Source organism: Okeania sp. (genome assembly GCF_035285525.1).
Lineage (GTDB): Bacteria > Cyanobacteriota > Cyanobacteriia > Cyanobacteriales > Microcoleaceae > Trichodesmium.
In genome coordinates this window covers 1-49,396 of record NZ_JAYKGW010000257.1, presented here as the reverse complement: position 1 = coordinate 49,396, position 49,396 = coordinate 1, and the positions used below count along the sequence as shown (strand labels likewise).

28 protein-coding genes and 6 pseudogenes are annotated in these 49,396 nt (G+C 36.8%); 15 read left to right on the top strand and 19 right to left on the bottom strand.

The features are described 5' to 3' along the window. Nucleotides 1-707: 707 nt before the first annotated feature. From VKJ25_RS24195 to lepA, 8 genes and pseudogenes are all read right to left on the bottom strand, one after another. Nucleotides 708-992: a hypothetical protein gene (locus tag VKJ25_RS24195; protein ID WP_324239205.1), complete on the bottom strand. Its 285-nt coding sequence runs from the start codon at nucleotides 990-992 to the stop codon at nucleotides 708-710. Nucleotides 993-1,073: 81 nt separating this feature from the next. Next, nucleotides 1,074-2,441, bottom strand: coding sequence for a UDP-glucose dehydrogenase family protein (locus VKJ25_RS24190; protein WP_324239204.1), 1,368 nt, complete (start codon nucleotides 2,439-2,441; stop codon nucleotides 1,074-1,076). Nucleotides 2,442-2,603: 162 nt separating this feature from the next. Further along, a pseudogene (locus tag VKJ25_RS24810) lies at nucleotides 2,604-3,026 on the bottom strand (GDP-mannose 4,6-dehydratase); the annotation flags it as partial. 3 nt (nucleotides 3,027-3,029) lie between these two features. Further along, a pseudogene (locus VKJ25_RS24915) lies at nucleotides 3,030-4,283 on the bottom strand (GDP-mannose 4,6-dehydratase); the annotation flags it as partial. Continuing rightward, nucleotides 4,284-4,484 (bottom strand): annotated as a pseudogene (locus VKJ25_RS24910) (hypothetical protein); the annotation flags it as partial. It abuts the pseudogene before it with no gap. 21 nt (nucleotides 4,485-4,505) lie between these two features. Then, nucleotides 4,506-4,997 (bottom strand): annotated as a pseudogene (locus tag VKJ25_RS24905) (LAGLIDADG family homing endonuclease); the annotation flags it as partial. Nucleotides 4,998-5,366: 369 nt separating this feature from the next. Next, nucleotides 5,367-5,798, bottom strand: a pseudogene (locus tag VKJ25_RS24170) (GDP-mannose 4,6-dehydratase); the annotation flags it as partial. A 615-nt stretch (nucleotides 5,799-6,413) separates the two neighbouring features. Next, complete coding sequence (gene lepA / locus VKJ25_RS24165) at nucleotides 6,414-8,219, bottom strand: translation elongation factor 4 (protein WP_324239203.1); 1,806 nt, start codon at nucleotides 8,217-8,219, stop codon at nucleotides 6,414-6,416. A gap of 676 nt (nucleotides 8,220-8,895) precedes the next feature. Here lepA and VKJ25_RS24160 point away from each other — a divergent pair. The 3 genes from VKJ25_RS24160 to VKJ25_RS24150 all read left to right on the top strand — a co-directional run bounded on the left by VKJ25_RS24160 (nucleotide 8,896) and on the right by VKJ25_RS24150 (nucleotide 11,025). After that, nucleotides 8,896-9,129, top strand: coding sequence for a hypothetical protein (locus tag VKJ25_RS24160; RefSeq protein WP_375340372.1), 234 nt, complete (start codon nucleotides 8,896-8,898; stop codon nucleotides 9,127-9,129). A 300-nt stretch (nucleotides 9,130-9,429) separates the two neighbouring features. Next, complete coding sequence (locus VKJ25_RS24155) at nucleotides 9,430-9,879, top strand: J domain-containing protein (protein WP_324239202.1); 450 nt, start codon at nucleotides 9,430-9,432, stop codon at nucleotides 9,877-9,879. Nucleotides 9,880-10,752: 873 nt separating this feature from the next. After that, nucleotides 10,753-11,025 (top strand): DUF3143 domain-containing protein, encoded by a 273-nt coding sequence (locus tag VKJ25_RS24150; protein ID WP_324239201.1) that lies wholly within the window; start codon nucleotides 10,753-10,755, stop codon nucleotides 11,023-11,025. A gap of 204 nt (nucleotides 11,026-11,229) precedes the next feature. Here VKJ25_RS24150 and uppS read toward each other — a convergent pair whose 3' ends face one another. The 3 genes from uppS to lysA all read right to left on the bottom strand — a co-directional run bounded on the left by uppS (nucleotide 11,230) and on the right by lysA (nucleotide 14,545). Beyond that, a complete protein-coding gene (gene uppS, locus VKJ25_RS24145; RefSeq protein WP_324239200.1) occupies nucleotides 11,230-11,976 on the bottom strand; it encodes a polyprenyl diphosphate synthase in 747 nt (248 codons plus the stop codon). Further along, nucleotides 11,973-12,890, bottom strand: coding sequence for a diadenylate cyclase CdaA (gene cdaA / locus VKJ25_RS24140; RefSeq protein ID WP_324239199.1), 918 nt, complete (start codon nucleotides 12,888-12,890; stop codon nucleotides 11,973-11,975). Before cdaA ends, uppS begins: the two co-directional genes overlap by 4 nt. Before the next feature lie 224 nt (nucleotides 12,891-13,114). Beyond that, complete coding sequence (lysA, locus tag VKJ25_RS24135) at nucleotides 13,115-14,545, bottom strand: diaminopimelate decarboxylase (protein WP_324239198.1); 1,431 nt, start codon at nucleotides 14,543-14,545, stop codon at nucleotides 13,115-13,117. A gap of 423 nt (nucleotides 14,546-14,968) precedes the next feature. On the opposite strand from lysA, the gene rimI reads away from it, so the two are divergent. The 7 genes from rimI (at nucleotide 14,969) to VKJ25_RS24100 (ending at nucleotide 32,997) form a co-directional block, all read left to right on the top strand. Continuing rightward, a complete protein-coding gene (gene rimI, locus VKJ25_RS24130; protein WP_324239197.1) occupies nucleotides 14,969-15,562 on the top strand; it encodes a ribosomal protein S18-alanine N-acetyltransferase in 594 nt (197 codons plus the stop codon). A gap of 221 nt (nucleotides 15,563-15,783) precedes the next feature. Then, nucleotides 15,784-15,915: a hypothetical protein gene (locus tag VKJ25_RS24125; RefSeq protein WP_324239196.1), complete on the top strand. Its 132-nt coding sequence runs from the start codon at nucleotides 15,784-15,786 to the stop codon at nucleotides 15,913-15,915. A 1,247-nt stretch (nucleotides 15,916-17,162) separates the two neighbouring features. Next, on the top strand, nucleotides 17,163-19,646 hold the full coding sequence (locus VKJ25_RS24120) for an ATP-dependent Clp protease ATP-binding subunit (RefSeq protein WP_324239195.1): 2,484 nt from the start codon (nucleotides 17,163-17,165) through the stop codon (nucleotides 19,644-19,646). Nucleotides 19,647-20,259: 613 nt separating this feature from the next. Continuing rightward, nucleotides 20,260-21,381, top strand: a complete 1,122-nt coding sequence (locus VKJ25_RS24115; RefSeq protein WP_324239194.1) for a hypothetical protein — start codon at nucleotides 20,260-20,262, stop codon at nucleotides 21,379-21,381. A 643-nt stretch (nucleotides 21,382-22,024) separates the two neighbouring features. Next, complete coding sequence (locus VKJ25_RS24110; RefSeq protein ID WP_324239193.1) at nucleotides 22,025-22,411, top strand: DUF4926 domain-containing protein; 387 nt, start codon at nucleotides 22,025-22,027, stop codon at nucleotides 22,409-22,411. Between the two features lie 664 nt (nucleotides 22,412-23,075). Further along, nucleotides 23,076-31,793 (top strand): CHAT domain-containing protein, encoded by an 8,718-nt coding sequence (locus VKJ25_RS24105; RefSeq protein ID WP_324239192.1) that lies wholly within the window; start codon nucleotides 23,076-23,078, stop codon nucleotides 31,791-31,793. A gap of 787 nt (nucleotides 31,794-32,580) precedes the next feature. Further along, on the top strand, nucleotides 32,581-32,997 hold the full coding sequence (locus VKJ25_RS24100; protein ID WP_324239191.1) for an AbrB family transcriptional regulator: 417 nt from the start codon (nucleotides 32,581-32,583) through the stop codon (nucleotides 32,995-32,997). Nucleotides 32,998-33,751: 754 nt separating this feature from the next. On the opposite strand, the gene VKJ25_RS24095 is transcribed toward VKJ25_RS24100, so the two are convergent. After that, nucleotides 33,752-34,657 carry a hypothetical protein gene (locus VKJ25_RS24095; protein WP_324239190.1) on the bottom strand — a complete coding sequence of 302 codons (906 nt, stop codon included), beginning with the start codon at nucleotides 34,655-34,657 and terminating at the stop codon, nucleotides 33,752-33,754. A gap of 1,588 nt (nucleotides 34,658-36,245) precedes the next feature. Next, the gene (gene holA / locus VKJ25_RS24090) at nucleotides 36,246-37,220 is read right to left on the bottom strand and encodes a DNA polymerase III subunit delta (protein WP_324239189.1); all 975 of its coding nucleotides are present in this window, start codon (nucleotides 37,218-37,220) and stop codon (nucleotides 36,246-36,248) included. A 31-nt stretch (nucleotides 37,221-37,251) separates the two neighbouring features. On the opposite strand from holA, the gene VKJ25_RS24085 reads away from it, so the two are divergent. Together VKJ25_RS24085 and cbiE are read left to right on the top strand one after the other, a co-directional pair. Beyond that, complete coding sequence (locus VKJ25_RS24085; protein WP_324239188.1) at nucleotides 37,252-38,034, top strand: DUF1868 domain-containing protein; 783 nt, start codon at nucleotides 37,252-37,254, stop codon at nucleotides 38,032-38,034. A 479-nt stretch (nucleotides 38,035-38,513) separates the two neighbouring features. Further along, entirely contained in the window at nucleotides 38,514-39,773 is a 1,260-nt protein-coding gene (gene cbiE / locus VKJ25_RS24080; RefSeq protein ID WP_324239187.1) for a precorrin-6y C5,15-methyltransferase (decarboxylating) subunit CbiE, read from the top strand. A 282-nt stretch (nucleotides 39,774-40,055) separates the two neighbouring features. On the opposite strand, the gene rpmA is transcribed toward cbiE, so the two are convergent. The 3 genes and pseudogenes from rpmA to VKJ25_RS24065 form a co-directional block, all read right to left on the bottom strand. Further along, on the bottom strand, nucleotides 40,056-40,343 hold the full coding sequence (gene rpmA, locus VKJ25_RS24075; protein ID WP_324239186.1) for a 50S ribosomal protein L27: 288 nt from the start codon (nucleotides 40,341-40,343) through the stop codon (nucleotides 40,056-40,058). A gap of 416 nt (nucleotides 40,344-40,759) precedes the next feature. Beyond that, nucleotides 40,760-41,164 (bottom strand): annotated as a pseudogene (rplU, locus tag VKJ25_RS24070) (50S ribosomal protein L21); the annotation flags it as partial. A gap of 278 nt (nucleotides 41,165-41,442) precedes the next feature. Then, nucleotides 41,443-42,528 (bottom strand): alkene reductase, encoded by a 1,086-nt coding sequence (locus VKJ25_RS24065; protein ID WP_324239185.1) that lies wholly within the window; start codon nucleotides 42,526-42,528, stop codon nucleotides 41,443-41,445. Nucleotides 42,529-43,100: 572 nt separating this feature from the next. Between VKJ25_RS24065 and VKJ25_RS24060 the strand changes: the two genes are divergently transcribed. The 3 genes from VKJ25_RS24060 to VKJ25_RS24050 all read left to right on the top strand — a co-directional run bounded on the left by VKJ25_RS24060 (nucleotide 43,101) and on the right by VKJ25_RS24050 (nucleotide 46,102). Next, nucleotides 43,101-43,844, top strand: coding sequence for a sulfotransferase-like domain-containing protein (locus VKJ25_RS24060; RefSeq protein WP_324239184.1), 744 nt, complete (start codon nucleotides 43,101-43,103; stop codon nucleotides 43,842-43,844). Nucleotides 43,845-43,888: 44 nt separating this feature from the next. Continuing rightward, the gene (locus VKJ25_RS24055) at nucleotides 43,889-45,142 is read left to right on the top strand and encodes a DUF3326 domain-containing protein (RefSeq protein WP_324239183.1); all 1,254 of its coding nucleotides are present in this window, start codon (nucleotides 43,889-43,891) and stop codon (nucleotides 45,140-45,142) included. Nucleotides 45,143-45,256: 114 nt separating this feature from the next. Further along, complete coding sequence (locus tag VKJ25_RS24050; protein ID WP_324239182.1) at nucleotides 45,257-46,102, top strand: hypothetical protein; 846 nt, start codon at nucleotides 45,257-45,259, stop codon at nucleotides 46,100-46,102. A 170-nt stretch (nucleotides 46,103-46,272) separates the two neighbouring features. On the opposite strand, the gene VKJ25_RS24045 is transcribed toward VKJ25_RS24050, so the two are convergent. From VKJ25_RS24045 to glcD, 3 genes are all read right to left on the bottom strand, one after another. Then, complete coding sequence (locus tag VKJ25_RS24045) at nucleotides 46,273-46,779, bottom strand: Uma2 family endonuclease (RefSeq protein ID WP_324239206.1); 507 nt, start codon at nucleotides 46,777-46,779, stop codon at nucleotides 46,273-46,275. A 30-nt stretch (nucleotides 46,780-46,809) separates the two neighbouring features. Continuing rightward, nucleotides 46,810-46,938, bottom strand: coding sequence for a hypothetical protein (locus tag VKJ25_RS24040; RefSeq protein ID WP_324239181.1), 129 nt, complete (start codon nucleotides 46,936-46,938; stop codon nucleotides 46,810-46,812). Nucleotides 46,939-47,219: 281 nt separating this feature from the next. Continuing rightward, nucleotides 47,220-48,698, bottom strand: a complete 1,479-nt coding sequence (glcD, locus tag VKJ25_RS24035) for a glycolate oxidase subunit GlcD (RefSeq protein ID WP_324239180.1) — start codon at nucleotides 48,696-48,698, stop codon at nucleotides 47,220-47,222. Nucleotides 48,699-49,396: the final 698 nt, after the last annotated feature.

Genomic DNA, 49,396 nt, shown 5'->3' with positions numbered 1-49,396 from the left:
CATAGCGCTAATGGTGTTCCCAGTCAGCTAACTAAACCCGCCCCCCCACATTAGTAGGGGCGGGTTTCACCATAGCGCTAACGGTGTTCCCAGTCAGCTAACTAAACCCGCCCCCCACATTAGATAGCGCTAACGGTGTTCCCAGTCAGCTAACTAAACCCGCCCCCCCCACATTAGTAGGAGCGGGTTTCACCATAGCGCTAATGGTGTTCCCAGTCAGCTAACTAAACCCGCCCCCCCACATTAGTAGGGGCGGGTTTCACCATAGCGCTAATGGTGTTCCCAGTCAGCTAACTAAACCCTCTCCCACATTAGTAGGAGCGGGTTTCACCATAGCGCTAATGGTGTTCCCAGTCAGCTAACTAAACCCTCTCCCCCACATTAGATAGCGCTAATGGTATTCCCAGTCAGCTAACTAAACCCGCCCCCCACTTACAATCACATTTTGATGTTATAGAGAAGAGGGCGGGTTTAGGTAAATCTCAGATTAGACAGGGAAATCTCTGGTAAAACCCGCCCCTACAGTGTTTTTAATCATCAGAAGCGCAGTTAGATTGCTTCCTGTCCTGGATAGGGGCAACTATTTCATCTGTTATTTTTTCTGCCTCATAATTTTCTAAGTTATTATCATCCAGAAAAATTAAATCACACAATTCTGAAGCAGTGCAAAAGAAATCCTTAACTTAACTGTATTGGTTTATAGCCTACTATTTAAAATTCCAATCTTCACCACCAGTTAATTTACAAAATTTATCATTAATCACATCTCGCAAATCCTCTTTTGAATAACTGTATGTCAAATTTATCAATCTATTAGCTATATCCATAATATTCACTTGATCTACAACTTGACGTAATTGATTAGGCTTATAAATACCTCCTTTTGCTTCCACACTAGCTTCAAAAATAGCATCTTTAAAAGCATTATCTAAATCCATTTCCCACTCATCAATATTAATATAATAAGATGTTTTATTAGCCTTAATATTCAACCAAAGAAACCCGGTTTCTTAAAGAAACCGGGTTTATCCCTTCCCCCCAATGCTAGCTGAAAGCTAACTGCTAAAAGCTATTTAATGACCAATTCCCACATACTGAAAACCAGCAGCTTCTAATTCTTTACGATCGCAGAAATTACGACCATCAACAAACAAATTATGCTCCATCGTCTTCACCATCTTCGCATAATTTAAGTGCCGAAACTGTTTCCAGTCCGTTACCAAAACCAAAGCATCGCAATGATCCGCAAGTCTTTCCGCATCAGTCTCAACTACCACACCTGTTAAACCATGACGCATACCAGACTGAGAAATAATTGGATCGTAAGCTTTCACCTTCGCTCCCAACCTGTTCAACTCTTGAATCAAATCTAGAGAAGGAGCATCTCGCATATCATCAGTATCCGGTTTAAACGTCAAACCCAATAACCCAACAGTCTTACCTTTGAGAATTTTCAAATGCTGCTGCAACTTATCCACTGTTATCATCCGTTGACGCTTATTCACATCAATCGCTGCTTTCAACAACTGTGCTTCACAACCATAATCATCAGCAGTATGAACTAAAGCAGAAACATCCTTAGGGAAACAAGAACCACCCCAACCAATACCAGCTTGCAAAAACTTACTACCAATACGGGAGTCTAACCCAATACCCTTAGATACTTGAACCACATCTGCACCAACGCGATCGCAAATATTAGCAATCTCATTCACAAAACTAATCTTAGTTGCCAAGAAAGAGTTAGCAGCATATTTAATCATCTCTGCGGAACTCAAATCTGTAATTACCACTGGAACTGGTGGCAAAGACTTATCGTCAGCAAACTTCCGTTCTACTAAAGGTGCATAAAGTTCCTGCATCATATCCAAAGCCTTTTGATTATTACTTCCCAGTACGATTCTGTCTGGGTTAAAAGTATCAAAAATAGCAGAACCTTCACGCAAAAATTCTGGGTTACTCACCACATCAAATTCTGCTTCAATTTCTGCAGCAGTTCCCCCTTCTTCTTTTTTACGTTCCTCAACTCCATCTAAAACAATCCTCCGTACCCAGTCACCAGAACCAATAGGTACAGTTGATTTATTAACAATTACTTTGTAACCTGTAGTTAAGTGAGCGCCAATACCTTTTGCCACCGCTTCCACATAGCGAGTATCACTTTCTCCCGTAGGTAGTGGAGGAGTACCCACAGCAATAAATAAAATATCACCATGTTCGACTCCTGCTTTCAAGTCAGATGTAAACTCTAGCAACCCTGCTTGAGTGCTACTTTGCATTAGTTCAGATAATCCCGGTTCGTAGATTGGAGACTGTCCTGATTTTAACAATTTAACTTTTTCTTCGTTGTTGTCTATACAAATTACATGATGTCCTGTATGAGACAGACAAACTCCTGTAACTAAACCAACGTAACCAGTACCAATAACGCAAACACGCATATTTTTATGATCCTAAGATTTTTTAACAGAAACATGGATAATTAATAATTAATAATTAATAGTTAATAATTAATAATTAATCCCTAGAAGTTTAAAGCCTCTCTTTTTCAATGAATAATGGATAATTAGAGATAGTCTTTATTATTCATTATTCATTATTCATTATTCATTATCTCTGAGTCGCTCTCGAAAATCTTCTATAGTTAATTTTAACCCTTCTTCGAGAGGAACAGTAGGCTCCCAACCTAAATATTTTCTAGCACGAGTAATATCTGGTTGTCGCTGTTTCGGGTCATCTTGTGGCAGAGGTTTAAATATTATCTCTGCATCTGGATTAACCATTTCTTGAATTTTCTGAGCTAATTCTAATATAGTATATTCTCCTGGGTTTCCTATATTAACTGGTCCGATAAAGTCTTGATTCATTAATCGGATAAACCCTTCTACTAGGTCAGAAACATAACAGAAACTTCTGGTTTGGGAACCATCGCCATACACTGTTAATGGTATTCCTTGTAAAGCTTGGACGATAAAGTTACTAACAACTCGACCATCATTTTCTAACATTCTGGGTCCATAAGTATTATGAGCAAAAATGCTATAGGTTCCCCCAATAAAGTTCTCATAATTTGGTACAGAGAAATCATAGACATAATCATCTATGGCAAATTCTTCCATACTTTCTATTTTTGCCCAAACAATATCACCTGTTGTTTTAGCTAATATTTTCTGTTGAACGTTAGACAAATTCTGGATATTAGTATATTCTAATCCTTCTACCGTTATCCGATAGATTTGTGCCTCTATTTCAGAAACATTTGCTACTAACCCAAACTTAGCAAAGATTAAAACTAACTTTTCAGTAACTAACTGGCGATCGCTCTCAAACTCGAACTTTGAACTTAATTTATCTTCTACATCATTACCTTCAGCAAATCCCTGTAAAAATTTAATTAATTGTTTTGGAGGAAGTTGTAAAATCCAATTAGGAATATCTTTTTCTTTTCTGCCAAAATTAAATCCATCTGCAATTAAATCAACTATAATTTTTGACTCAATCGTTACATCTCCTGATTCATTAATTTCTGGCTGAAAATCAAATATTCTCTCTATTACTTCTGATAATTTTTCAGCTTCTCCTTTGAAAACAATTTGATTATTTATCAAACTTCCTTTAGACACATAAAACCCTAATAACCATAAAAAGTCTTCTACGTTGCTTATCGAATTTTTAACTGCTTTTGTAGATGAATAGCAAATTTTTTCTTTTTCAGGTAAAGGCAGTTCTAAATATTCCCATAGATGCCAAGGAATTTGATTTGTTGCTTCGTAATTTTTCAAGGTAGAATAAAGTTGTTCGGGATTTAGACCTTTTGCCAATAAATACTCCCGAATTTTATCTCCATATTTTTCTAGATAGGAAATAGTCTCTTGACTTTCTACAGATATTTCTGCTTTGCTTAATATCTTATCTGTAATGTGGAATGGTTGTAAAGTTTGTTCCAAAAAGCTAATATAACTAGGAACTCCAATTTCATCTCCCACCTTTAATTCACTGCCAAAAGCTGCTTGAGGTCGATCATTTTCATCCCTAGTAAATAAACTATGGTCTTCAGTAATTTTTATCTCCTTACCCCAAAGAGTTTTAATCTTGAAACCCTTCTTCTTAACATGATGTTTCCAAATAGCAGAAATTGGTTTAATTACTGTCCGGGAATTTTCATCAAAACAAGGCACTGAAACATTAGATATATCTCCATTAATCCTTTCATAACACTCAGCAAAAGTTTCATAATAGAGTTTTTCACAAATATAATAAAGTACCTTTTGGTCTCCAGTCAAACTATTAAAAATTCTGACTACTCGAATATCAACTTTATTTTGACGATGGTAATCAAATGCCAAAGTTTCTGCTACTCGCTTCCCTTCGTCGTAACATTGACCGCACCAAGCAGCACGACCATTTCTCCTGACAAAAACTACATGATTTGTGACATTAACACAATAAACTTTTCCTACATAATGGAAACGTTCTGGTTCAACTAAACTTGCATCCTTAGCAGGTCGAATATTCACTCGATAAAGGTCGCGCCCAATAGCATGAGAAACTACCGAAGCTGCATAACCACAACGAAGTGCTAATTCTTGTACATCATCTGCTAATTGTTTAGATTTACTATAGTAAGTAAAGCAATTTCCTCGTTCCGAACCATCCCCCAATATTAGAGCATTAAATAGGATTAATAACTGTCTTTTTGATAGTTCAAATAACTCACGAGGAATGTATTTATCACCAGACTTACCTAAAGGTAATAAAACCTCAGCTAACTGTTTACTGCAAATTTGAAATTGATGCTCGTCCCCATCAAAAAACTTAAATCCTAAACGACTTAAACAATTAGCAATTTTTAAACGTCCCTCAGAATTTTCTTGAGCAATTAAAACATTATAATCTGCCACATCATAATCATTTCCTCCTACCACTCGCGCTCTTTTTTTCACATCAACGCAACCTTCAGAAATGTAATAACCCAAAAATTCTAACCAGTCATCCATGGGGATTTTTTCTACTTTTACTTTAGCATTTCTAGGAGGAGTTCCTAACTCAAACCATTCTAACTCTTCTCCTCCAAAATCTCCTCCAGTTAATGCCCGCCAACTGTGCCAATGTTTATCTTCATCCGCTCTGATAAACTTTAAATGATCTGTCTCACTCCGGACATACATCCAATGATTAGGAGTTACACAAAAATCAAATTTAGCATTAGCAAAACGATACATTTCCCCAATATATGGTTGTACAATATATTCATCAGGAATATGATATTCAACCTTACCCTCTGGGTTTAATGTTGCGACTTTAACATCTGGTTGTAAATCGGGAAAAGCTATCCAACCTGCTTCCGTTAAAATTTCCGTTTCCGGATCAAAACAACTACGAATCCCAATACAATTAACATTACCTCTATAATCTTCTGTTTGAGGATGTACATCCGGATCTCCATAAACCTCAGATGTCGAAGCCAAAAAAAATCTAGCTTTAACCCTTTTAGCTAACCCCAACATATTCAAAGTTCCCATCACATTAGTTTTAATTGTCTTGACAGGATTAAATTGATAATGTACTGGACTAGCAGGACAAGCTAGATGATATATTTGATCTGCTTCTAATCTAATTGGTTCTGTAATATCGTGACGAATTAATTCAAAATAGGGATGATTCAACCATTTATAAATATTGCGTTTAGTTCCGGTATAAAAATTATCCAGACAGAGGACTTCATGGCCTTGTTCCATTAATCTATCGATGAGATGAGAACCAAGAAAACCTGCGCCACCTGTTACTAATATTCTCATTACTTCTACTTTCCGAGCAGTTTAAATTGTTGTAGTTTTCAACAAAAAATTGAAGAACCACATTCAACTCCATCATACACCACTAATAAAGTATAATCCTGACATTAAATGTCTAGAAAGTTTATCATATCTAAGTTACAGTTATTGTCAGTCGTTGTAATTCTAAAAGAGTGGAAGGAAACAATCTCTCATATTTCCTGAGATTGCTTCCTATCATCGTAATGATAACTATTGGACAGACACAACTAAAATGGTGCATTAAGGAATCAGAATATGTAGAGGCGGGTTTCACGCATTTAGTTAGCGAGTTTTTATATAGAATCCGGTTATATACTTATCGTATCTACACCAAGGAAGGCGGCAGAAAATATCCCCCCAACCCCCTTTGAAAGGGGGCAGAAGAGAAAAAATTAAGTGAAAAGGTACAAAGTTTTCCATCAACTAATTATCCGGATTTTATATTTATTACGGATTAAGTTAGCTAAACCCGCTCGATATCATATAAGCCATTATCCTTGGGAGCGGGTTTATATAAATCTGAGAGTAACCATGAAAATTTCTGCTTAAACCCGCCCCTACCCCATGCACTATTTTAGGTGTGTCAGTTTACTAGAATTAATCCAAGCGCAAAACTGCCATAAAAGCTTCCTGTGGTACATCAACTGTACCCAAAGACTTCATCCGTTTTTTACCTTTTGCCTGTTTTTGTAGTAATTTTTTCTTACGACTAATATCCCCACCATAACATTTAGCCAAAACATCTTTCCGTAAAGCAGGTATATGTTCACTAGCAATAACCTTAGCACCAATAGATGCTTGAATCGGTACCTTAAATTGATGACGGGGAATTAACTCCTTCAGCTTTTCTGCCAAAGCACGACCAACTCCATAAGCTTTATCCTTATGTACAATCACAGCCAAAGCATCCACAGGTTCCGCATTAATCATAATATCCAACTTCACCAAAGGATTTTCACGGTAGCCTATAAGTTGATATTCCATACTAGCATAACCACGAGACCGAGACTTCATTTGGTCAAAAAAATCTGTCACCACTTCTGCCAAAGGTATCTCATATACTAAAGTAGTTCTACCCTGAGCCAAATACTTCATATCCTTAAATACACCCCGTCGTGATTGCCCCAACTCCATTAATGTCCCTACATATTCTTCTGGAGTAATCATTTCCACCTTCACATAAGGTTCTTCTATTTTGGCTCGCTGATTAGGATCGGGTAATAAATTTGGATTATCAATCTTCATAACTTCTCCTTTATTAGTAGTCACCTGGTAAACTACCGATGGAGAAGTAACAATCAAATCTAAATTGTATTCTCGCTCTAATCTTTCCTGAACAATTTCCATGTGGAGAAGTCCTAAAAACCCACATCGAAATCCAAAACCCATAGCACTTGATGTTTCTGCTTCATAAGACAAAGCCGCATCATTAAGTTTAAGTTTATCTAATGCCTCTCGTAAATCTGGAAATTGGTCAGCATCAGTGGGAAATAGGCCACAAAATACCATAGGTTTAGCTTCAATATAACCAGGTAGAGGAGTTTCCGCTCGTTTTTTGGCTAAAGTAATTGTATCTCCCACCCTGGCATCTTCTACTGCTTTGATAGCTGCTGAGAAATAACCTACTTCTCCTGCATGAAGCTCTTCTACTGGTTTTTGGGTAGGGGATAAAACTCCCAACTCATCTATGTCATATTCTTTTGCTGATGCCATGAGTCGGACGCGATCGCCTTTAGCAATAGTCCCATCCATCACCCGAAAATATACAATTACTCCTCGATATGGGTCATAATAACTATCAAAAATTAAAGCCCGTAACTTTTCACTAATAGTATCCTGTGGTGCTGGAACTAATTCGACAATAGATTCGAGAATTTCCCCAATTCCGATTCCTTCTTTGGCAGATGCTAAAATTGCCTCTGAACAATCTAGGCCAATAATATCTTCTATTTCTTGTTTAACTCTATCTGGTTCTGCCCCTGGTAGATCTATTTTATTTAATACTGGAATAATTTCTAAGTCATGCTCTAAGGCCAAATATACATTAGCTAAGGTCTGAGCTTCTACTCCTTGGGAAGCGTCCACTACTAATAAAGCACCTTCACAAGCTGCCAGAGACCGGGACACTTCATAAGAAAAGTCCACATGACCAGGTGTATCGATCAAATTTAATACATATTCTTCTCCATCTTGAGCGGTATAATTCATTCGAGCTGCCTGGAGTTTAATTGTAATACCACGCTCTCTTTCTAAGTCCATTGTGTCCAGGAATTGCTCTTTCATTTCACGGTCTGCTACTGTACCAGTTTTTTGTAGGAGGCGATCGGCTAAGGTTGATTTTCCATGATCTATATGAGCAATAATGGAAAAATTACGAATGTGAGATACAGGAACTTTTGTCATATTTTTGTTGATAATTTTTTTGGTAAAATATATTTATCTTCTTAACATATTTTAATTTTTGACTTTTTGGCCTGGTCTGATTTTAGTTCTATTCTTTACTATAGGGCTGTTTCATTCTCAGAAACAGCTTTATTCTAGAAATGAGCAAAACAGGACTTACGTAACTGCAACGTATTTTCGTCCGATACGACAACAGGAAGCAATCTCAAACCCCTGTTTTTACTACCTCATGGCTTTAGTCCTACAAAAGTTAGTCTAACCTTATCTATATCTATTTTTCATTTTTCTGACTAACTTGAGAAAATGAAATAGCTTTCTACTCAGTAGAGATTGACAAAAAAATTATAATATGATATTTATTTTAGATAAAATGTTATAATTAAAGCAACAAAGTACAAAATTATATGTAAGCATTCTGGATCGTCAGCAAGCAGCGGTCAACTATTTATTTTAGTTTGAGATCAAAGCTTTATTAGTTAAAATAAATTCCGTATTACTATCAAAGCCGACTTTAAATGTTATTTTCACTTAAAGCCATTTTCAACTCTTAAATAGGGTTTGCTGAATAGGAGCGCATTCCGCCAAAATAGCTGAATGCTTACAATTATATTATTTTTTTACTAACATAGTTAAATTAGTTAGTATATTTTAATATATCAATTGAGAATTATATGATATGACAATGAATGAGTCTAAAGTTAATCAGCAAAAGTCAACCGAAAAAGTCGAACTATCAATACATATAGATTCTAGGTTATTAGACCAAGTTCAGCATTTGACAAATGACCCTAGTAAAGTAATTGAAAGCGCTCTTCGTCAGTGGTTGAGAGGAGGACTCCCAGAAGATGAGTTAGCTCTCACTCTTCAGAGAAACCCTCCTATTCCTCCAAGAGGAGAATGGAATGATTAAAGTTTAAATTTTTCCCCGTTTTCTATTCTCTAATCATTACAATAAGTATTGATTAATTCTTTCAAAAGTTGAGCTAGATAGAACTGATTGAGACAATTAAAAAATTATCTCAATCTGGAAATTAATTTATTTAAACATACAAATAATTATTGAGCAAAAATAATATTTTGTCATTTTTAATATTCAGTAATTTTAGTTGGTAGAGTATCAAAAGAAATTAGTAACTCAAAAGATCACCATAACTATTACTAAAAATTAATTTAGAGCAATTTAGTGGGAAAAGTTACAAGAATTTGAATAATGTCAAAAAATACTTCTTTGGATATGACTTATTATTCTTTACTTGGAATACATCCAAAAGCATCTAATCAAGAAATTAGAAAAGCGTATCGGGAACTGAGTAAGCAATATCATCCAGATACTACGGATATGCCACTAGCGATCGCTACTGTTAAATTCCAGAAAATTTATGAAGCTTATCATACTTTAGTGGACTCCGAGAAAAGAATAGAGTACGACAAAAAGATTAGGCACTTGTACTTAAATGATTTTGAGCAAAAGGTCAACTTTAGTAGTCATATATCTCGTTCATACTACTTAGACAGTAAAGATAGACCATTATCTGCTGGTGAATTATTTGCTCTCTTAATTATGGGCCTGGCTCTGATTAGTTGTTTGATAATAGCTATTGTTATCGGTCTTATGCGTCCAGATATACCTATTCAATCTATCGAACCACCAGTACTTTAAATCAAAAAACTAGCATCCTCATTACAACTTTTTGATTATACAACAGAGAAGTTTAATGGTATAAGTAGTAGTGCAAAATTAATTTCTTAGTTGAGAAAAGGAATAGGGAACGCCCAACTGGGAACAGGGAAAAAAATTGATAATTTCTAGATTAGAACTAAAGCCATGAACGCTATTGGTAGGGTGCGTTGCCATCAGGATCACAGGCCAAGGCGCCATATACAGTGCCTTTCGTAAGTCCTATAGATAAAATTGTAGATTGATAATAGAATGTGTAATTAATTTTGCTTATGAAATTATACAATTAATTTTTCATAAACACTTATTTAACTAGGGTGTGTAATCCATTCGATGTTAGAAACTTTATCAATAAAAGTAGTGGACTGACAAAGCTAAAACTGTTCATTACATTATTGGGGGGCGGGTTGATCTAACTCGACTTTTGAAAATCGTTCATTTAAGTGAGAAACCCGCCCCTAACGACCGCACAATTTCAGTTGTGCTACCCTTGATCTGAACCTACTCAACCGCGATCATAATTTTTATTTAACAGAGAATAGCCTTTTTGTCAACTTATTTAATTGGGGCTTGCTGATTAAAAAGGTGAAAAAAGTTAGGATTTTGGTTGACACGAGATAGAAAAATTAAGAGATAATTCTTCCTCCTGCCTTCTATAAATTTCTGTACGGACGTTTCATGGAGCGTCCGTACAACTCCTGTCTCCTGACTCCTACTTCTACCCCTACCCCTACCCCTACCCATAAGACTTTTGAGCGCCAACCCTAATTGATGACACGCCCTAGCTACAAAAGAGATATATAATTTAAGAGAAGAATCCCAAAAAATCTAGATATTCTTTATAGAAAAAAAGAAATGAATCTTCCTAATCCAAATACTCCCTTATATAATCATCCTTTGCCCAAAATTGAGCAATGGCTACAAGAAAATGGCTGCCAACAAAATTCCCAAGAATTAAATTGTTGGTGGGTTGAAAAACCAACTTGGAAAGCAGAATTATTATTAGATATCGACCAACTTACTGTACGCTATGTAGATGCAGGTATTGATGGTAATGACATTCAAAGATCTTTTAAATATTCCTTAACCAGACAAGACCTGGAAGCAGCAATATTTTCTGGACCTTAGCCTAACTGGAAAGTACAAATTTAGAATTTAGAATTTAGAATTTAGAATTTAGAATTGGAGAGTATACTAAAAGTATCATGGGAATAGGCTGGCAGCAGTTAAACTTCCAAATAGACAATTTCTAACCTTTAGATAGTTGAAAGACTTAGCTAGTAATAATTATTCCTAGAACTGTGTACTGTCTAGTAGCATAACTTGAACGAATTAAATTTTGCCAAATCTCCGTTCTCTTTGCTGATAAGCACATAAAGCACGATGAAACTCAGCACGATTAAAATCAGGCCAAAATGTCTCAGTCACATAAATTTCTGAATAAGCAATTTGCCACAATAAAAAATTACTAATTCGCATTTCACCACTGGTACGAATTAATAAATCTGGATGAGAAATACCAGTAGTATAAAGATATTTCTCAAAAATTGCTTCATTAATTTCTTCAGGTTTAAGTAAACCTTCTTGTACTTGAGTAGCGATCGCCCGACAAGCTTGTATAATTTCCTGACGTCCGCCATAATTAGTAGCTACAGTAAACTTAATCCCTTGATTTTGCCCAGTTGTTTCCACTGAGCGTTTAATCTCAGTTTGTAAAGATAGAGGCAAAGAACTCAAATTACCAACAAATCTAATTTGAACATCTTCTGCCACCATTTCTTTTAACTCTCGACACAGAACTTTTTCAAACAAAGTCATTAAAAAATTAACTTCCTCCAGAGGTCTGCCCCAATTTTCACTAGAAAAAGCATAAGCAGTTAATGCTTCTATACCCCAATCCTTACAACATCGTAGCAAATCCTTGAGGACTTCCACTCCACGCCTATGTCCCATAATCCTTGGTAAACCACGATTTTTTGCCCAACGACCATTACCATCCATAATCACAGCTACATGGCGAGGCAACTTTTCTGGTTTTAAGTCAACAGGTAAATCTTGTAAACAAGTTCCTTGATTCATCTTTTCTTTCGAGGAGCTGATGGACTCTGACGAAGTACCCATGAAATTAATTGCGATCCTTTTAATCCTACTTGACGTCCCAGACTAAATATAGGGATTGATTTTGTATTTTTTTCACTACCTGATAGAAATAGACGTTCCTCTAATAACTCCTTTAGTTTATTACCTGTTAAAGGCCGATTCAAGATTCCTTTTTCAGCCAGAGAAATAGAACCAGTTTCTTCAGACACTACTATACAGAGACATCTTTCCACTTGTTCTGTAATTCCCATAGCTGCTCTATGACGAGTCCCTAATTGCCTAGAAGCTATTTTCTCAGACAGTGGTAAAATCACACCAGCCGAGATAATCTTATGTTCTCTAATTAGAACTGCTCCATCATGTAATAAAGTTTTGGGCTGAAATATAGTTTGTAATAGTTCACGAGAAAGTTCAGCATTTAACTTTACCCCAGGTACAGAAAAATCCCTTTCATCAATCGGTCCATTTGTTTCTATAATTAACAAAGCACCTATCCGATTTTGGGACAATTGTTTGATTGCCTCGACTATTACATCAATAATATTATCTGATTCAGGTAAAGGTGGACGATGGCGTCCAAACATTTGCAGAATTTCTCCTTGTCCTAACTGTTCGAGAAACCTACGAAATTCTGATTGTAATATAACTGCCATAGAGACAGCAGAACCGATCACTAGACTGTTAAGGGCAAAACTTAATAGTCTTAATCCAGCCGAATGACTTAGAGCAGAGGCTAACATTAAGACTATAAAGCCCCTTACCATCCATAGTGTACGACGTTCCCCTATGATGACCAACACCATATATATCAGAGCGAGAACCAGTCCAATATCAATACTGTGTATTAATAAGGACTTCATCAAGCCTGGGTCATTACTAAGACCCGATTTCATTTAACTTTCAATTATTAATCTAATATCAACTTTTAATTTACTCTCTTTTACGCTGGTAACAGATTAATTGTGATTTCTTTTAGCTTTCTGTTACCAATTAAATACTATTACCGAATAATTAAATAATTCAGGTTTAAAGCCTTCCCTTTAAAAGGAAAAAAAATAGACTTCTTCCTTTGATTAAATCTTCTTCCTTTTCAGGAGAAGTAATTATCAATTATCCATTATTGAACACCCATAGTTATTCTTTCGGGTAAAATATCTTGATTCAGTAAATCTTGGTAGGTTTCCCTTTGCAAAATTACATTAACTTCATTATTGCCTACCAAAACTGCTGCTGGACGTGGTACTCGATTATAGTTAGAAGCCATACTATAGTTATAAGCACCTGTAGTCATAACTACTAAACAATCTCCTGGTTGAGTAACTGGTAAGTTAGCATTTTTAATTAGAACATCACCAGATTCACAGTGTTTACCAGCTATAGTAACTGTTTCTGTGCTTGGTTCAGATAATTTATTAGCTACAACGGCTCGATAAACTGATTGATAAGTTATTGGCCGAGGATTATCTGACATTCCTCCATCTACAGATATATAAGTTCTAATTTCCGGAATTTGTTTTTGAGACCCTACAGTATAAGCTGTAACACAGGCTGGTCCAATTATTGACCGTCCTGGCTCACATAATAGTTTAGGTAATGGTAATTGTTTACTTTGACAAGCATCTACCATTGCTGTACTAACTTTCTGAACCCAAGTTTCAATACTAGGTGGGTCATCTGCTTCAGTATAACGGATTCCTAAACCTCCACCAATATTAATTTCTTTGATTGATAAATTATGTACTGAAGCAGTTGTTATTGCATCTACCATTACATCTGCTAAATCTTGATGGGGTTGAATTTCAAAAATTTGGGAACCTATATGAGCATGAATACCAATAAATGATAGTAATTCTTGTTTACTAATGAAGGCAAAAACATCATTCAATTGATTAGGGTCAAATCCAAACTTACTATCTAGATGACCTGTACGAATGTATTCATGGGTATGACACTCAATACCAGGCGTTAACCTGATCATTATTTTAGTAGGATTTTGTAGTTGCTCTTTTTGTTCCTTTTTTAAAGCTGCTAATGTTTCTAATTCTAGCCAGTTATCTACAACAATTATACAATCTGTTTCAATGGCAAGATTTAATTCAGCTACAGATTTATTGTTGCCATGAAAATATATTTTTTCCGATTTAACACCTGCTTGAAGAGCTGTATATAATTCTCCTCCAGATACAACATCTATTCCTAAACCTTCAGAACCACATAGGGCACATATTGCTAAACTATTCCAAGCTTTGGAAGCATAAAGTACCAAAGATTCTCCAGGATAATATTGTTTTAGTGCCTCTCTATATTGACGACAAGCTGTTCTGAGAGTATATTCGTCCACAATATACAAAGGTGAGCCAAATTTCTCCACTAATCCTGGGACATCCCAACCTCCGATTTCTAAATGGTCTAAATTATTGACTTTAGCAGTAAGTGGTAAAAGTTCTTGATTAGGTGAACTTTCTTTGATAGAACCTCCTAATTTTGGTAGATACTGAAGCCCTGAATTAGTAGTTATTGTAGTTATTTTAGATGGGGTTGATACCATGAGTGTTTTTCTTACAGAGTTGTACTTTAGTGATGTAATTAAGTAGTAGTTATTTTAGTTTATCTATTTTTGATTTATTTTTCATCTCAAGTTTAAACTTATATTAGATAGATGATAAATAATGAACAGTAAATAATAAAAATTATCTCTAATTATTACAGCAGATTCCCAGTATATTAAAGTACAGATTTAATAATTAAATCTTTTCATTGGGATTTTTCCGGAACCGTGCATCTTGCTTCCGGGAGTTTAACTCACCAAAATAGAATCTACTGTAACTACTTCTGGTTAAAACTGAGAAAAATGAACCAAGGGAAGAAATATTATTTATTGCTTCTCATTGAAAGGAAATGTTTTAAATGAAATTGATTAACTATCCATTATCCATTAGTAATAGGTATGGCCATTATTACGATTCAAAAAATGAGTCCAGAACACATTTCTAGGGTGGTTGAATTGGATCAACTTTGCTTTGGTGGACTCTGGAATACTCAAGGTTATCAGCGAGAGATAGAAAGTCCTAATAGCGATTTGCTGATTTTAATGATTAGCCAAAATACTAAAACTGAGAAGGAGGAAGTTACCTTTAAATCCTCTAACTGTAAATCACAGATTACCTATAATGATAAATCTATAATCGGCATTGGTTGTTTATGGGCTATTTTGGAGGAGGCACACATTACTATTTTGGGAGTCCACCCTAAATACCAAGGTTTGGGTTTTGGTCAATTATTACTATACACTTTAATGAGGTCTGCTTGGGAAAGAGGATTGGAGCGAGCTACCTTAGAAGTTGCAGTTTCTAATACTCCTGCATTGTCTTTATATCATAAATTTGGTTTTCAAGATGTAGGTCGTCGTAAAGGATATTATCAAAAAACTGGGGAAGATGCTCTAGTTCTTTGGCGTGGTCATCTCCATGAACCAGATTTTGAGGGCACTTTGTCTGAATGGTATAGACAAGTTGTTGCTCGTATTAATGGTTATGAAGTGATTTGGGAAAAGTTAGAAGTCTAAAATTAACACTCTAGAGTTTGCCTATTAAGGTAGTTAGAAGTAAGAGGCAAAATCTATACTCAACAATAATATGTTTATTTTTACTTCCTTTAGGATCAGTGCTGGAAATTTACTCATTTCATTTATATAGGTAAAATTTTTCTTACTTATTCTCAGTTAGAAATAAAAATGGCGCTATAAAAAAGGATATAGGGTTGCATCCTCAACCAAATTATGATAAGATGAAGCTTAATAGTAGTCACTCGCCTATACACATGATTTTTTATTCAATCAAAAAGAGAATAGCTGGTTGGCGATCGCCAATGTCAAGAAAAATCAATCTCAAAGATGTCAAATTAGAATCAGTAGTTTAAATTTAGGGTGTGTCATCAATTAGATCAGGACTTACGCAGCGACCCTAGATGTAGCGCTTAAAACTGTTGTGCAATAGTTTTTCAACTCTATATATAGTAACCTTGCGTAAGTCCTGTAGATGTTAGAAGGTTTATCAACAAAAGTAGTGGACTGACAAAGCTAAAACTGTTCATTACATCATTGGGGGGGGCGGGTTTATCTAAATAACTGTGACAATCGTTCATTTGACTGAGAAACCCGCCCCTACCTACCGCACAATTTTAGGTATGCGCTCGCTATATTTGAACCTACCCAACCGTGATCGCCATTTTTAGTAGCCTTTTTGTCAACTTATTTAATTGATGACACGCCCTAGTAATTTCATTTATGTAGGTAAAATTTTTCTTACTTATTCTCAGTTAGAAATAAAAATGGCGCTATGAAAAAGGATATAGGGTTGCATCCTCAACCAAATTATGATAAGCTGAAGCTTAATGGTAGTCACTCGCCTATACACATGATTTTTTATTCAACAAAGAAAATAGGATAGCTGGTTGGCGATCACAAATGTCAAGAAAAATCAATCTCAAAGATTCCAAATAGATTCAATAAAAGCAGGTTGAGGGATTCTATTTTAACTAGAAATAATAATTTATTTAAAGATATTGAATGAGAAAACTATTTAATTTCCATAAGAAAAAGAAATAGATATAGCAATTATAAATAAGTCGTAACAATTCAAAAACTAGAAATAGACACCAAAAGCTTATACTAATTCACTATTATCTCCAAAGCTATTCTCGAAAATATTGCTAATTTTTGAAATGAATAAAATATGATTATTATAGTTTAATCATCAGTAATTTAGTAAGTAAAAATCTGAGCTATACTTGACAAACCAAAATGATTCTTAGTTGAGAAAAATCAACTTTCAGTACCATTAACAGTAAATCGAACAAGCAAATTGATAAAGACATCAGATAGGGGATTACCCTACCTGAATTTTTTTTAGATTGAGCTAAACTGTCTAAATACCAACTTATAAGTATACCAATAAGACTATTTTGTTTTAGAGTAGTTTGGTAAAAATTGTTACCCACCAAAAAATTTATGATATGACTCAAAAGATTACTATCGCAAAATAAATTTACATTTTGAGTAAGTATCCTTAGTCTCAAGATTCAAAAGTGGGAAACGGTTTTAGTAAAAATGTCAAGCTAGAATAAGCTTTAGGGCAATTAATTAAAAAGATAGGAATTAATTATTTATGTTTGAACGCTTCACCGAAAAAGCAATCAAAGTGATAATGTTGGCCCAAGAAGAAGCTCGCCGCTTGGGACATAACTTTGTAGGGACAGAACAAATTCTCCTTGGTTTAATTGGAGAAGGGACAGGGGTAGCAGCTAAAGTCCTAAAATCTATGGGTGTGAACCTAAAAGATGCTCGGATTGAAGTGGAAAAAATAATTGGCCGTGGTTCGGGATTTGTAGCAGTAGAAATCCCATTTACTCCTAGAGCTAAAAGGGTTTTAGAATTATCTCTAGAGGAAGCACGGCAATTAGGACATAACTATATTGGTACAGAGCATTTACTTTTGGGTTTAATCCGAGAAGGAGAAGGAGTAGCTGCCAGAGTTCTAGAAAATTTGGGCGTAGACCTCTCAAAAGTCCGCACTCAAGTAATTAGAATTTTGGGTGAAACAGCAGAGGTGACAGCTGGTGGTGGGGGTGGTCGGACAAAAACTCCGACCCTGGATGAGTTTGGTTCAAATCTGACTCAAATGGCATCTGAAGGTAAGTTAGACCCAGTGGTGGGAAGACAAACCGAAATTGAAAGGGTAATTCAAATTCTCGGCCGTAGAACTAAAAATAATCCAGTTTTGATCGGGGAACCTGGTGTCGGTAAAACGGCGATCGCTGAAGGTTTGGCACAACGCATTGCTAATAATGATATCCCAGATATTTTAGAAGAAAAGCGGGTGGTAACTCTGGACATTGGCCTTTTGGTGGCTGGTACTAAATACCGGGGTGAGTTTGAAGAACGTCTCAAGAAAATTATGGACGAAATTCGCTCTGCGGGTAATGTTATTCTAGTTATTGATGAGGTCCATACTTTAATTGGAGCTGGTGCTGCGGAAGGGGCCATTGATGCAGCCAATATTTTGAAACCTGCTTTAGCCCGTGGGGAGTTACAGTGCATAGGGGCGACTACCCTAGATGAGTATCGGAAACATATTGAACGAGATGCAGCTCTGGAACGTCGTTTTCAACCAGTGATGGTGGGTGAACCTTCTGTTGATGAAACTATTGAGATATTGTACGGTTTGAGGGAACGTTACGAGCAACACCATAAGTTGAAAATTTTGGATACTGCTCTGGAAGCTGCGGCTAAGTTATCAGACCGTTATATTAGCGATCGCTATTTGCCAGATAAAGCTATTGACTTAATAGATGAAGCTGGTTCCCGTGTGCGGTTGATTAATTCTCAGTTGCCACCCGCAGCTAAGGAGTTGGATAAGGAGTTACGTCAACTTTTGAAAGATAAGGATGAGGCGGTGCGTTCTCAGGATTTTGATAAAGCGGGTGAGTTGCGCGATCGCGAAATGGAAATCAAATCGGAGATCCGTTCTTTAGCTCAAAATAAGAAGCTCGACTCCACTAATGAAAATGATTCTCCAATGGTAACTGAGGAGGATATTGCTCATATTGTGGCAAGTTGGACTGGGGTTCCGGTGAATAAGTTAACTGAGTCTGAGTCTGAGAAACTGCTGCACATGGAGGATACTTTACACCAACGTTTGATTGGTCAGGAGGATGCTGTGAAGGCAGTGTCTCGTGCTATTCGTCGCGCTAGAGTGGGATTGAAAAATCCTAACCGTCCGATTGCTAGTTTTGTGTTCTCAGGACCGACTGGTGTTGGTAAGACTGAGTTGACTAAGGCTTTGGCTGCATATTTCTTTGGTTCTGAGGAAGCGATGATCCGATTGGATATGTCGGAATATATGGAACGTCATACTGTTTCTAAGTTGATTGGTTCTCCTCCTGGTTATGTTGGTTATAATGAGGGTGGTCAGTTAACGGAGGCGGTTCGTCGTCGTCCTTATACTGTGGTGTTGTTTGATGAAATTGAAAAAGCACACCCTGATGTATTCAATATGCTGTTGCAAATTTTGGAAGATGGTCGTTTGACTGATGCTAAAGGAAGAACAGTTGACTTCAAGAATACCTTGATTATTATGACTTCTAATATCGGTTCTAAGGTAATCGAAAAAGGAGGCGGTGGTCTTGGTTTCGAGTTCTCAGACAATGAAGCTGATGCTCAGTATAACCGGATTCGCAATCTGGTGAATGAGGAGTTGAAACAGTATTTCCGTCCTGAGTTCTTGAACCGTTTGGATGAGATTATTGTGTTCCGTCAGTTGAGTAAGGAAGAGGTGAAGGAAATTTCTGTTATTCTGCTGAAAGAAGTGTTTAGTCGTTTGACAGAGAAGGGTATTAAGTTAGAGATTACTGAGCGCTTCCAGGAGCGGTTGGTTGAAGAAGGTTATAATCCTAGTTATGGTGCGCGTCCTTTGCGTCGAGCGATTATGCGTTTGCTTGAGGATAGTTTAGCTGAGGAAATTTTGGCTGGCAAGATCAATGATGGCGATACTGCTGTGGTTGATGTTGGAGAAGATGGTCAGATTACCGTTTCTAAGGGTGAAGAGGAAGAAAAGGAGAAGCGAGAGTTAGTACCTCAAGTTGCTGAATAGGATTTAGTTTCTTTCGGGAACGGAAGTAAATATTTAATGGTTAAGACGGTGGAGGGTTTATGCTTTCTGCCGTTTTGTAGCAGGATTTACGCAAAGGTCTATATATGGAGTCTTGGTGCGTTACGCTACGGCTAACGCACCCTACCAATAGCGTTCATGCGTAAGTCCTATGTAGTTATAGCAGGGAACACTTAACTGGGAACAGGGAACAGTTGTTCAAGTCTTTCCGCTCTCTAAGATTCATCATTAGTCCATGTCCTAATCGCCTTGTCGGTTGCTATATATCCGTGTAAAAATGCTGACACCCCTCCTTGGAGGGGAATGGGAAATTAGGAGATTGATAAATAAAAGGTAGAGATGACTAGAGGTCATATCATGTCCGGTTGAATAGTTACATTTTGGAGGAAGGAAGGCAGCTATTCTGAAGGCAGAAGCTTTTCTGCTATTCTTAGCTTGATTTTATACACGCACGGTGCCCGAAAAATCCGATGCTAACGGACATGATATCATTGATTATATTTGTTGACAGAACAGAATAATTGTTATAATTGAACCGAAGATTTGAATTGAAGTCCAACTTCTGAATATTTAATTCATTGCAGTCAAGGTAATTATGGTTAAATTAAGTTCTAACAACTTTTTCGAGTTTACTTTTAATGAAGGAGCAGCTAGAATAGGCCAGACTTTAGAGTTTGATGCTAACGATCAAAATAAAGGTAGTGCCTTTTTTTCTGAACAAATTAGGTTTGATGAAGATACTTCTTTTGAAACCAATTTTCGATATCAAGTAGGACAAAACACTGGTTTAACATTCATACTACATGACGATCCAAGAGAAGATATTGCTGTAGCAACTCACTCTTTTGATAGTGGCGTAGGAATTTTATCAAGTGTAGCTGTAGAATTAGACAGTTTACAGGGTATTTTAATTAATACCAACGGTAGTCCTATACCTTTAGTTTCAGTTCAACCTGACGATTTAGACTTAGAGCGCGATGAAGAGATTAATGTTTGGATTGAATATAAGAGCAAGAATGATCGACTAAAAGTTTTTACATCTACCACGACTACTAAACCTAAAAATCCTTTGTTGTCTACAAAAGTCGATATTGAAGGTATTATCGGTAACAAGGCTTATGTTGGCTTCGGTGGTTATGATTATAGAAACAGTCTAGCTCTTCTGGAATGGGAGTTTTCCAGTTCTGATCCAGGCCCCAATAGAACTATGAACGGTGATAATGAAAACAACCGACTCCGAGGAACTAATCAAGCTGAGAGAATCAATGGCGGAAACGGTAACGATACTTTAATCGGTCGTGGTGGTGCTGACGAACTATTCGGTGGCGCCGGAAACGATACATTAACAGGTGGTGGCGGTGCAGATGATTTTCTGATAGGCAGCAACAGAGCTTACAGGAGAGAAGACTTGGGCGTTGATACTATCACAGATTTTCGACCCAATGTTGACAATATTGTTCTCAATACAGATACTTTTATCACTCTTGGTAGTGAAGTAGGAAAAGGATTTAGTATTGAGCGAGAATTTGCATCAGTAAAAAACAAAAAAGCCGTTGCTGGTTCTGTAGCAGATATCGTTTACGTTCGCTCCACTGGAGATTTATATTATAATGCCAACGGTGCCCTACCTGGTTTGGGCGGTGGCAACAAAATAGCTACTTTGAAAGGTGCGCCAAGTATTAGCGCAGAGGATTTCATTTTAGATGAATTTTCCTAATTGGGATTTGTGGTAATTAAGAAATCTGGTTTTGCCAAAAAATGACAAAATTATCAACCATTTGTAGGAGTTAATAGCTGTTAACTCTTACCTTACAAAACTTTTAATTTTGGCATACCACAGTAGGGAGTCCCTACTATTTTGAGTCCTGATAAAAATTGTTAAAGGAGGTCATCAATCAGCTTACTGTATAATTAATAGGACTATAGTATGATGTGATTAGAGTTTATTTAGATACCAGTTTTTATCATCGTCCTTTTGATGACCAAACACAAAATAAAATCGCCTGAGAAACTGAAGCTGTTGATTTTAGGAATGATTAAAAATCAAGAAATTGAGTTAGTTAACTCAAGTATTCTTGACTATGAAAATAGCTGTCATCCTAAATTAAATCAAAAACAGAACATGATAGTCTTTCAGCAAATGGCTAATATAAAAAAAACCAAAACAAAAGAAGTATAAAAAAGAGCTAAATATTTAGAAAGTCAAGGAATTAAAACCTTTGATGTTCTCCACGTTCCTAGTGTATAATTAGCAAATTCTGAGTATTTTATAACTGGCGATAAACAATTAATTAATCGTTTTCAAACTTGATCAACCATTAAAACTGTTAATTCTATTAATTTTATAGCTGAGGTGAAAAATGACAATTAAAATACCTGAAAATCAACAATTAATCGAAAAAGTTTTACTTATTTTACAAAAGCAATTACCCCCTATAGATTTTTGGCGCTTTGTAGCAACTGTTAATTTAGGAAAAGGTGATTATTTAGCTTTCAAAAATCAACTACAAGAAAACGAAACTGTAGAAAGTTTATCTCAAAAAATAGATGAATATGAAAATAAGCAAAACCTTAAATTTAAACTCTTAGATATAGTTGCTTTACTAGAAGACTTACCCCAATTAGGATTATATAGGGGACAGGTCGGAACAATTGTAGAAGTTCATGAGTCAACTGTTTTTGATGTTAAATTTAGCTATACTTCGGGGGCGCTTATGCTATCGAAACTTTACAAGAAGAACAATTAATGTTATTACATAATTCTCCTGTAGAACCAGAAAAATTAACGACTAATGCTTCATAATATTATAGTCACCTTAATAAGTAGTGGACTGTTTCATCTCAAATAGTAATTACTATAGCAACTGATATAATCAGGACTTACGCAAAAGCACTATATATAGAGTATTGGTGCGTTAGCGTCAGGGTAACGCACCTTACAGATAGGGTCTATGCGTAAGTCCTAATAATGAAAAACAGGACTAAAGCCATGAGGAACGCAATTTTCTTGGCTTTAGATTGCTATCCTGACGGACTGCGACCCACCCATTCATGTCGCGGAGCGAAACCCTGTGGCTTGCTATCGCAAAGCTGCGAATCCCGCAATGACAGAAACACGTTGCGCGTGCGTAAGTCCTAAAAAAGATATACAATAACAAATCATAGTTATTTTTTTCATATTCAGGAGTTACGCAAAGACACTATATACAGAGTATTAGTGCGTGACGCTGACGCTAACGGACTCTACCAATAGCCTTCGTGCGTAAGTCCTAATATTAACAGGAGTTACGCAAAGGTACTATATATAGTGTGTCGATGCCTGACGAAGTGGGCTTTTCATGTCGCGTAGCGAAACACACCCTACTAATAGCGTTCATACTGTTCCCAGTTAAGTGTTCCCTAAAAATGCAAATGAAGCTCTTAAAATTACATCTTTATCCCCTGATGGCTTTGACTTCCCTGTTAGGAACAGTCGCCATCCCCGCTCATTCCCAGTCTATTACTCCAGCAACGGACGGTACAGGAACTACTGTCAATCAAAATGGCAACCAATTTAATATCGAAGGTGGCTCTCCTAGTAACGACGGTGCTAACCTATTTCACAGTTTTGGCGAATTTAATGTTAAATCTAATCAAACTGCTAACTTTCTGACTACCCCAGACATTCAGAATATCCTGGGTAGAGTCACAGGGGGAAATGCTTCTACTATTAATGGTCTGATTCAAGTAATTGGTGGCAATTCTAATCTTTTCTTAATGAACCCTGCTGGTATAATGTTTGGCCCTAATGCTAGTCTTAATGTTCCTGCTTCTTTTAGTGTTACTACTGCCACGGGTATTGGTTTCGATAACAATAATTTTTGGTTTCAAACACTAGGTACAAACAACTACTCAAATTTAGTGGGTAATCCCAGTGGGTATCGTTTTGATGTTTCTAACCCAGGGGCTATAGTTAACCAAGGAAATTTAACTTTAAATCCAGGAAATAATCTTACTCTGACTGGCGGCACGGTTGTCAATACAGGGGAACTTTCTACAGCGGGTGGAAATATTACGATCGCTGCGGTTAATGGTGGAGATGTTTTGCGCATCTCTCAACCAGGTCATGTTTTAAGTTTGGATATATCGCCTGCTGCTGTTAATTTGTTGGGAGAGTCGATTACACTGTTATCGTTACCACAACTGTTAACAGGTTCCCCCCTTTCAAAGGGGGGTCAGGGGGGATACAGCGCCTCATCTGTAATGGTTGATGCTGAAGGTAATTTGGTTTTGACAGATACAACGGTACAACAGTGGGATCATCTTGCTCCTGTGGTAATTTCTGGAAATATAGATGTATCCCACATTCCCCCGTTCCAAAGGGGAGAGCCAGTCCCCCCCTTTCAAAGGGGAGAGCCAGTCCCCCCCTTTCAAAGGGGGGTTAGGGGGGATATAACCCAAAAAGGTGGACAAATTAACATCTTAGGTTCCCAAATAGCAATAATAGACGCCAACATTAATGCCAATGGTTTAAATGGAGGAGGAAATATATTAATTGGAGGCGACTTCCAAGGCAATGGAATAGTTCCTAATTCTCTACAAACTTTTGTTAATAATAACTCTTTTATTTCTGCCAATGCTATTAATAATGGTAATGGCGGTCGAGTGATAATTTGGTCTGATAATACTACTAATTTTTCTGGAAATATTAGTGCTAAAGGAGGAGAATTTTTTGGTAATGGAGGGTTTGTTGAAGTATCTGGCAAGGAGCGATTAATTTTTGATGGGAATGTTAATGTTAGTGCAGCATTAGGAGAAGGAGGGACTATATTATTTGACCCAAAAAATATAATTATTGGAGCGGAAACATCTCTTTCTTTGAAGGGGGAATCAGGGGAGTTTCAAACATTTTCTGCTGAAAAAATAGGAGAATTAGAGGGTAATATTAGTTTGGAAGCTGACAATGATATAACTGTTAATCAATCAATAGAAACTTCTGAGTCTTTGGAGTCTATAGAGTTAAAAGCTGGACGAAATATTAATCTAAATGCTGATATAAATACGTCTAGTGGCAATGGTGATATTACTCTTTTGGGAAATGATGATGGAGTTGATATTAATGGTCGCGAACCAGGGGCAGCTTCTATTAATCAAAAAGCAGGAACAACTTTAGATGCAGGTAGTGGAAATATCACAATTGAACTAGGAAATTTAGGAGATAATGGTGATATAAATCTGGCTGGTTTAATAACTACTGGTCAAGTTTTTCTTAATGCTAATCAAGGCAATATTAACCAAGTTTCTCTTAATTCTTTAATTACTGCCGACCAAGCAATATTTCAAACTCAAGATATTGGTGGTGTAGGTTTGGCGGAAGCACCTTTGCGAATAGATGTAAATAATTTAGAAGTATTAGCAGGAGAAAAAGGGGTATTTATTAATTCTATAAATAATTTAATTATCGGTGAAGTTAGTGATGATTTTGCTGGGATTAAAGTTAGAGGTGGAGGCAATTTAGAGTTAAATATTAATGGTAATTTTACTGCAATTGAAGAGATAACTACATCAGTTCCTAATGGTCAACCAGGGAATATTAATATTTTTAGCAGCGGGAATATTAATACTACTGAAACTACCCTGAAAGCTAATTCAATTTCAACCAGTGGTGGGAATATATTTCTCGATGCAAATGGTAATATTAGAACTGGAGATATTAATGCTTCTACTCAAGGAAATAATAAGGGTGGAGATATTACTATAAATAGTGGCGGTAAAGTTAATACAACCGCAGGTGCAATATTTTCTGCTTCCCTTCAAGGTAATGGTGGGGATGTTACTATTACGAGCGATAACAATTTAACTACAGGTTATATCGACTCCCGCTCCAATGGTGGTGGTAATGGTGGCAATATTACTCTAGAAAGTACAGGTGGAAATGTTAATACCAGTAGGGACGAAATAGTTTCTTTTTCTGTTGGAGGTAATGCTGGAAATGTTACGATCACCAGTGAGGGCGATATTACTACAGCAGATATATTTTCTTCTGCGGGCGAAGCACTAGACCAACAGGGAGATTTAGGAAATTCATCACCATTCGATGACAGTGATGTTAGTTTTGACCAACCCCAGACAGCAGATGGAAATGGAGGAAATATTACTCTGACAGCAGAGGGAAATATAGATACTAGGGCTGGAACGTTGGAATCATTTTCTCGGTTGGGTGGTGCGGGTAGAGTTAGTATTACTAGCAAGGGTGATATTACTACTGGGGGTGTTTTTTCTTCTGCGGGCAACCCTATTGTTGGTAATGTTGGCAACACAGACACAACAGAAACTGCTGAAAATACGATCACAAATAATAAGAATGGTGGTGATATTATTATTGAAAGTAAAGAAGGTAAGGTGACTCTTACGAAAGAAATAGATACTGTTGCCGTCGGTGGAAATGCAGGAAATGTCAGCATTAAAGCTGCTAGAAATATTAATACCGAAACTATTGAGTCAGCAACATCTGGTGGTAATGGTGGAGATGTCACCATTGAAAGTACCAACGGCAGTATAGATACTACTGGTGTTGCCGGAGATGCACAAATATCTTCTCTCTCTCTGGACGGAACAGCGGGTAATGTGACAGTCAAAAGTGATGGAAGTTTAATTGCTGGTAATATTAATTCTAGTTCAGAAAATGTTCAGGGTGGAAATATTACTCTCGAAAGCAAGACTGGTAATGTTGATACCAGTAATGGTGAACTTATCTCTTCTTCCCTGACAGGGAATGCAGGTAATATAAGTATTACCAGTGATGGCAATATCACTACGGGCAATATTTCTTCTTTTGCAGGTCAAGAGCTTGGTGCTGCAATAGATTCTGATTTTACGGGAACTGGAAATTTTGGTAATGGGGGAAATATTACTTTGACCGCAGGAGGAGATATTGATACTACTGCTGGAACAGAGTCAGAGTCTAGTTTGACGTCATTTTCTCGTAATGGTTCTGGAGGAAATATCAGTTTAGAAGCAACGGGTGATATTGTTACCAACGTTATTATTTCTACTGCTGGAGACCCCGAAAATAATAACCCCACATCAACAACCGAGAATCAGAGCAATAGTGCTAATGGTGGTGATATTAATATTAAGAGTACAGCAGGTGCAGTAACCACCACAGGAGAAATTAATAGTTTTGCCAGTTCTGGTAATGGTGGTAATATAACTATCGAAGCCGTTCGTGATATTAATATTGGTGACAATGAAACCAAAGCATTAGCAAATATTGACTCCCGTTCAGACAACATAGGTCAAGGAGGGAACATTATCATTGAAAGTACAGAGGGTGCAGTAACTATTAATTCAGAAATAGAAAGTTTTGGTGCTACCAGCAAGGGTGGTAATATCACTATTAAAGGTCATGGAGATATTGAAATCCTTAATAACCAAACAGAGGAGGAAACAGCGACTATTAATTCTCGTGCTAATACCAATAGTGATGGGGGTGATATTTTCATCAAGAGCAATACAGGTGCTATAACTATTGATAGTGAGTTATCTTCTTCTTCTGGAAGTGGTGATGGCGGTAATATTAATATTCAAAGTTCTGGCAATCTCACAACCAGTAATATAGATTCTCGTTCCAAAGGAGATGGTAAAGGTGGAGATATTACTTTAGAAAGTCAAAATCAAAATGTTAATACTAGCAGAGGTGAACTGTCTTCTTTTTCGGAGTTGGGAAATGCTGGAAGCGTCAAAATTACTAGCAGTGGTAACTTAACCACAGGAAGTATAGATTCTCGTGCCAATAGTAGTGGTCAAGGTGGCAACATAACCCTAGAAAGTATGAATGGAAATATTGATACCAGTAGCGGTTTTCTTAGCTCTTTTTCTGGGTTAAGAAATGCTGGACATATAAATATTACCAGCAACTTAGACATAACTACAGGTAATATAGATTCCCGTTCTGATGATAACGGTAATGGGGGAAATATTGCCCTCCAAAGTACCAAGGGAAATATTGATACCAGTAACGGCGACCTGATATCCTCATCCTTTAATGGGAATGCTGGAAGTGTCAGTATTACTGCGACTCAGGGAAATATCCAAGCTAACAATATTTCATCCTTTGCTGGAGCAGAATTTGAAGACCAAGAGGAATCATCATCTGTCATTGCGAGCGATAGCGAAGCAATCTCAAACAATGAAAGTGGTATGGGAAATGGAGGAGACATCACCCTCAGAGCTGGAGGAACCATTGAAATAGAAAGAGGGAATTTAGAATCATTCTCTCGTCAGAGTAATGGAGGTAATATTAACATTGAAGCAGAAGGCAACATTACCACCGCTAAACTTCTTTCCACCGCTGGCAACCCTGAAGAACCAATTTCCCCAACCCAAACAAATGGAGGCAGGAGTGGTGATATTACCGTTACCAGTGCAGAAGGTAGTGTCACCATACAGAAAGAAATAAATAGTCTCGCCGACCTTAACGATGGAGGCAACGTTACCATCAAAAGTCATAGTGACATTATCATAGAAGATGAAATTAATACTCGAAGCGATCGCTATGGAAAAGGTGGTGATATTGAAATAGAAAGCACTACAGGGGGAATAGAAATAGGAAAAAAAATATCTTCTAGAGCAGAAGACGGTTCAGGAGGTGCAATTACTTTAAATAGTCAAGAAAACATTCAAACCCAAGAAATTGAATCATTTTCTCGTAAAGGAGCAGCAGGTAATATTGAGATCACTGCTACAGGTGATATTAGTACCAGTGAAATACTTTCTTCAGCAGGAGACCCAGAAGATAGATCCTCCTTTAGAAACAAGGAAGCAGACTTGACTATAACTCAATCTCAAGTTGAAGATGTAGAAGAAAATCCTGGTGGTAACATTACCATTCAGAGTAGAGAAGGAACCGTCACCAGCACCGGAGAAATAGTTTCCTACAGTCAAAACGGAAATGCAGGCAACGTCACCATTATTAGTAAAGGCGACATTAATCTTGCTGACATTGACTCTCGTTCTGATTTTTCCGGAACCGTTGGCACAGGCAACGGAGGAGAAATTTTTATCAAAAGTGAAACAGGAGCTATTAATACAACCAATGGTGAGTTAGCATCTTCCTCCAGAAAAGGTAATGGCGGTAATGTAAATATTATTGGTGCTGATAACATTGAAGTAGAAAATATCTCCTCCTTTTCAGAAAGTAATGGGAATGGTGGAAACGTTAACATTGCAAGTGGTAGTGATGTGACAACTGCAACCATTAGCTCATCAGCAGAAAGTAATGGTCAGGGTGGCAACATCTTTATTTCTGCCGACGGTGCAATAGATACCAGCATTGGCGAACTAAGCTCCTTTTCCACCGCAGGACAAGGAGGAAACATCACCCTCAGTGCCACAACAAACATTAGCACAGGTTTTATCGAAAGCTTTAGTGGTGGTGGCACCAGGGGTGGTGACATTACTCTAGACACAATCAATGGCAACATTGATACTACCGCCGGTCTTTTAAATGGAGAAGCAAATATTTCCACTAATGCTGACGTATCCTCAGAAAATATTGCCACCATCTTTGCAGAAGAACCTGCAAACCTTAGTTCCTACGCTCCCGAAGGTAGTGGTGGTAATATTTTCATAATTCAGCGAGGAGAGGGAAACATTACTACCAGCAACATAAGTTCTTTCGGTGGAGAAAATAGTGGAACCGTGAACATTATCAACAACAATGGTAACATCAACACAGAAGTTATATTTTCCACAGGAATTAATAGAGCAGGTGGTTTCATCTCCCTCCAAACCCAAGAAAACGGCAATCTCAATATTAATCATATTGCCACCTATTCCTCCGGTGCAAATGGTACAGGTGGAGATATTAATCTGGATGCTAGTGGTATTGTCAATATTAATAACGTCGCATCCTTTGGTAATGCCGGAAGTGGAAACGTAAACATTCAAAGTATTAGTGGTAGCATTAATACAGGAACAATTCAAACCCGTGCCCCCAATGGTACCAGTGGAAATATAGCCTTAAATACCTTTAGCACCCAAGGAGATATTAGAACTGCCAACGTCACCACTCAAGGAGGAACCGCAGCAGGTAAAGTAGAAATTATTGCTGCCGACGGTTCCGTGACAACTCAAGACTTAGAATCTAGCTCTGAGTCAGGAACCGCAGGAGGAATAGAAGTTCAAGCTGGGGAAAATATTGAGACTGGAGACCAAACAGTTGATAGTGGAACAGGTGATGCTAACATTACTAATATTGCTGATGGGAATATTACCACCGGAGACCAAACAGCGATTACCGAAAACGGTGATGCCAACATTGCCAACATTGCCGATCAAAACATTACCACTGGAGACCAAACAGCGATTACCGAAAACGGTGATGCCAACATTACCAACATTGCCGATCGAAACATTACCACCGGAGACCAAACAGCGATTACCGAAAACGGTGATGCCAACATTACCAATATTGCCGATCGAAACATTACCACCGGAGACCAAACAGCGATTACCGAAAACGGTGATGCCAACATTACCAATATTGCCGATCGAAACATTACCACCGGAGACATTACCCCCATAGGCAACATCAGAGACATCATCAACCTACTAGCAGACTCACTCAATACAGGTGAAATCATTTCAATTAATCCATCAATAGACAATACTCTACTAGAAGCATTACCACAAATACCAGTAACTTTACCCAACCTAGAAGAACCCCCAACACCCATAACCAATGGAGCATTAAACTCCATCGCCACAAAGATTATTCAATCAGTTCAAAATAACAGTTCCATCAGAACCACCAATAACCCTAATCCCCTAAATAAAAAAAGCGATCGCCAGACAAACAACATCAACCCCAACCTGCCTACCCATATAAACATCAACACAGTGAATACAACACCCCTCACAGTTGCTGCCAGTTCCCAAACAATCATAAATATAGAACAAAATCGCACCAATGAATTTGCTGACTACTTTCAGTCAGACCTATACAACCAAACTATATCCACACAAAATATCCGGGAAGTGCTAACCAAAATTGCCAGTCAAACAGGTAACAACTCAGCCATTATTTATATTACCGCCTACCCAGACTCCCTGCAACTCGTATTATATACACCAGGTAGTGACCCCATCCTCAAAACCATACCCCAAATTAACCGGAAAGAACTAATGGAAACCGTCTTAAACCTACGAGCAGAAATCACCAACCCCCTCCGTCGTGACAGCCATAGTTATCTACCCCCAGCCCAAAAATTATACAAATGGCTGATTGCACCCATAGCAGCAGAATTAGAAACAGCCAAAATCAATACCCTACTCTTTAGTATGGACAATGGTTTGCGTACCTTACCTATGGCAGCATTACACGATGGAGAACAATTCCTCATTGAAAAATATAGTCTCAGTTTAATACCCAGTATTAGTTTAATGGATACCAACTACCGACCACTTCAAAACACCCAAATATTAGCAATGGGAGCAAGTCAATTTATAGACAAAAATCCATTACCAGCAGTACCCACAGAATTAGAAACAATATCTCAAGAAATATGGCAAGGCAACAAATTTCTCAATCAAGAATTTACTCGTGATAACCTTCTAGGTCAAAGACAAAATTATCCCTATCCCATCATTCACCTAGCCACCCATGCAGAATTTAGACCAGGAAAAGCCAACAATTCTTATATTCAGTTGTGGGGAACAGAGCAACTCAAGTTAGACCAAATTAGAGAATTAGGGTGGAACGAACCAGCAGTAGAATTATTAGTATTGTCAGCTTGTCGCACCGCCTTCGGAGACAAAGATGCCGAATTAGGATTTGCCGGACTAGCAGTAGCAGCAGGAGTTAAGTCAGCTTTAGCAAGTATTTGGTATGTGAGTGATGAGGGGACATTGGCGTTAATGACAGAATTTTATACTCATTTGAATCGTACCAAAATTAAAGCAGAAGCATTAAGACAAGCACAGTTATCAATGTTACGAGGGGAGGTAGTTATCGCAGATGGGGAATTAAGGGGAACTGGAGTCCGTGGTGTAGTAGTTTTACCTTCAGGGTTAGGACAGTTTGAAAATAAAAATTTATCTCATCCTTATTATTGGTCAGGATTTACTATGGTTGGTAGTCCGTGGTAAGGAAGTAGGGGAGTAAGGGAGTAAGGGAGTAAGGGAGTGGGGAGTGGGGGAGAAGTAAACATCAGAAAAATTGTTCCTTGATTTTCCTGCCCCCATCTTACCCAAATGCTAACTTTTTTATCAGCCCAAAATATCGTGCTTTTACCAAAAAATTGGGGTATGTGCCTCCCCTTGTTCGGGGATGAAAAAATACTCGATTCAGTATTTCAAGCTTCAGACTTTAGTCAGAGGTTCACTCTCTACTGATAACTGTTAGCGCAGCTCCTCCGCAGGAGGCTAACTGATAACTGAAATGACGGTTCCCCAAAAATCAGGGCTTGAAAATACTATAACCATGATTAATATCAATACTTTTATCTTTAAGTCAGCAAGTTCTACTTAATTTGCCTTACAGTTGTAAAATTTTTATCTCATCTTTCCAGCTCAAAAAATTTCTACAAAAATAATCCTTATAAAGCAATACCATGCATGAAAAAAGAATGGTACAAATAGATAGACCTTAGTCGGAAATACTGAAAAATAGCTGCTCAAGTTAATTTTAGATATTTATCTCTATCCTTTATCCCTTTTTGTTAAAGGTCTCTTCCTTCTTACTTCTTCCTTCTTACTTCTTCCTTCTTACTTCTTCCTTCTTACTTCTTCCTTCTTACCTCTACTTGTAAAAAAACATTATAGATTTTTTTTGCACAATTGATAAGTTTCAGTATATATTATTAATAACTGTCAAAATTTTCACGAAAATTTATTTAGTACACTACTAATATAGCAAGGAGAACTATTAATAACTATGGATGAAAATTCAACTACTCCATTAACGGGAAAAATTTTACTTCAAAAGGTAAAAGAACTTTCTGACTTACCACGAAGGGAAACAGCTAAACTCTGTGGATATTACACACTTACAAAAAGTGATGAAACTCGTGTTAATCTTACAGATTTTTATGATGCAATTTTAGCAGCAAAAGGAGTTCCTTTAGAAAAGAGTGGAAATAAAGATGGTCGTGGTAGGGAACCTACTTATCGAGTTAGCGTTCATAGAAATGGCCAAATAGTTATAGGAGCTACTTATACAGAAACAATGGGTTTAAAACCAGGAGACGAATTTGAAATCAGGTTAGGATACAAACATATTCATTTGAAACAAGTAGTAGATGATGAAAAAGATAGTGATGCTAATGGTAATGCCTCACAAATAGAAGAATAACTTCATGGAGAGTCAGGGAATTTTAATTGAGTGGGATTTAGAGACTAATTTTACTTTGAAAATCATCAATTACTTAATTTAATGTATTAATGTTATCAAAATTTCCAGATTCTCCCTATTTTTTTTCTGACCTTGAGGTGAAAATTAATAGGAAAAATCTAGATTTTTAACTTTGATAAATAATGTTAAAGCTCATGGAAAAGCACGAAAGCTATTAGACTTCTCCAAAAAAGAAATATAGGAGTAATAGGCAATAGTAAAGAAACAATTGATAATTTATGTACGATAATTGATTTTATTTTTTATTTCTGGAGATGTCTATTAATATCAAAACTTTATTTAGGGTTTGTTTATGGAAAGTCTTTTTTATAGGATAGGGAGTAGGAAGTATTTAGGGTTTGCTGATTGATCGGGAACCGTAAAAGTCTTTTATTCGAGGGGAGGAGCCAGAATCGGTGAATCCAGAATTCAGAAGTCAGGGGAATTATAGAAGAAGTAGTCAGAAGAATCTTCCCTTTATTTTCTAACCTTTTCTTGCTCAAAATCTTAGAATGCATGATTTTTCGGGAACCGTACCATTACCACCTAAAAGCTGGTACTTTATTATTACCTAAAAAGAGTCCATTAGTATGGCAAGACTTTGAGATTTCCATACCCAAGCCCTAAGTATTGATGCATCTGGTACTTTTCTCGTTCCCAAAAAGCTAAAGCCTTTATTATCTTAATACTTTGAGAGCTAATCAGCCAAAACTAATTAATTGGGAGCATTATTAGCTCTCTTCTCTGCTGTATCTAGATAATTTTGATACTCAGAAACTTTTGTTTGTGCTCTTTGATAATTTTGGTCAGACTCTGGTACTTTCTTCATTAGCTCTACAGCTTTTTGCCAATCACTAACGACTTCATTCCATTCAGATTTTGTTTGAGCTGTCTGAGCTTTTTGGGCAGCACTTTCAGCGCTTTTAACAGCAAAATACCAGGGGTTAGAGTCGGCAACGTTGTTTTCGTTTTCTGGTGTAGGTAAGTTAGGTTCAGGAGTAGTCGTGTTTTCTGACTTTGATTGACTAGACGATGGTAGTCGAAATATTCCACTAAAGTACAATGCAGCAAAGGCAGCTACTGCTACTAAAACAAATCCCAGTAATACTTTCAGGACTAAAGAATTATTCTTTTTTTGAGACTGAGGTTCCTGTAATAGTTCATCATCATCATCTTCATATTCTCCCTCTTCCTCATATACTCCTTCGTCGTAATCTTCATCTGTTTCCGTTTCGTATCCACTTTCCATTCCCTGATCTAATGCCTTTATACCTGAAAAATCTCCTCCTTCTTCTTCAAGTTCAGATTTCTGGTGTTCTGATGATCTACCTAAAAAAAATTCCTCTTCCCATACTGGTATTTCACTATCACTCTGAACACCATACACCTTGACAGTATTGACTGATTCAACTCCCAATTTCATAATTCCAGTTCGGATAAATTCAACAAGAGAGGCTCGTTGATTAGAAATTTGATCCGATTCTAGTGTAATTTCCAGAGTACCATTGTCCCTAATGACTTGGACATTAATACCTTTTTTTTGTAGTGAATGATTGATAATTGAGGAGATAACTTTTGGATCTCCTTGTTTAGCAAGTTCCCGTAGATTGTTTGATGTCATAACTACCGATCCTTTGGGCTGAAGAGCAACAATTAATTTACTTAGTTACTATAATCAATTTTGATATTGTTATACCATTTTTGTGTAACAATATTTTTAATGATTGTCTATCAAAACTTCTAATCACTGGTGTAAATTTATGAGGACTTACCCATGGACGCTATCTTTAGGGTGCGTTTTGCGTTCCGCAAAGCTCCGCTAACGCTACGCGACATGAAAAGCGTATCTCGTAACTGAGCAAGACTCTATGTATAGTGCCTCCCGTGTAAGTCCTGTTTATCCTGAATATTTAAGCACAGTTTCGCCGCTCAACCAAACTTACTCAAACTTACTCAAAAGTCTCAAAGCTTAGTTGAATGCAAGTAGCTCGACCACTACAGGGTTAAACGGCAAACCCCCTTATAGATTGGGATGGTTAGGAACTGACCATAAACATTATTATGGAAACAAATAAACCTGACTTAATCTCCTCAACTATATATTATTGAGTGCTGTTTCGTCAGGAATTAGTATTATAGGCTAGGGTGTAAATTTTCACCATCTTATTCGAGAAACTGTTGATTTTTCTAAAAATTCGGTTTTAGGTTTCTCCCTAACCAGGTAGGATCTATATTATTGTCACAAGAGAAAAAAGAAAGATAGGGTGGGGAAGGTGGAAAGCCTAGGAAGTACAGGACTCAAAAAATATCGGGTTGTAAATATTCTCGGACGACAAAGGGTTAGTCTTGCCCTAAGAATTTGAGCATATATTTAAGCAAGTATTAAAGTTTTGAACCACTTTAATTGGGGTTGCCCAACTGCATAATTTGCAGGGTTATTAAAACCTACTACCGGGTTTTATATTAGCAGGAATTATTGATTTTTCACAATACACAAGATAGAATTACTAAAATTTCCTTTCTATAGCGCTGCGCGCAGGGAACAGGTATGGAGGGAACACTTAACTGGGACAATAAATGGCCTATAATATAAAGCTTTGAGCGGCTTGGACACCTCCTGCAATTTGTAAATATTAAGTGCGCACATTGCTATATATGTCTATACCTCTGGTTGAAATAATAGTTATACTACGAGTTTTGATGAAAACTCGAATACTTGGCTAAATACATTTAATAAACATCTTCAAATAATAAAAAGTAAAATTGATTATTGAACATAAATCATTAAGTTTTTTCCCGGTTCTCTCTTTTCTAAAAGATTATTAAATACTTGACCTATAGCAATCTTAATTTTATTCATATTAAAAATCTTGTCACTTTTTGGTATGTTGGTTTGGAGGTTTGGAAGTAATCGTTAGTGTGTAAGAGTTTCGGAGTTTATTTCTAGTTTTTGAATTGTTACAACCAAAATATTTAGGGATTGCTGATTAAATATACAAGCATTGACATTAATCATGGTTTTAGGGTTTTTATGTCTGGAAAAAGTATTAGCTTTTCAATTGCTAAGGTACGATTGAAAAATCAAAGAGTGAAAATTTTTGGGTAGCTATAGCAGAAAAATCACTCTTACTATTCTTTTAGTTACTTCCTCTGTAATCCCTATTTCCTCTACCTCTTAACTAATCCCTACTCCCTGTTCCCTACTCCCTCTAAAAAAAGAGTTGACAAAGTTCTATAACTTTAGTTTGTAGAGTAGATATTTCCTCTTTTCCCTGTTTAATATTTACTTCCAACTCTAATAATAAAGGTAAAGTTTGCTCTAATTTATCCAAAGATAAGGACTTCACTTCCTGTCGTAAAAAATATACCCGTTTAGGGTTGTTTATTTCCGCAGCTTGGGCGATCGCTTTTTCATCTTTTTCTCCTGCCTCAATCATTAGTTTGACCCACAACCATGTTCTAAATTGGCCAACCAAAGTAGCTACTATTCTTAATGGATGTTCATTATGGGCAATTAAATCTGCTACTAACTCCAAAGCTTTAACCGTATCTCCCGAACGAATAGTGGTGGCCAACTTCAGACTACTTTGAGTCTGAGACCCCACCAAACTAGCGATCGCTTCTAAATCTAAAACTGTATTTTGATTACCATAAAGTTGCAATTTAGTCAACTCATTATGTAATTGTCGGCGATCGCTACCTAAAGCTTCTGCCAAAAAAGTAACTCCAGCAGTAGTAAGCTTAACCCCTATTTGGTGAGCCATTTCTTTGACTTGCTTCTCCAGTAAGTCTGTTTTCCAAGGAGGAATAGGAGAAAAATCTTGAACTTGAGCCACTTTAAGGATTAATTTTGTGGACTTAAGTCTTTGATCGGGTTTATGAGAAGTAGTAAATAATAGGACAGTAGCTTCAGGAATTTGAGGTAAAGTCCGTTCCAAATCCTCCAACAAACTTTGTGAGCAATGCTGAGTTATATTAGTATCGACGAGCCAGACCAAACGACTACCAGAACCAAATGGTGGGGTCATGGCCTGATTTAATCCAATTTGAACTGCATCTGTTGCTGGCAAAATTTTGTCATAATTAAAGCTAGCCCAGGTAGGATCGAGGACAGATTCACGCAAAGCATTAACAGCTTGCATCATTGAATACTCATCCTCACCAAAGTAGAGGTAAATTGGCATAAGAAGCTATTTTTGACAAGGGGTAATTAGATTGGACGATACATATCAGAACTACATTAACCGAGTAGCTCAGATGACGCTACTACAAAGTTACAAGTCTCAGTTGGAATATATCCAACCTTCTCCCAAATTTAAAAAAATCACTGATGGCCAATTTGAGGCGGTAGATTTTCCTGGTTATACAGTGATTACTCCACCTAAAGAAGAGGAGTCAGAGAACAGTCAATTCTATCACCGTTTACAAAAATGTCAAGAACAATTAATAGAACTATTAGGTAAGAATTTAATGATTCCATTGCCTAGCAATAGTTTTCATTTGACCTTAGCTGATTTAATTTGGGAAAGTGCCTTTACAAATGCTAGTCAAAATAATCCTCAATTTGAGGAAAAATTACGTTCTTGCATTGCAGAGAGTTTTCAGGAATTATCTACTTCTACAAATGGCCATCAAGTCCAGTGGCAAGTTTTTGGGATTGTAGTAATGACTAGAGCAATTGGTGTTTGTTTAGTTCCTAAAGACGGAAGTTCTTATCAACAAATTCTCAAATTACGTCGGTCAATTTATCAAAATCCTAATTTCATTGCTCTGGGTATTGAACAGCAATATCATTTGACGGCTCATGTTACCTTGGGATATTTTGGGGAAATTCCATCAAACTTAGATATTCCTAATTTGGCAGATCAGATTTCCGAATTAAATAATCAGTGGTTGGAAGTTACTTCAGAAATTTTAGTACATCGGGGTGAACTACGAAAGTTTGATAATATGATCGGTTATTATCGAGAATCTGATTGGCCTGTTGTAAATTTGTGATGAAATTAGACCATAATTAGGGTTTGTTTATGGAAGTATTTTGGTGAGAGTAGGAGTCAGAATTAAGGAGTCATACAGCGGTTTCCTTTCCCCATGAGGTACACCCCCCATACGGGCTTTCCGGCCCGCACTACAATATTTTACCCTTGTACCTCATTTGCAAAGGAATCTGCTGTAATTCATAGGACTTAGGCATAAACGCTATTGATAGTGCATTGTTTGCTCTTAAATAATGCAATAGATTTTTGTTGGGTTTCGTACCTCATTTCTCCCCTACTCTCTAATGTACTATTTGAGGCAAAACAGTCCAGTAGGGTGTGTTTTGGCTAATGAAAATCGTATTTCATAACCCACCAAGACTATACAATAGTACCTTTGTGTAAGTCCTATCTTACTCTTATTTCCAGTCAACTCCTTTGTAACTCCTAACTACCCTGCACTCCCTACCTTTACAAAAAAACTTTCCAAGCGTAATTATCGTGACTATAAATGTTATTGGCTTATGTTTAGATGGAATTAGTGGACTAAATGAGTCAGTACGGAAAATTGTCGAAACAGCAACCTTGTTGGTAGGAAGCGATCGCCATCTTTCTTATTTTCCTAATCATACTGCTGAAACTATTGTATTGGGAGACGTACTAGAAGCAATTTTAGAAATACGGCAGCATTTAGATACCACTAATAGTTGTATAGTAGTTTTAACTTCAGGAGACCCCCTATTTTTTGGTTTAGGAAGATTATTAATTCGACATTTTCCACCAGAAAATTTAAGGTTTTATCCCCATTTGAGTTCTGTACAATTAGCTTTTAGTCGCATCAAAATTCCTTGGCAAGATGCTAAAATAATTAGCATTCATGGTCGCTCTATGGATGAATTAATTGAACCATTACAGCAAGGAGTGGAGAAAATTGCTGTATTAACAGATTCTACTAATACACCAAAAGCGATCGCTAATTTGCTAGTAGCTTTAAATTTACCAACTACATATCAATTTTGGGTCTGTGAAAATCTTGGTGGTGAGGATGAACGAGTCCAAAAATTGTCTATAGATGCAATACAACCAGAAATATTTGCACCATTAAATTTGGTAGTATTATTACGTCAACCAAAAATCTCAGACCAAACTATAGATTTATCTAATTTGCCTCTACTGGGGATACCAGATAACTATTTTGCGAGTTATGATGACCGCCCTGGGTTGATGACAAAACGAGAAGTGCGGGTATTAATTTTAGCTGAGTTGAACTTGCAACCAGAACAAATAATCTGGGATATTGGTGCTGGAACTGGTTCGGTTTCTATCGAAATTGCTCGCCTTTCCAGTAGTTCCATAGTATACGCAATTGAAAAAACAGCTGTAGGAACAAGTTTAATAGAAGAAAATTGTCGTCGCTTTCAAGTTAAAAATATAGTTTCTATTCACGGTAATGCTCCGGAAATTTTACATCACTTGCGTCCTCCCAATCGAATTTTTATTGGGGGTAATAGTGGTAAACTCAGAAATATTTTGGGAGTTTGTGGTATCAGAATGTTGCCTGGAGGAATAATAGTTTTAGCATTTACAACCTTAGAAAACTTGCATACTGCTGTAAGTTGGGTAGAGGAAAGAAAAAAAAGCGATCGCTGCTGGAGTTATCGTCTTTTGCAAGTACAGTTATCTCGTTCTGTACCTCTAGCTAATTTAACTCGGTTTAACCCTATTAATCCTGTTACAATTATGATTATTAGACGTATTTAGGTTTATATTATGTCCCTAGTCTATGGTATATAAATCAGGAATTATTAGAATCCGGTTGAGTAGTTATTGTATGGTAGGGAGACGCACCAGACGCACCAGACGCGGAGATAGAAGTGTAGAGAGAATTATGAACATATACTATATAGCCGAATTGTATATTACGCAAAGAAACCGGGTTTCTACAGTAAATCATTGTTTTTGACAATAAACATCTACAAGAAACCCGGTTTCTGGGTTCGCCCACATAAGTCCTGTATAAAAAGCACTGTAAGTTAAAATCGTTTAAGCTTCAGCTACAGCAACATTAGCTTCCTGAACTACAGGATAAACGCTAACTTTTTTCTGACTTTTACCTTTTCTTTCAAAAGTTACCACACCTTCAACTAAAGCAAATAAAGTATAGTCACTACCCACACCAACATTATTGCCAGGATGGAACGTGCTACCACGTTGTCTAACCAGAATATTACCTGCTTTCACAACTTGACCACCATAACGTTTAACACCTAATCTCTGAGCATTAGAGTCACGACCGTTACGGGTACTACCAGTACCTTTTTTATGAGCCATAATGAATTTCCTCCAAATTTTTTATGTATTAGGACTTACGCAAAGCAACCCGGTTTCTAGGCTCGTACCGAATTTATGGGTTCAGTTCAAACCACGAGATTTTGTTGATAAACCCAGTTTCTGCGTAAGTCCTATGTATAATATAATGGCGTTGCTGATTCTAGGTATAATGCAAGCCCCCCGATCCAGCCAAGTGTGGGAGGAAATAAACTCTGAAATTCCCCCAAACTTGCGGGATTTAAGGGACTTGACCAAAACCAAACAATCCCTGATTCATACTTCAATTCAGCAACACCATATAACTACTATAATTATTATCCCTGATTTTCTGATTGCTCTTCAGCTCCAGTTTCAACTGCTGCGGTAGTCCCTGAAGTTTGAGTTCCAACAGTTTCTCCAACATCTGTAGTTTCAGCAACTGTCTCAGTCGTTTCTGGAGCTACTTCCACCCCAGAACTTTGAGATTCTGCTGCTGGAGATTTTTCTTCCCCTACTAATATTGCGCCATTGAGACTTATGGAGTCAATCATTAGACGGGTAAGTTCTTGGCGATGTCCTCTTTTTTTACGAGTCTTCTTTTTAGGTCGCATCTTGTAGACAATAATCTTTTTGCCCCGCAAGTGTCTCATCACAGTTCCTTTCACAAGGGCACCTTCTACAAGAGGTTGACCAATATGAACATCATCATCATTTTGAATTAGAAGCACATTATCAAGGGAAATTTGTTCTCCCTCTGCTGCGGATAGAAGGTCGATGTCATAAAAACGACCTGGTTCCACCCTTAATTGTTTTCCACCAGTTTCAATAATTGCGTAACTCATTAATTTGTTTTATGGGGTTGCCGTACAGGTAGCTGGTTCTGAAACTCATACCTTGAGTGGTCATTTTGTTACTTGAGATAGACAAATGTCTTTCTTTTTGACCAGCTTTTACTATGTCTGAACCTGGTCCGAGCAGGGTTTAGACACGCAATTTACTATTATCTCCCATCAAGTTAGTTTTTGTCAAGATATAGAAACTCAAAGTATCAAAAAAAATACTAAATTTTTGTTCACTACCAAACGGGAAAAATAGAGCTAAACTATTCCCTGTTCACTACTTATTGATAAGTAGGAAAATCAGTATATCCTTCTGAATCAAATGAATACCAAACTTTCATATCAGCCATCGGATTTAGCGGCCAATTATTAGCAAAACGTTCTGCTAAATCAGGATTACTAATATGAAGTCTACCAAAAGAAATTAAATCTGCATTTCCTGACTTAATAGCAACTTCAGCAGTTTCTTTTTCATAACCACAATTTCCGATCAATGCTTGAGAAAACACTTCACGAAACTCTGCTAAATTCATTGGTTCTCCTAACTCGTGAAAACCAAATGCTAAACCATCCATAACATGAAGATAAGCTAGTCCGTAATTGTTTAACTGTTTGGCAACGTACAGAAAATTTTCGCGAAAATCTGGAGAACCCATATCATTAAAAACACCATTAGGGGAAATTCTAACTCCGACTCGATGAGACGGCCATACAGTTAAAATAGCTTCAACAATTTCTTTGAGAAATTGAAATCTATTTTCTATACTACCTCCGTAGCGATCGCTCCGATGATTAGTCTTTGATTGTAAAAATTGGTCAATCAAATAACCATTACCACCATGAATTTCTACTCCATCAAAACCAGCAGCTTTTGCTCTAATGGCAGCCTGACGATAATCTTCTACAACTCCTGGAATTTCTTCTATTTCTAGAGCGCGGGGTGTTTCATAAGGTTGTTTCCCAATAGGAGTATGAATATATTCTTCATTTAAGATAACCGCAGAAGCAGATACCGGAAGTTGACCATTTTCCTGAAAGCTGCTATGGGAAGCTCGTCCACAGTGCCAAAGTTGCAGAAACATAGGAGTTCCTTTAGCATGAACTGCATCTATAACTTGCTGCCAAGCTTGAGTCTGTTCATCTGAGTAGATACCAGGGGTGTTAACCCAACCAATACCCTGTTTAGAAATGACAGTAGCTTCAGAAATAATCAAACCTGTACCTGCTCGTTGAGCGTAGTATTCTGCCATCATAGAGTTGGGCATTCTTTCTACTCCAGCACGAGACCGAGTTAGGGGAGGCATAACTACTCGGTTTTTTAGAGTTAAATCTCCCATCTTAAAGGGACTAAGTAGGGTTAAGGACATTTCAGTTATCAGTGATCAGTTATCAGTAGACTCTAACTTCAACGTTTGAGTCTTTAATCTAGAATAACTTAGACTCTAACCTAATGGTTAATTTGATCTAAATAAAATACTTAAAAGCTATTTGTAGGGTGTGTTTTGCGTTCCGCAAAGCTCCGCTTGATATGTCGGCTCAAGCGCCGAAACGCTACGCGACATCAAAAGCGCACAACGCACAACGCACCAACAGGCTATATATATAGTGCCTTTGCGTAAGTCCTGAAATGCTAAGCAAATATCCGTGCCTTGAGGGATTAACATTGATTTTATATCAAATCCGCTTAATTCGGTATAAAAAAATGTTCTATTTTCAACCATTACCAAATCTTCCCAAACTTCCCACACCTCCCACACTCCCAACCCTTCCCACACTGTTTTTACATTGATATTACCAGATTTGATATTAGACCCAGATGTTCTGATAAAAACACTGGTAGGAATTTGACTGTGGGTTGACCCCATGACCAAAAAATGCAATCCTTGTGTATAGAAAAACTCTATAACTTATGAAACATACCATACATAATAGAAGCTATATGACAACCAATAAGCATATTGCGATGTGGACTTGTGCGAGGAGTCGTTCAACGCTTATGACACGAGCTTTTCAACAATTGGATGGGTGTGTAATTTTCGACGAGCCATTTTATCCTCCATATCTGGCAACACAAGGGGGCGATCATCCCCATAGATCAGAAATGATTGAACTGTATGAAACAAATTATGAAAAGGTTATATCAAAAATCACTAGCGATTTACCTCAAGGGTACTCTTTTTCATTTCAAAAACATACGGCCAACAATCTGCCCCAGAATGGAGATTTAAACTGGTTACTGTGTTTAGATAATTTTTTCTTAATCAGACATCCTCGTGAGATTATCGCTTCTAGACAAAAAATATACAACTATCCGAAAAGTTTCACCTTGCATGAAATTGGCATAGAAGATTTGTATAATCTTTTCATTTTCATTCAGGAACGAACTGAAAAAACGCCAGTTGTTATTGATTCAACTGACGTAATCAAAAATCCAGCCCAGGTTTTACACGCATTATGTAATCAATTTGGCATATCTTATTCCGATAAAATGTTAACGTGGCAGCCTGGAATCAGAGATACAGATCCTGTATGGGCAAAAACCTGGTACAAGACAATTATCAATTCTAGTGGATTTCTTCCTTTTACTGAGCAGGAAATAACCTTGCCTGAGCATTTAACGCCTATTTTTGAAGAATGCCTACCTTTTTATGAGAAGCTATATCAGTATCGTATGATAGTATAATTTGGTTTCGTTTTTTGCCAATTTATTACAGGGATTATTTGTGAATGATTGAGAATAAACAATATCGGATCAAAAGATCGGAAATATCACCAGACAATTCATTGATTGATGTTGTCAAACAAGTAGTTGACAAAAATGCTATTCGCTGGTATATCAGCCAAATTACATCAGACTACATGATGATCGAAGCTACATTGTACTCTGAAGAGTTTCCAGAAATGGGTGAGTCTGTAGAGGGACAGTATTATCCTGGAAAAACTGTCGTGGTAAACATTGTTCCCACAGGTATTGGTTGTAGTATTGGAGGGTATGCTGGTGATGCCACGCCAACAGCAAATTTGTTAGCCTCTACCGTTGATTATTTAATTACTAATCCCAATACGGTGAATGCCTCCAACTTTATTAACTTAAAGAATAATGTTGTTTATGCAGAAGGGCATTCTATTGACTTATTTTGTCAGGGTGCTGTCAATTTTCATCTTCCCTATGCCAATAATGTTGGACTAATTATTGAAAAATCAGAGGATTGGAAAATTGAAATTCTGTTTAATGTGATTAATGCCGTCAGAGCTATATATGGTGTTAATATTTTAGAGCCTGTGATTACAGATGAACCGATTTACAGTCGCTGCATTCAAAATGAAGTAGGAGCCTTTGTCGGTACTGTGGATAATCCTAATGTATTATTTAATGCTGGCCAAGAACTGATTAAAAAAGGAGCTAATGCTATAGCTATCACAACCAATGTTCAAGATTTACCTTCTGAAATGTATGCCCAGCATTTCCGAGGTGAATGTCCTAATCCTGTTGGTGGCGTTGAAGCTATTATGTCACACCTGATGATGAAAAAATTCCAAATCCCTGTCGCTCACGGCCCCTTGCTGAATATCAAAGATTTAGATTTGGCACATAATATCGTTGATGCAAGAGGAGCAGGAGAGATGGCTTCTGCAAGTGGTTTAGCCTGTATATTGGTTGGCTTACAAAAAGCGCCACAAATAAAAGTAAAACCCAACACCCGCATAGCTGATGTTATCAATCTCAATAATCTGTTAGCTATTGTCATGCCTGCAACCTCTTTGGGAGGTGTACCTATTTTACAGGCAGAAAAATATAACATACCCGTTATCGCTGTGCGAGAGAACCATACTATTTTAGATGTTTCTCAATCTCAACTCCAATTAAGTAATGTTATTGAGGTTCATAGTTATGCGGAAGCAACTGGTATAATATTAGCTCTTAAGAATGGCATCCACTTGGAAAGCCTATCAAGACCTTTTATGACATTACGGCCATAAGCATTTTTTATCCCATAGAATCAAACAAAGACATTGCATTTGTATGAAATCGCAAACTTTTGTCTCTCTATGTAAACTGACTTGCTTATTTGATATATACAAAGGACAATCATCATGGATATTGGCAAAAAAGCTGATTGGTCAAACGTTTACGTTCAAGCAACCCCAGCATCATATTTAGAGATAGTATCTCAACAAGAATATGGAGTACCTGATTATGGTATCCAATATCTTCGCCCTCTGTTAAAAATGTTATATGGCAAACGACAACTTCCTATAAACATTGTTGATATTGGTGCATCTTATGGCATTATTTCTACACTTTTACTCCATGATTTAACTATGGCTGAACTCATTGACTTTTTCATCGAGAACGATAACTCTCAAAAACGAACATGGGAAGAAATAGAAAGATTCTATCAGCATCAAGATATCCGTCATACAGAATATAAATTTTATCTATCAGATAGTTCCCAACCTGCAATGGATTTTTCAGAGCGAGTTCAGGTATGTGAAAAAGCCTATTGTTTTGATATGAGACATGAACCATTACCGGAAGACTTGAAACAAATTATTGAAACAACCGATCTATTTATTGCGACAGGTTCTCTTGGATACATTGGTGAATATTTCTTTCGTCAAATATTTCCTATTATATCTCAGAACTCTTTGTCTCCGTTATTTGCTTTTGTTGTCTATCGAGCATTTTACTCTTCTAAAATTGAAAAGGTGTTTCAAGATTATAATTATACCTTACTCAAAAGCAGTGTTCCGTTTAAGAAAGGGCGGAAGTTTGCCAGTGCCTTGGAACAAGAAAACACTATTGCATCTCTGCATCAAAGGAATATTGATACAGTTGGTTTTGAAGATGAAGGGTTTTATGCGTGTGAATTTTATCTTGGTGTACCTGTTTCAGAAAAAGAAAGATTATACCATTGGTTAAAGCAAGAGGAGAAATAATTTAGCAGGACTTCAGAAGAAAATAAAAAATAAGGTTAAAACCTTATACAGTTTATCCAAACATGATTAGGACTTACACAAATTTACCGGGAAAACTCCAGATGTAGGGGTGAATGGCATTCGCCCTCACTAGATTTAGTATCCGTCTGTAAGTCCTGATGATATTAAAATTAATCTGTATCTGGATCGATACCAAGGGAACGTAACTTGGCAGCCATTTTTTCCGCATCAGCCATCGCCCGCAAAGCATCCTCTTCGGGCCTAGCCACTAACTGTCCTTCCGCAGTAAAATAACGTAACTGCTCCTGATAAACTCCCAAATATAATCCTAATTGTTCGCTCCATCTTTTACCTTCCTCATCAACTGGAATAGGCTGATATTTATCTCCCACTAACCGAAAACCTGCAAATTCTAAGATCTGTGGATAAAACCAGAAATATTCCGGAGTACGGAAACGGTCTTGATACAGTTCTTTTTTCAAATTACAGTCTACACTAGCAGTATCTTTAGACAATAATTCAATAATTAAATTAGGATATTTACCGTCTTCTTCCCACACTACCCAAGAGCTGCGTGGTTTTTTTTCGGTGTTTTTAACTAAGAAAAAATCTGGTCTGCGAAATTCTTTATTTTTCAGTTGTTGGCGACTGAAATAAATAGTTAAGTTAGCACCGATAAAGTAATTAGAAGTATCACGCCAGTACCATTATAGGGAACTAACTAATAGTAATAACTGAAAATAATGTAAGGAACTTTCCATTTCTGGTTCATCACTTTCTAACTGAGTAGCATCAGGCATTATTGCTTCTAATGTTTGAGCATTATTTAAAATCATATATAGCAACTCTATTTTATTTGTGTATAAAAATCCTACTGCTTTTAGGGAACAGGGAACAGGTAAGAGTTACAGTTCCCGATAAATCAGTTTTTTTATCTACTTTTTGATTTGTCGCAACCTATACAGGGATTGCTATACCTATAAGAGATAATTTGTGAGAAAAAGCTGTAGGGGTTTGGTCTCCAAACCCAAACGCAAATGAGATTTGGAAACCAAACCCCTACTATAAAATGTTACAACCTATTTATTATAGTTGATGGCTAAAGGCTGAATACTTACTAAAAAACTTCAGCTCCTTCAAACTGTTTAATCTTCTGAACATTAGCAGATTCTCCACAAGTTCGAGGCATCGGAAATATTTTTTCAGGATTAGCTAAACCTTTAGGATTAAAAACACTTTTTACCCATTGCATAGTCTCCAAATCTGTCTCATTAAACATCAAAGACATATAACATTTTTTATCTGAACCAATACCATGTTCTCCAGATAAACTACCACCAACCTCTACACATAATTTGAGAATTTCTCCCCCTATTTCTTCCACTTTTTCCAAATCTCCTGCAACAGAATCATTATATAAAATTAAAGGATGAAGATTCCCATCTCCTGCATGAAATACATTGGCAATCCGATAACCATGTTTCTGACTTATTGCCTCAATTTCACTCAAAACATAAGCCATTTTTGTACGAGGTATGACGCCATCCTGTACAAAATAATTTTTACTAATATTACCAGCAGCAGCAAAAGTAGCCTTTCGCCCTTTCCATAATTTCATCCGCTTTTCTGGTTCATTAGCAGTCGTAATTTCTATAGCTTCATTCCGTTCACATATTTCTTTAACTCGCTGTTTATTAACATCAACTTCTAATTGTGAACCATCTAATTCTATTAACAAAATAGCTGCTGCATTCCGAGGATATAAACCAGTCTTAACTACATCTTCTACAGCATTAATACTAAAATTATCCATAATTTCCATCCCAGCAGGAATTATGCCAGCGCTAATAATATCAGACACCGTTTGCCCAGTCTTTTCAATACTAGGAAATCCGGCTAAAAGTACACAAACTGACTCAGGAGATTTAATAATTCTGAGAGTAATTTCTGTAGCTATTCCCAAAGTACCTTCCGAACCTACAAATAAACCTGTTAAATCATAACCAGGCATCTCTGAAGTTAAACCACCAATATCAACTATCTCACCTTCAGGAGTAACTATTTTTAATCCTAAAACATGGTTAGTTGTTACTCCATATTTGAGACAATGAACACCTCCAGAATTTTCAGCAATATTCCCACCAATAGAACAAATAATTTGACTAGAAGGGTCAGGAGCGTAATAGAAACCAGCTCCACTAACTGCTTGTGTCACCCAATTATTAATAATTCCTGGTTGCACAATAACCTGTTGATTTTCTAAATCTATTTTCAGGATTTTTTGCATTAATGAAGTGACAATTAAAACGCAATTTTCGATTGGTAATGCACCACCAGAAAGACCTGTTCCTGCACCTCTAGGCAACCAAGGAATATTAAGTTGATGACATATTTTTACTGCTTCTGAAACTTGTTCAGTGGTGCGGGGTAATATTACTAATGCAGGTCTTTGACGATAACAAGATAGACCATCACATTCATAGACTAATAATTCTTCTTTACGTTGAATTACACCTTTTTTACCAACAATTTTTTCAAATTGTTTCGCAATTTGTTTCCAGTCGTGTTTTGTTTGTTGTTTGTCTTGAGTAAGCATTTTATTTAGAGATATATGAAAATTTGATTTTCCAGAAACTTTAATAATATTATAGCTATCAGCAATGATGTGTGAAAAAAAATTGTAGGTGTTTGGTCTCCAAATCCCTTTACATTTGGGTAAAGGAAACCAAACCCCTACCATAAAATCTTACAATCTATTGAGGATTGCTATATATGAAAATTTGATTTTTAAGAAACTGTAATTTTTAATATTATACTAAATTATGAAAAAAAATTGTAGGAGTTTGGTCTCCCCACCCCAAAATCAAATATTAGTAATATAATTAAAGAACACCATATGAATTTTCAACTACAGGAAAAATCTGAGGATAAATTTGCCAAACATTTCTCATCAAATGTCTGAATTTTTGATGTAAAACTTGCCAATCTTTATTATGAAAAAATTGTAGGAGTTTGGTCTCCCCACCCCAAAATCAAATATTAGTAATATAATTAAAGAACACCATATGAATTTTCTTTATTATGAAAAAAAATTGTAGGAGTTTGGTCTCCCCACCCCCAAAATCAAATATTAGTAATATAATTAAGGAACACCATATGAATTTTCTTTATTATGAAAAAAAATTGTAGGAGTTTGGTCTCCCCACCCCAAAATCAAATATTAGTAATATAATTAAGGAACACCATATGAATTTTCAACTACAGGAAAAATCTGAGGATAAATTTGCCAAACAT

What these genes read in the sequence shown, in the direction of transcription:
- holA (WP_324239189.1), bottom strand. Translation starts at nt 37,220, where the DNA reads ATGCCAATTTACCTCTACTTTGGTGAGGATGAGTATTCAATGATGCAA.
- cdaA (WP_324239199.1), bottom strand. Translation starts at nt 12,890, where the DNA reads ATGAAATCGGGTCTTAGTAATGACCCAGGCTTGATGAAGTCCTTATTA.
- VKJ25_RS24055 (WP_324239183.1), top strand. Translation starts at nt 43,889, where the DNA reads ATGATTGAGAATAAACAATATCGGATCAAAAGATCGGAAATATCACCA.
- VKJ25_RS24060 (WP_324239184.1), top strand. Translation starts at nt 43,101, where the DNA reads ATGACAACCAATAAGCATATTGCGATGTGGACTTGTGCGAGGAGTCGT.
- VKJ25_RS24065 (WP_324239185.1), bottom strand. Translation starts at nt 42,528, where the DNA reads ATGTCCTTAACCCTACTTAGTCCCTTTAAGATGGGAGATTTAACTCTA.
- VKJ25_RS24160 (WP_375340372.1), top strand. Translation starts at nt 8,896, where the DNA reads ATGACAATGAATGAGTCTAAAGTTAATCAGCAAAAGTCAACCGAAAAA.
- VKJ25_RS24110 (WP_324239193.1), top strand. Translation starts at nt 22,025, where the DNA reads ATGACAATTAAAATACCTGAAAATCAACAATTAATCGAAAAAGTTTTA.
- VKJ25_RS24115 (WP_324239194.1), top strand. Translation starts at nt 20,260, where the DNA reads ATGGTTAAATTAAGTTCTAACAACTTTTTCGAGTTTACTTTTAATGAA.
- VKJ25_RS24120 (WP_324239195.1), top strand. Translation starts at nt 17,163, where the DNA reads ATGTTTGAACGCTTCACCGAAAAAGCAATCAAAGTGATAATGTTGGCC.
- lysA (WP_324239198.1), bottom strand. Translation starts at nt 14,545, where the DNA reads ATGGTATCAACCCCATCTAAAATAACTACAATAACTACTAATTCAGGG.
- uppS (WP_324239200.1), bottom strand. Translation starts at nt 11,976, where the DNA reads ATGAATCAAGGAACTTGTTTACAAGATTTACCTGTTGACTTAAAACCA.
- glcD (WP_324239180.1), bottom strand. Translation starts at nt 48,698, where the DNA reads ATGCTTACTCAAGACAAACAACAAACAAAACACGACTGGAAACAAATT.
- VKJ25_RS24190 (WP_324239204.1), bottom strand. Translation starts at nt 2,441, where the DNA reads ATGCGTGTTTGCGTTATTGGTACTGGTTACGTTGGTTTAGTTACAGGA.
- VKJ25_RS24050 (WP_324239182.1), top strand. Translation starts at nt 45,257, where the DNA reads ATGGATATTGGCAAAAAAGCTGATTGGTCAAACGTTTACGTTCAAGCA.
- VKJ25_RS24105 (WP_324239192.1), top strand. Translation starts at nt 23,076, where the DNA reads ATGAAGCTCTTAAAATTACATCTTTATCCCCTGATGGCTTTGACTTCC.
- VKJ25_RS24125 (WP_324239196.1), top strand. Translation starts at nt 15,784, where the DNA reads ATGAAGCTTAATAGTAGTCACTCGCCTATACACATGATTTTTTATTCA.
- VKJ25_RS24100 (WP_324239191.1), top strand. Translation starts at nt 32,581, where the DNA reads ATGGATGAAAATTCAACTACTCCATTAACGGGAAAAATTTTACTTCAA.
- VKJ25_RS24155 (WP_324239202.1), top strand. Translation starts at nt 9,430, where the DNA reads ATGTCAAAAAATACTTCTTTGGATATGACTTATTATTCTTTACTTGGA.
- VKJ25_RS24040 (WP_324239181.1), bottom strand. Translation starts at nt 46,938, where the DNA reads ATGATTTTAAATAATGCTCAAACATTAGAAGCAATAATGCCTGATGCT.
- VKJ25_RS24150 (WP_324239201.1), top strand. Translation starts at nt 10,753, where the DNA reads ATGAATCTTCCTAATCCAAATACTCCCTTATATAATCATCCTTTGCCC.
- rimI (WP_324239197.1), top strand. Translation starts at nt 14,969, where the DNA reads ATGAGTCCAGAACACATTTCTAGGGTGGTTGAATTGGATCAACTTTGC.
- rpmA (WP_324239186.1), bottom strand. Translation starts at nt 40,343, where the DNA reads ATGGCTCATAAAAAAGGTACTGGTAGTACCCGTAACGGTCGTGACTCT.
- VKJ25_RS24095 (WP_324239190.1), bottom strand. Translation starts at nt 34,657, where the DNA reads ATGACATCAAACAATCTACGGGAACTTGCTAAACAAGGAGATCCAAAA.
- lepA (WP_324239203.1), bottom strand. Translation starts at nt 8,219, where the DNA reads ATGACAAAAGTTCCTGTATCTCACATTCGTAATTTTTCCATTATTGCT.